49 protein-coding genes (1 of these 49 only partly in view) are annotated in these 57112 nt (G+C 71.2%); 18 read left to right on the top strand and 31 right to left on the bottom strand.

Going from position 1 to position 57112, the window contains the following annotated elements; translation table 11 throughout:
- A protein-coding gene (locus ACIBU0_RS09700) for an LLM class flavin-dependent oxidoreductase (RefSeq protein WP_398814317.1) crosses the window boundary here: on the bottom strand, window positions 1-579 show its 5' portion. It extends 324 nt beyond the left edge of the window; the window shows 579 of its 903 coding nt (coding positions 1-579); it begins with the start codon at window positions 577-579; the stop codon falls past the left edge of the window.
- A 119-nt stretch (window positions 580-698) separates the two neighbouring features.
- Here ACIBU0_RS09700 and ACIBU0_RS09695 point away from each other — a divergent pair, with 119 nt between their 5' ends.
- Window positions 699-1097: a DUF192 domain-containing protein gene (locus ACIBU0_RS09695; RefSeq protein ID WP_398814314.1), complete on the top strand. Its 399-nt coding sequence runs from the start codon at window positions 699-701 to the stop codon at window positions 1095-1097.
- A 90-nt stretch (window positions 1098-1187) separates the two neighbouring features.
- Complete coding sequence (locus tag ACIBU0_RS09690; RefSeq protein WP_398814311.1) at window positions 1188-1886, top strand: hypothetical protein; 699 nt, start codon at window positions 1188-1190, stop codon at window positions 1884-1886.
- A 152-nt stretch (window positions 1887-2038) separates the two neighbouring features.
- On the opposite strand, the gene ACIBU0_RS09685 is transcribed toward ACIBU0_RS09690, so the two are convergent.
- On the bottom strand, window positions 2039-2524 hold the full coding sequence (locus tag ACIBU0_RS09685; protein ID WP_398814308.1) for a hypothetical protein: 486 nt from the start codon (window positions 2522-2524) through the stop codon (window positions 2039-2041).
- Window positions 2525-2608: 84 nt separating this feature from the next.
- The gene (locus ACIBU0_RS09680) at window positions 2609-2959 is read right to left on the bottom strand and encodes a trypco2 family protein (RefSeq protein ID WP_398814305.1); all 351 of its coding nucleotides are present in this window, start codon (window positions 2957-2959) and stop codon (window positions 2609-2611) included.
- Between the two features lie 102 nt (window positions 2960-3061).
- On the opposite strand from ACIBU0_RS09680, the gene ACIBU0_RS09675 reads away from it, so the two are divergent.
- The 5 genes from ACIBU0_RS09675 to ACIBU0_RS09655 are packed head-to-tail and all read left to right on the top strand — an operon-like array spanning window position 3062 to window position 10698.
- Window positions 3062-4393, top strand: a complete 1332-nt coding sequence (locus ACIBU0_RS09675) for a serine protease (RefSeq protein WP_398814302.1) — start codon at window positions 3062-3064, stop codon at window positions 4391-4393.
- A 38-nt stretch (window positions 4394-4431) separates the two neighbouring features.
- Entirely contained in the window at window positions 4432-6756 is a 2325-nt protein-coding gene (locus ACIBU0_RS09670) for a tetratricopeptide repeat protein (protein ID WP_398814298.1), read from the top strand.
- Window positions 6757-6803: 47 nt separating this feature from the next.
- Window positions 6804-8192, top strand: a complete 1389-nt coding sequence (locus tag ACIBU0_RS09665) for a hypothetical protein (RefSeq protein WP_398814295.1) — start codon at window positions 6804-6806, stop codon at window positions 8190-8192.
- Complete coding sequence (locus ACIBU0_RS09660) at window positions 8189-9226, top strand: hypothetical protein (RefSeq protein WP_398814292.1); 1038 nt, start codon at window positions 8189-8191, stop codon at window positions 9224-9226. Before ACIBU0_RS09665 ends, ACIBU0_RS09660 begins: the two co-directional genes overlap by 4 nt.
- Entirely contained in the window at window positions 9223-10698 is a 1476-nt protein-coding gene (locus ACIBU0_RS09655) for an extracellular solute-binding protein (RefSeq protein WP_398814289.1), read from the top strand. Before ACIBU0_RS09660 ends, ACIBU0_RS09655 begins: the two co-directional genes overlap by 4 nt.
- A gap of 73 nt (window positions 10699-10771) precedes the next feature.
- On the opposite strand, the gene ACIBU0_RS09650 is transcribed toward ACIBU0_RS09655, so the two are convergent.
- From ACIBU0_RS09650 to ACIBU0_RS09640, 3 genes are all read right to left on the bottom strand, one after another.
- A complete protein-coding gene (locus ACIBU0_RS09650) occupies window positions 10772-11065 on the bottom strand; it encodes a hypothetical protein (protein ID WP_398814286.1) in 294 nt (97 codons plus the stop codon).
- A 172-nt stretch (window positions 11066-11237) separates the two neighbouring features.
- A complete protein-coding gene (locus ACIBU0_RS09645; RefSeq protein WP_398814283.1) occupies window positions 11238-12128 on the bottom strand; it encodes a hypothetical protein in 891 nt (296 codons plus the stop codon).
- Complete coding sequence (locus tag ACIBU0_RS09640; protein ID WP_398814281.1) at window positions 12125-13642, bottom strand: hypothetical protein; 1518 nt, start codon at window positions 13640-13642, stop codon at window positions 12125-12127. The genes ACIBU0_RS09645 and ACIBU0_RS09640 overlap by 4 nt, the downstream gene beginning before the upstream one ends.
- A 265-nt stretch (window positions 13643-13907) precedes the next feature.
- On the opposite strand from ACIBU0_RS09640, the gene ACIBU0_RS09635 reads away from it, so the two are divergent.
- From ACIBU0_RS09635 to ACIBU0_RS09615, 5 genes are all read left to right on the top strand, one after another.
- A complete protein-coding gene (locus ACIBU0_RS09635) occupies window positions 13908-14018 on the top strand; it encodes a keywimysin-related RiPP (protein WP_398814278.1) in 111 nt (36 codons plus the stop codon).
- Window positions 14019-14123: 105 nt separating this feature from the next.
- On the top strand, window positions 14124-16022 hold the full coding sequence (locus ACIBU0_RS09630; RefSeq protein WP_398814275.1) for a lasso peptide isopeptide bond-forming cyclase: 1899 nt from the start codon (window positions 14124-14126) through the stop codon (window positions 16020-16022).
- A gap of 9 nt (window positions 16023-16031) precedes the next feature.
- Window positions 16032-16292 (top strand): lasso peptide biosynthesis PqqD family chaperone, encoded by a 261-nt coding sequence (locus ACIBU0_RS09625; RefSeq protein ID WP_398814272.1) that lies wholly within the window; start codon window positions 16032-16034, stop codon window positions 16290-16292.
- Entirely contained in the window at window positions 16289-16810 is a 522-nt protein-coding gene (locus tag ACIBU0_RS09620) for a lasso peptide biosynthesis B2 protein (RefSeq protein WP_398814270.1), read from the top strand. The genes ACIBU0_RS09625 and ACIBU0_RS09620 overlap by 4 nt, the downstream gene beginning before the upstream one ends.
- On the top strand, window positions 16788-18566 hold the full coding sequence (locus ACIBU0_RS09615; RefSeq protein ID WP_398814267.1) for an ABC transporter ATP-binding protein: 1779 nt from the start codon (window positions 16788-16790) through the stop codon (window positions 18564-18566). The genes ACIBU0_RS09620 and ACIBU0_RS09615 overlap by 23 nt, the downstream gene beginning before the upstream one ends.
- Before the next feature lie 37 nt (window positions 18567-18603).
- On the opposite strand, the gene ACIBU0_RS09610 is transcribed toward ACIBU0_RS09615, so the two are convergent.
- From ACIBU0_RS09610 to ACIBU0_RS09555, 12 genes are all read right to left on the bottom strand, one after another.
- On the bottom strand, window positions 18604-19233 hold the full coding sequence (locus ACIBU0_RS09610) for an OmpA family protein (protein ID WP_398814264.1): 630 nt from the start codon (window positions 19231-19233) through the stop codon (window positions 18604-18606).
- An 8-nt stretch (window positions 19234-19241) separates the two neighbouring features.
- The gene (locus ACIBU0_RS09605; RefSeq protein WP_398814261.1) at window positions 19242-19820 is read right to left on the bottom strand and encodes a hypothetical protein; all 579 of its coding nucleotides are present in this window, start codon (window positions 19818-19820) and stop codon (window positions 19242-19244) included.
- A 34-nt stretch (window positions 19821-19854) separates the two neighbouring features.
- Window positions 19855-20451 carry a pilus assembly protein TadG-related protein gene (locus tag ACIBU0_RS09600; protein WP_398814258.1) on the bottom strand — a complete coding sequence of 199 codons (597 nt, stop codon included), beginning with the start codon at window positions 20449-20451 and terminating at the stop codon, window positions 19855-19857.
- Window positions 20451-20648 (bottom strand): Flp family type IVb pilin, encoded by a 198-nt coding sequence (locus tag ACIBU0_RS09595; protein ID WP_398814255.1) that lies wholly within the window; start codon window positions 20646-20648, stop codon window positions 20451-20453. Before ACIBU0_RS09595 ends, ACIBU0_RS09600 begins: the two co-directional genes overlap by 1 nt.
- Before the next feature lie 468 nt (window positions 20649-21116).
- The gene (locus tag ACIBU0_RS09590) at window positions 21117-22004 is read right to left on the bottom strand and encodes a DUF5936 domain-containing protein (RefSeq protein ID WP_398815531.1); all 888 of its coding nucleotides are present in this window, start codon (window positions 22002-22004) and stop codon (window positions 21117-21119) included.
- A 49-nt stretch (window positions 22005-22053) separates the two neighbouring features.
- Entirely contained in the window at window positions 22054-23001 is a 948-nt protein-coding gene (locus tag ACIBU0_RS09585) for a type II secretion system F family protein (RefSeq protein ID WP_398815528.1), read from the bottom strand.
- Window positions 23002-23055: 54 nt separating this feature from the next.
- Complete coding sequence (locus ACIBU0_RS09580) at window positions 23056-24393, bottom strand: CpaF family protein (RefSeq protein ID WP_398814252.1); 1338 nt, start codon at window positions 24391-24393, stop codon at window positions 23056-23058.
- Between the two features lie 12 nt (window positions 24394-24405).
- On the bottom strand, window positions 24406-24756 hold the full coding sequence (locus ACIBU0_RS09575) for a TadE/TadG family type IV pilus assembly protein (protein WP_398814249.1): 351 nt from the start codon (window positions 24754-24756) through the stop codon (window positions 24406-24408).
- A gap of 1 nt (window position 24757) precedes the next feature.
- On the bottom strand, window positions 24758-25084 hold the full coding sequence (locus ACIBU0_RS09570; protein WP_398815525.1) for a pilus assembly protein: 327 nt from the start codon (window positions 25082-25084) through the stop codon (window positions 24758-24760).
- A gap of 50 nt (window positions 25085-25134) precedes the next feature.
- The gene (locus tag ACIBU0_RS09565; protein WP_398814246.1) at window positions 25135-26397 is read right to left on the bottom strand and encodes a CpaE family protein; all 1263 of its coding nucleotides are present in this window, start codon (window positions 26395-26397) and stop codon (window positions 25135-25137) included.
- Between the two features lie 9 nt (window positions 26398-26406).
- Complete coding sequence (gene cpaB, locus ACIBU0_RS09560; protein ID WP_398814244.1) at window positions 26407-27114, bottom strand: Flp pilus assembly protein CpaB; 708 nt, start codon at window positions 27112-27114, stop codon at window positions 26407-26409.
- Between the two features lie 78 nt (window positions 27115-27192).
- Window positions 27193-28002, bottom strand: coding sequence for a hypothetical protein (locus ACIBU0_RS09555; RefSeq protein WP_398815522.1), 810 nt, complete (start codon window positions 28000-28002; stop codon window positions 27193-27195).
- 243 nt (window positions 28003-28245) lie between these two features.
- Between ACIBU0_RS09555 and ACIBU0_RS09550 the strand changes: the two genes are divergently transcribed.
- Window positions 28246-29925 (top strand): chitinase, encoded by a 1680-nt coding sequence (locus tag ACIBU0_RS09550; protein ID WP_398814241.1) that lies wholly within the window; start codon window positions 28246-28248, stop codon window positions 29923-29925.
- 12 nt (window positions 29926-29937) lie between these two features.
- Here the strand turns inward: ACIBU0_RS09550 and ACIBU0_RS09545 are convergent, their stop codons facing one another.
- Window positions 29938-30327, bottom strand: coding sequence for a hypothetical protein (locus ACIBU0_RS09545; RefSeq protein ID WP_398814238.1), 390 nt, complete (start codon window positions 30325-30327; stop codon window positions 29938-29940).
- Window positions 30328-30460: 133 nt separating this feature from the next.
- On the opposite strand from ACIBU0_RS09545, the gene ACIBU0_RS09540 reads away from it, so the two are divergent.
- Together ACIBU0_RS09540 and ACIBU0_RS09535 are read left to right on the top strand one after the other, a co-directional pair.
- On the top strand, window positions 30461-30976 hold the full coding sequence (locus ACIBU0_RS09540) for a SigE family RNA polymerase sigma factor (protein WP_398814235.1): 516 nt from the start codon (window positions 30461-30463) through the stop codon (window positions 30974-30976).
- A gap of 64 nt (window positions 30977-31040) precedes the next feature.
- Window positions 31041-32327, top strand: a complete 1287-nt coding sequence (locus ACIBU0_RS09535; protein ID WP_398814233.1) for a hypothetical protein — start codon at window positions 31041-31043, stop codon at window positions 32325-32327.
- A gap of 9 nt (window positions 32328-32336) precedes the next feature.
- On the opposite strand, the gene ACIBU0_RS09530 is transcribed toward ACIBU0_RS09535, so the two are convergent.
- The 4 genes from ACIBU0_RS09530 to ACIBU0_RS09515 form a co-directional block, all read right to left on the bottom strand.
- The gene (locus ACIBU0_RS09530) at window positions 32337-33656 is read right to left on the bottom strand and encodes an Nramp family divalent metal transporter (protein ID WP_398814230.1); all 1320 of its coding nucleotides are present in this window, start codon (window positions 33654-33656) and stop codon (window positions 32337-32339) included.
- Window positions 33657-33722: 66 nt separating this feature from the next.
- A complete protein-coding gene (locus ACIBU0_RS09525) occupies window positions 33723-34175 on the bottom strand; it encodes an ATP-binding protein (protein ID WP_398814227.1) in 453 nt (150 codons plus the stop codon).
- 144 nt (window positions 34176-34319) lie between these two features.
- On the bottom strand, window positions 34320-35246 hold the full coding sequence (locus ACIBU0_RS09520; RefSeq protein WP_398814225.1) for an anti-sigma factor RsbA family regulatory protein: 927 nt from the start codon (window positions 35244-35246) through the stop codon (window positions 34320-34322).
- 70 nt (window positions 35247-35316) lie between these two features.
- Window positions 35317-38367: an ATP-binding protein gene (locus ACIBU0_RS09515; protein WP_398814222.1), complete on the bottom strand. Its 3051-nt coding sequence runs from the start codon at window positions 38365-38367 to the stop codon at window positions 35317-35319.
- A 375-nt stretch (window positions 38368-38742) separates the two neighbouring features.
- Between ACIBU0_RS09515 and ACIBU0_RS09510 the strand changes: the two genes are divergently transcribed.
- A complete protein-coding gene (locus ACIBU0_RS09510; protein ID WP_398814220.1) occupies window positions 38743-40095 on the top strand; it encodes a M14 family metallopeptidase in 1353 nt (450 codons plus the stop codon).
- A 16-nt stretch (window positions 40096-40111) separates the two neighbouring features.
- Here the strand turns inward: ACIBU0_RS09510 and ACIBU0_RS09505 are convergent, their stop codons facing one another.
- From ACIBU0_RS09505 to ACIBU0_RS09485, 5 genes are all read right to left on the bottom strand, one after another.
- Window positions 40112-40678, bottom strand: a complete 567-nt coding sequence (locus tag ACIBU0_RS09505; protein WP_398814217.1) for a hypothetical protein — start codon at window positions 40676-40678, stop codon at window positions 40112-40114.
- Window positions 40679-41174: 496 nt separating this feature from the next.
- The gene (locus ACIBU0_RS09500; protein ID WP_398814214.1) at window positions 41175-42656 is read right to left on the bottom strand and encodes a GntP family permease; all 1482 of its coding nucleotides are present in this window, start codon (window positions 42654-42656) and stop codon (window positions 41175-41177) included.
- Window positions 42657-42801: 145 nt separating this feature from the next.
- Window positions 42802-43212, bottom strand: a complete 411-nt coding sequence (locus ACIBU0_RS09495) for a RidA family protein (RefSeq protein ID WP_398814211.1) — start codon at window positions 43210-43212, stop codon at window positions 42802-42804.
- Entirely contained in the window at window positions 43209-43973 is a 765-nt protein-coding gene (locus tag ACIBU0_RS09490; protein WP_398814208.1) for an IclR family transcriptional regulator, read from the bottom strand. The genes ACIBU0_RS09495 and ACIBU0_RS09490 overlap by 4 nt, the downstream gene beginning before the upstream one ends.
- On the bottom strand, window positions 43970-45226 hold the full coding sequence (locus ACIBU0_RS09485; RefSeq protein ID WP_398814206.1) for a sugar kinase: 1257 nt from the start codon (window positions 45224-45226) through the stop codon (window positions 43970-43972). Before ACIBU0_RS09485 ends, ACIBU0_RS09490 begins: the two co-directional genes overlap by 4 nt.
- Before the next feature lie 136 nt (window positions 45227-45362).
- Between ACIBU0_RS09485 and ACIBU0_RS09480 the strand changes: the two genes are divergently transcribed.
- Window positions 45363-46646, top strand: a complete 1284-nt coding sequence (locus ACIBU0_RS09480; protein ID WP_398814203.1) for an amino acid deaminase — start codon at window positions 45363-45365, stop codon at window positions 46644-46646.
- Window positions 46647-46658: 12 nt separating this feature from the next.
- Window positions 46659-48290 (top strand): amidohydrolase family protein, encoded by a 1632-nt coding sequence (locus tag ACIBU0_RS09475; RefSeq protein WP_398814200.1) that lies wholly within the window; start codon window positions 46659-46661, stop codon window positions 48288-48290.
- Between the two features lie 4 nt (window positions 48291-48294).
- Here the strand turns inward: ACIBU0_RS09475 and ACIBU0_RS09470 are convergent, their stop codons facing one another.
- The 3 genes from ACIBU0_RS09470 to ACIBU0_RS09460 form a co-directional block, all read right to left on the bottom strand.
- The gene (locus ACIBU0_RS09470; protein ID WP_398814197.1) at window positions 48295-49224 is read right to left on the bottom strand and encodes a serine protease; all 930 of its coding nucleotides are present in this window, start codon (window positions 49222-49224) and stop codon (window positions 48295-48297) included.
- Between the two features lie 369 nt (window positions 49225-49593).
- Window positions 49594-50040 (bottom strand): hypothetical protein, encoded by a 447-nt coding sequence (locus ACIBU0_RS09465; RefSeq protein WP_398814194.1) that lies wholly within the window; start codon window positions 50038-50040, stop codon window positions 49594-49596.
- Between the two features lie 16 nt (window positions 50041-50056).
- The gene (locus tag ACIBU0_RS09460) at window positions 50057-56932 is read right to left on the bottom strand and encodes a polymorphic toxin-type HINT domain-containing protein (protein WP_398814191.1); all 6876 of its coding nucleotides are present in this window, start codon (window positions 56930-56932) and stop codon (window positions 50057-50059) included.
- Window positions 56933-57112 lie beyond the last annotated feature (180 nt).

Raw genomic sequence — 57112 nt, 5'->3', positions numbered from 1 at the left:
GATGAGTTGCCGTGCCCGCCGCACCGCCTCGGGCGAGTTGGAGGCGGTGAGCAGGGTCCCGTCGGCGGCCTCTCCGGCGAGCCGCAGCGAGCGGGGGCCGGTGACGCCGGCGATGACGGGCACCGGCTCGGCGGGCGGCCAGTCGAGGGCGACGTCGTCGAGCTTCACGTACCGCCCCTCGACGGTGAGCCGGTCCCCGCGCAACAGGGCGCGCAGCGCGTCGAGATGCTCCCGCAGGAGCGTCACCGGCGACTCGGCCCGGGCTCCCACTTGCCCCATCCAGTCCTGCACACCGTGCCCGACGGCGAGGATCGGGCGGCCCGGGAACATGCGGTACAGGGTGGCGGCCTCCATGGCGGTGATGGCGACGTTCCGCAACGGGACGGGCAGCAGTCCGACGCCGACCTTGACCCGCTCGGTCCAGGCGAGGGCGGCCGCGGCCGTGGAGATCCCTCCCTCCCGGAAACAGTCCTCCCAGAGCCAGAGCTCCTCGAGGCCGGAGTCGTCGGCGAGCTGCGCGACGGATCGGAGCCGTTCGGGGGCGAGTTGGGGACGGAACACTGCGCCGAGTCCAGTCATGGGTTCTTCCTATCCGGGCCGGAACCCACCGGCAACCGCTTTACGTTCCAGTAGGTTCGGTTCATTCGGTCCCTTCGGTCCATTCGGTTCGGGGAAAGCGGTACGGGAGGTGCCTGGGCATGGGCGTCCGGCGGTTGCGCGACGGACAGGGGACCCTGGTCGTCCGCGGGGAGCGGGGTGCGGTGTCCGTCCCCCTGGAGATCGCCGCGTCCTATCGGGCCCGCACGAAAGGGCTCCTCGGGCGTGACGCCGTCGACGGAGCGATCCTGCTCACCCCTGCGAGCGGCGTACACACCTTCCGCATGCGGATCCCCATCGACGTCGCCTACCTCGACCGCCGGCTGAAGGTCATCGCCGTGCGCACGATGAAGCCGGGGCGGCTGGGGCTGCCCCGGGTCCGTGCCCGGCATGTGCTGGAGGCGGAGGCCGGGGCCATGTCGGGCTGGGGCGTGAGGGTCGGGGGGCAGGTGGCCGTGGAGGTCGAGGGCGAGGGCGAGGGCGAGGTCGCGGGTGGGTGACCGGGGCGCTTCGATTGAGTAGGCGCACCTACCTCGGACCGGGTAGCGGCACCCATCTGCCGCGCTCCCCCGCGGGATTACGGTCCCCGCATGTCCGAGACGACCGTGCCGACAAGCACCGAACCCGCACCGACCGGGTCCAGGTCCCCCTCTTCCGTCCCCGGTGCCCTCGGATGCGGGTGCGCCGCGGTGGTCGGCATGGCTCTGCTGGCCGTACTCGTGCCGATCTTGATGATCGCCTGGGACTCACGGGGCTCGACGGACTTTCCCCGCGTCGCGCCCGAGGACATGGCGAGCCGCGCCTTCCGGCATTCCCAGGAGGCGTACGACGTCATGGGGTTCCGGCGCACCGTGGAACCGGGAGTCGAGGACATCGGCGTCAGCCCGGAGAACACCTTCGGCTCCGGCTTCTGCTGGGACGGCGGCCCGCTGGGGCTGGAGGACAGGACCGTCGACGGCGCCTATCGGCTGAGCCACAGCTGGGCCCTTGACCACGTGCCCGCGAGCCAGGCCGTCCCCGGCCTCCGCCGACTGCGCCGGCATCTGGAGGACGACGGCTGGGAGGTCACCTCCTACCGCGAGGGCGGGGGAGGCAAGGACTGGGACCTGTACGTCCGGCGCGACGACGGGGACGAGCGGATGTCCTTCACCTGGTACCCCGACCGGGAGTACTTCACCGGCGACGCGGCGGTGCCCTGTGCCTACGACCCCGGATGGGAGACCGGCGACATCGGCCCCGCCGGCGACGACCGGACGCCACCTGCGCTCGGGCCCGCACCGCGGGCCTAGGGCCTGTCGTTTGGATCAGGTCGGCTGAGAGGGACCGCGTCGCTCGACCGTCCCGAGCGGGGGGTGATGGGGTGCCCCCCCCCGCGAGCCGAGCACAGCCGGTTCGAGCGTGGGGAGCGTGCAGCTGTGTGCGCCTCCCCGCCGGTCGAGGGTTACCCGTCCACAGCGCCGCAGTCGTAGCTGTCGACCGCGTCGAAGGCGGGAAGGATGTGCTTGCCGTACAGGGGATCCACGACATCGCGGACCTTCGCGCCCTGTTTCAAGCCGCTCGCCGAGGCATCGATCGCCTTCAGCACGGCACGGAAGTGGCCAGCGATGTCCCGCGGCGCGCTCGCCTGCATCTCCTTGCCGGTACGGGCGATCAGGGCGGCCCTCGCCCGCAGGTCTTCGAAGTCCAGCGGCTGCCCCTCGATGGCCGCGCCCACATCGGACCGGAAGGCGACGACCCCGACCTGGAAGGTCTCCAGGTCGAGGCAGAAGGCCGAGGTTGCCGTGGCGGTCGGCCGTGGGCGCGGCGTGCTGGACGTGGCGGCCGGGGAAGAGGCCGTTGGCGCGGCGTCCGGGGAGCCGGAACTTGAACAGCCTGCCACCATCAGTGCGGCGGCCATCGCGAGGATCCCTCTGCGGGGAGCAGTCATGGGCGGAGCGTAGGCAACAGGCCCCGGGAGGGGTCCCAGTGGACGTCCAGTGCCGTCGTCCTCAGCGCCGCCTGAATCAAGCGGTCAGTCGCGGGAGGTGGAGCCCTCGTGCGGACCCGTCGGCCGACCGCCCCCGCCGTCCTCCCGGCCCACCTCGTGGTGCCGCCCGTCCGGCCGGGGCAGCGGCTTGAGGTCCACCTGGATGCGGTGCGTGGCGTCATGGCTCACCGAGCCGCCCAGCCGGGCCTCGACCACACCCAGCCGCAGGCCCGCCCCGCCCTCCCCGGCCCGGTGGAACTGAACCGAGAACTCCAGGCTGACCTGCTCCACGCTGAACCGCCAGTCGCTCGCCTCGCCCTCCGCCTGGGCCCGCGCCAGCTCCGCACGCACCGTGCCGATGGCCTCCGCGAGACCGACCGGTTCCGTGTCCCTCACGCCGCTCCCCACGCCAACTCACCGCCGTATTCCCGAAATTGGCTGATCGAACCTGGTCACGAGTCTAGGGAGCACCATGCACCACGCGTAGTGTGAAGCGGTATGGGGGAGCTACGCGCAGACTGGAGGCTCAGGTTGCGGCGCGGGGGCGCGCGCGGGCCCATCGCGGGCGCCGGTGTGCTCGTCGACCAGCGCACGGCGCTGACCTGCGCGCACGTGGTGCGCCATCCGGACGCCGTGATGTGGCTGGAGTTCGCGGAGAACCGTGAACTCGAACCCGTGACCGCAAGGGTGCTGCCCGGCGGGTGGCTGCCGGACGCCGAGGGCGGTGAGGACATCGCCGTACTGCGCCTGGACAGCCCGCGCCCGCAGGCGCGCCCGGCGCCGCTGGAACCCAGGTTGTGGGGCGGCTTGGAGGTGTCGGCGACCGGGTACGCGGAGGGCTTCGACGAGGGCATGACCCTGTGGGGCCGTATCAGCGGGGCCAGCGGGGAGCGGGTGCAGCTCGATGCCGTCGCCAAGGCGGAGGTGGTGCGGGCGGGGTTCAGCGGTGCCGCCGTGTGCACGCGGCCGGACGAGGGGCGCCCCGCGCGTGTGGTCGGCCTCGTCGTCAGCTGGCGCGGGGACATGGGTGAGCTGCTGCCCGAGAACAACCGGCTCGCCTTCTCGTATCTGATTCCCGTCGACCGGATCGCCGAACTCTCGCCGGTCATCAAGGAGTTGAGCAGCCCGTACGCCTGGGATCACGGCTTCGAGGCGCGGCTGAACCGGTGGTTCGAGGATCCGGACGAGGACCCGGTGAAGGTCACCGTGGTGCCTCCGGGCAGTGGCAAGGACCGCTCGCTGCGGCATCTGCTGCACCGCGCCGACCTCGTGTACCGCGGCGGCGGCTCCAGCAGGCCGGACCTCGCCGACCACGCCCTGGAGCACATCGCCTTCCCGCCGGGCCAGTATCTGGCGTACTGGGACTGGTTGCTCGGCACCAGGCGCCGCCCCGCGCAGGCGCCCGCCCTCGCGTCGGACCGCCCGCCGCCCACGGTTGTCGTCGACGGCGTCGACGAGGAGCCCGAGCCCGGTCCCCTGGTCGACCTCCTGGGACGGCTGCGGGAGTGCGGCTTCCGGCTGCTGCTCGTCTTCCGCCACGCGGGCGGCACCGGCTGGACCGCGGCGTACGGCCGACTCCTGCGGCCCGCGCTGCTCGCGCGCGCGGACGCGTTGCTCGACCGGCTGCGGCGCGCGGAGTTCAACCGCCAGGTCCAGCTCGGCGTCGTCGGCCCCGGCTCGCTGCCTCCCGCCACGGAGACGGCCGACCGGCGCCGGGCCGAGCGCCGCCGGATCGACGAGCTGACGGATCCCCAGCAGCAGCTCGCCCGGCTGCGCGAGCTGATCACCACTCTGCACGACGACCTGCGGCGCCACGGCGGCCGGGCCTGAGACGCTCCGCCCGGCCCGGGGAGGAGGGCGACAAGCCGATGACGAACTGCCCGCACCGGCGCTTCACCGGGGCCCCCTGTGGCGGGTCCGTGCTGCCCACCGGCCACTGCGCCGAGTGCGGCCGCCACGAGAACGGCCCCGCACTGCCCCCGCTGCCCGCGGACCCGTGGGACCTCGGCCCCCGGGACCTCCTCGCGCTGCCCGCGCGCGAGCCGCGCTCCGAGCGGGCCCGTCTCATCGATCCCGAGGCCCCGTTGCGCATCCGCATGGTCTGCTCGTCCCCCGAGTCCGGCGTCGCCTTCGCCCCTCCCTACACCGAGGGCCCGGTGCCGGTCGAGGGGTACTGCCCGGCCTGCGGCGAGCCGTACTCGTACCGGCCGGAACTCGGCGCGGGCGATGTGCTGCGCGACCAGTACCGGATCATGGGACCGATCGCGCACGGCGGCCAGGGCTGGGTCTATCTCGCCGAGGACACCCACCTGGGTGATGTCGTCGCCGTCAAGGGGCTGCTCAACCGCTACGAGCGGGACGGCGCCCGGCTCGCCGACGTCGAGCGCCGCAACCTCGTCGCCATCCGCCATCCCCGGATCGTCCAGATCCGCGACTTCGTCGCCCGGCGCGACGGCGGCGGCGAGGTGACGGGCGGCTACATCGTCATGGACGACGTCGGCGACGGCACCCTGGAGAAGGTCGTCGAAGAGACCCGGCGCGGGGAGCGGGCCCTCGGGGGGCGGGTCCTCGACATCGAGGACGTCGCCGCGTACGGCTGCCAGATCCTCGAAGCCCTCGGCCATCTGCACGCCGGTGGCGAACCGGTCTTCGTGTACGGGGACATGAAGCCCTCGAACGTCGTCCACCACCGGGACGGCGTCAAGGTCATCGACCTCGGCGGCATGCGCGAACAGGGCCGCAGCGAACCGCCCGCCCATGTCACGCCCGGCTACATGGCACCCGAGACCGAGTCCTCCGGTCTGCCCACCGTCGCCCACGACCTGCACACCGTCGGCGCCACGCTGCGCGACCTCGCCGCCTGGGCCGTCGACGAGGTGCCCGGCCTCGGCGCCGCCTCCTTCTGGTGGGTCGTCGAGCGGGCCACCCGCCCGGATCCCGGCCTGCGCTTCGCGGGCGCCCAGGACATGGCGGGCCAACTGCGCGGCGCGCTGCGGGAGATCCGTGCCCTGCGCGGCAAGAGCGACCCGCCCGAGCCCTCCCAGTACTTCCGGCCGTCCCCGCGGCTGCTCGGCGCCCGGCTCGGTACGGTGCCGGGCATCGAGCACTGGCTGGACCGTCCGCGCCGCCACCGGTACGACCCGCCCGTCGCGCCCGCCCTCGACCTCGGCGCCCCCACCCCCACCGAGATCGCCCGCTGCCTGCCGGTGCCGGTGCACTATCCGGGGGATCCGCAGACCGCGCGGTTCGAGGTGAGCAGCGGCTACGATCCGGGCCGGCTCCTCGGCCAGGACGGCGAGAAGCCCACCTCGGTGGAGATCTGCCTGCACAACGTGCGCGTCCTGGTGAGCCGGAACACGCGGGAGGACCTGGAGCGCGCCCAGGAGGAGCTCGACACCGCCGACTCCATTCCCGGACCGCGTGCCGTGCGCCGGTGGCGGCTGGAGTGGCACCGCGCCCTGGTCGCGCTGCGCCGCGCCGACCTGGACGACGACCCGCGCCAAGTCGCCGAGGCCAGGGCGCACTTCACCCAGGTCCACCTCGACCTGCCCGGCGAGTACGCGCCCAAACTGGCCCTCGCCTACTGCGGGGAATGGCTCGGCGACGACCCGACCGGCCCCACCGCCGAGGAGTTGTACGAGGCCGTGTTCGCCCGCAACCCGTCGCACGGCGGGGCCGCCCTGGGCCTCGCCCGGCTCGCGCTGCGTGCGGGCGACCGCCGTAGGGCCCTCGACGTGCTCGGCCGGGTCCGCGCCGGCTCCCTGGACCACACCGTCGCCCGCATCGCGTCCCTGCGCATCCGCGCGGCCCGGCTGCCCCACGGCGGTGATCCGCTGCCCGCGCCCGCCGAGGTCGACGCGGCGCTGGCCGAGCTGCGCGGCCTCATGCGCCGGAACCCGGGCGTCGGTGAGCCGAGTCTGTCCGAGGACGAGGCGCTGCGCCTGAGCACCGAGCTCGACGAGTGGAAGCTGGACGCGCTGCACAGCCGCGGTGACGCGCCGGGCCCTCCGGGCCGGGGTACCGGACGGCTCGGGGTCCGCAGCCTGAGACGCCCGACCCCGCAGGAGCGCGAGGTGCGCACCCGGATGGAACGGCACTACCGCCAACTGGCGGCACACCACCGGGAGTCGGCCACCGCCCACGAACATCTCGTGGACCTCTCCCACGCGGTACGGCCCCAGACCGCGATCTGAGCACACGGCACGCCACCCACAGAGGCGAAGGAGCGGTGACGTACGACATGAGCAGCCCCACCCGGCCGCCGCATCTGGGCATCCAGCTGCACGTCGACCTCGACCGCGATCTGCGCCCGCACCGCAGCGCCAAGATCGAGGCGCATCTGCGGGTCGACGTCACCGCCACCGGTGCCGCCGAACTGCCCGCCGTCGAACTCGCCGTGATCATCGCCGTGGACGTCGCCGAGACCCATCGGGCAGCCGTCCGGCGCGCCCTGCCCGCCGCGCTGCGCGCCCTGCCCGACGGCATCTCCTTCGCCGTTCTCGGCAGCGGTCCCGAGCCCGCCCCGTGCTATCCGCCGGGCGGTGAAGAGTGGGCCGTCGCCGACCAGCACCACAGACGCCGGGCCGCCTTCACCGCGGGCGCGATCCCGCTGCACCGGGACGGCCCGCGCCCCGCGGGCTACGCCGCCTGGGCGGCGCGGGCACGCGCCCTGCTCGCCGCCCGCCCCCTGTCCGTACGCCATCTGCTTCTGATCACCGACGGCAGCAGCGCCCGGGGCGAGACCCGGCTGCACGAGGAACTGGACTCCTGCGCCGGACAGTTCACCTGCGACGTGTTCGCCGTGGGCCACGACTGGGCCCCCGAGCCGCTGCTGACCCTCGCCGAACGGCTGCACGGCACCGCCGAGTTCGTGGACGACGGCCTCAGCTCGGCGATCACCGCCGCCGTCCGTCGGCTGCGCCGGGTGCAGGCCCCCCAGCTGCCCATCGAGGTGACCGTACGGCCCACCGTCCGCCAGGTGTCCCTGAGCGAGAAGGCGCCCCGTCCGCACCGGCTCGGCGGGCTGCGCCGGCCCGGGCAGGCCCGTCTCTGGAGCTTCCCCACGTACCAGTGGGAGCCGGGCTCGCGCGACTACCTGCTCACCCTCGTCGCCGACGCCGGCGCCGACCCGCTGGAGACCGAGCTGCAGTTCGCCATGGTCTCCGTCGGCGACGTCCACACACCCGTCGCCGCCCGCTGGCATCACCCCGAGCGGCCGCCTCCGCACGGCCCGGCAGGCAGTGGCACCCTGCGCGGCCTGAAGACCACCACCGTGATGCGGGACGCCCTGCGCAGGGGACTCGTCGCCGTCCGGGAACACCAGGTGGACGCCGCCGAACGCCACTTGGGGCAGGCCGCGCGTCTGGCGGCACGGCTCGGCACGCAGTGGGTGCTGGACGAGATCGGCGCGGTCGCCGTCATCGAGGACGAGCGCGCGGGGCGGGTCCGGCTGCATCCCGCTGTCGACGCCGACACGCTCGCCCCGATGCTGCTGCGCGCCGGCTCCCGTCCGGGCGGCCCCCTGACCGACCTCGCCTGCCTGCCGCCCGGCCCGCGGTGCGGTCACTGCGACGCCCCGGCCGGGAGCGAGGCCCGTTACTGCATCAGGTGCGGGGAGAAGCTGCTGTGACCGTGACGACCGGACACGCCCCGACCCGGCGCACGTACTCCCCGGCGGCCTTCTGGCGGGAGCGCCTGCGCCCCTTCCGGACCCGCCGGCTGCTGGAGCTGCATCTGCTGGTCCTGACGCTGTGCGCGGCCCTCGCAGTGAGCACCCTGCTGGTCTCGTACCGGCAGACCCAGCAGGCCGCCCAGGCCCTCGCGTCCCGGGAGGCGCCCGCCGTACAGGGGCTCGCCGCCACCCGGCTCGCGGTGCTGCGCGCCGACTGGGAGGCCCGGTACCTGGTGGAGGAGCGCCTCGCCGACGTCGCCGGCTCGGGCGAGACCTACCGGGCCCAGCTCTCCGCGGCCGACCAGGGGCTGTCCCGCATCGCGGACCGCACCGACCAGGACCTCGGCACCGTCAACGGTCTGCTCGCCTCCTACAGCAGCTCGATCACCCTCGGCATGACCACGTACCACGGCCGGCCCCTCATGCGTCAGCAGAAGCTCGAAGAGGCCCGCTCACTGCTCACCCGCGAGCCCGTCGGACTCGTGCCGCGACTCGACCAGCTGCAGCGGAACCAGTTACGGCACGCCGAGGACACCGCCACCAGGGGGTGGGTGCAGCGCGGCGGCTGGTGGCTCGCCGAACTCGCCCTGGCGGCCCTGGCGTTGACGCTGCTGTCCGCACTGTTCGTGCTGCGCGACCGCTGCGGGCGCGACTGGAACCCGTTCCTGCTCGCCGCCTTCGCCCTCACCGTGCTGCTCGCGATCGTCCCCCTCGTCACGGCGTCCTCCGCCCAGGACGACCTCGACGGTGTGCGCGCGGACCTCCAGCAGATCACCGCGATCTCCCGACAGGACTATTCCGGCAGCGCGGAGCCGGCACAGGCGCAGCGGACGGTCACGGAGAAGTCCGAGGAGGTACGGAGCCGGCTGGCGGACGACACCTGGACCGGCAGGGTGTACCAGGGCACCTTGATCGGCGGCGTGCTGATGGTCGTCCTCCCGGCGGTGGGGCTCGGCCTGCGGCTCGACAACGACTACTGGAGGCGACGGTGACCCGGCCCTTCAAGCTGCTCGTGCTCCTCGTGGCGCTGCTGCTGATCGCGGGCGGCAGCCTGGTGGCGGTCTGGGCGCAGCGGGACGCCGAGCAGCCGGTGACCATCCTCGGACCGTGGACCGACAGCCAGGAGGACCAGTTCGAGGAGGTGCTGCGACGCTTCGGCATCCCCTTCGACTACCAGGGCACCGCGGCCCAGCGCGAGGTGCTGCTGTCCAAGGTGCAGTCGGGGGAGCCCCCGGACATCGCGATCATGCCGGGCGTCGGCGAACTCGCCGAGTACGCCGACCAGGACCTCCTCAACGAGCTGGACGGCCTCTACGACGAGGAGGAGTACGGCGCTCCCTGGAAGTCGGCGGGCCGGACGTCATCGGGACATGTGTACTGGGTCCCGGTCAAGGCGGACCTGAAGAGCGTCGTCTGGTACCGCGAGGGCGACGAGCCCGCCGGTTCACCGGCACCGCTGGAGAGCTGGTGCATCGGCATGGGCGACGACGGCGCCTCCGGCTGGCCCGGCAGCGACTGGATCGAGGACCTCGTGCTGCAGCGGGCGGGGCCGGAGGCCTACGGGAAGTGGGCACTGGGCGATGACGAGGTGAAGTGGACCGGAAATGCGGTGCGCACCGCCTGGGAGGCGTGGGCCGGCCTGCTCCGCCAGAACGAGGACGCGGCCGAGCGCGCTCTGCTCACGGACCATCGCGGCGCCCCCGGGAAGCATGGGCTGCTGTTCTCGGGGTCGGGGTCGGGGTCCGGGTCGGGGTCCGGGTCGGGGGCGGGCTCGGAGTCGGGAGCGGGGTCCGGATCAGGGGCGGGCTCGGAGTCGGGGGCGGGCTCGGAGTCGGAGGCAGGCTCGGAGTCGAGGGCAGGCTCGGAGTCGAGGGCGGGCTCGGAGTCGAGGGCGGGCTCGGAGTCGGGAGCGGGCTCCGAATCGGGGACGGGCTCCCAATCGGCGGCGGGCTCGGGCGGCTGCGCCCTCGAACACCAGGGCTCCTTCGCACGCTCCTTCTACGACGGGAAGCCCGCAGCCCTGACCGACTCCGCCCCGCTCCTCCCCGCGGGCCCCTACCCGGTCCGGGCCCACGAGGTGACCGGCGACTTCGCCGCGCTGTTCAGCGACCGCCCCCAGGCCCGGAACCTGATCAAGAAGCTCGTCTCCGCCGAGGGCCAGCGGGCATGGGCCAGGTACCCGGACGTCTTCTCGGCGAACCGCCGTGTGCCGCCGAAGCAGGGCCCGGTCGGGACTGCGATCACCGACCGCCTCACCGGAGGACACCCCCGCTGCCTGGACGCCTCGGACGTCATGGCCCCCGCCGTACGGGACGCCTTCTACGAGGCCGCCCTGCTGACCATCGCCCGCGCCGCGGAGAAGACGGACCTCGACATCGAGGGTCTCCTCGGAGATCTGCAGAAGGTGCAGGATGCACAGCCCGGCAGGAAGGCGGGGCTGGAGACGGTGTGCAGTACGCCGTGAGCCATGAGCCGTGAGCCATGAGCCGTGAGCCATGAGCCGTGAGCCCTGCGGCAGGGCCGAAGGCGCCGGCCGCTCACCCCGCGTCGATGTCGGGCTGGATCTCCACGGTGAAGACGGCGTCCTCGGGACCGTCGCCTTCCCTGTCCTCCCAGACGATCACGCGCACGTGCCGCTGCCCGGCGCCGCCCCTCTCCCATTCGGTCACCAGGTCCGTGACGACGAGGGCCGCGACGTACTCGGCGGTCTCCTTGGGATCGTCGGTGACGACGGTCCCCCGCCACCGCTCAGGACGGCCCCCGTAGGGGCGCCAGCCCTGCGATCCGTGCGGCTCGTCCACCCGGTACACCCAGCCCTTCTCGGTGCCCATGGCACCGATCCTGCCACTCGGGAGGACCGGGTGCCGCCGCTGGGCCCGCCTGCTGCCCTCGTCCTCCTCGGGACCCTCAGGGCTGATCTTCGCCTCCCATGACAGCTGTCTGCACCAGCAGGTTCCCGCGCCTGCCGCGTGACGGCACCTTCGCCGGCCGCTGCTGCCCGCCTCACTCCAGGTGCACCAACGCCACACTCCCCGGCACCTCACCCCCACCCCCGTCGAGCCGCGCCCGGAACACCAGCCGCCGGTCGGCCCGTCGCCGCACCGAACTCCCGGCCATGACCACGAAGTCCACACCGACCCGCCCTCCGGCCGGAACCCACGCCCGCGTGGCCGCCGCCGGGCGCACCGACCACCCCTCCCCCATCGCTCCCGCCGTGACCGTCACGTGCCGCCCCGAGTCACCGAAGTTGTACAGGTCGACGGTCATGCGCGTACGTCGGCCGAGGCGGTAGCCGTACGGCGGCGGCGCGTCGCCGTTGTCCTTGCCGGGTGCGGCGTTGCGCGCGGCGAAGCGCTGGCTGAGGACGATGTGTTCGGCGGGGGTGAGACGGCCGGGGCGGCGCGCACCGGCATCCGGTACGGCGGCGGGGGCGGCGCGCGAGACGACGTAGACCGGATCCGGTGACGCGATCACCCCGGCGCCTTCCGGCCTACGGCGCCCCATGATGTCGTACGCCACCCCCGGCAGGGGTAACCGCACGAGCGCGTGGTGCTCTGCCCACACCACCGTCACCCGCTCACCGCACCCGTTGTCGAAGACGAACCCACGGACACTGTCCGGCAGTCGCGGCGGGCGCCCGACGAACCGGGCCGTGCCGAGCAGTGAGGCCAGCGTGGCGAACGCGCTGTACGCGGGAAGCGGCGCGAAGTCCCGGTCGAACAGCCCGAAGTACACGCCCTCGTCGTGCAGGGGCGGACCGGCGAACCAGAACTGCCGGGCGGTGCCGCAGGCCAGCCCTTCCACCATCGAACGCACCAGGTAGCGTGCCTGGGCGAGCTGCTGAGGCGGGGTCAGTTCACCCCGTGTCTCCAGGAACGCGCCGCACTCCGTCATCCACAGCGGTACGTCCGCCTTGTGCTGCCGGGCGAGCGCGTGCTGCTCCTCGGCCGCCCCGGGGAACTGCGGATCGTCCTGTTCGGCGGGGTCCGGGTAGCCGTGGAAGGCCCAGACGTCGGCATAGCGGACGAATCGTTGGCGAGCATCAGGTCCTGGAAGGGGCCGGCCTGCGCGATGCCGGGCAGGACGACGAGCGGCGGCTCGGCGCCGGCGTGCTTCGTCTCGGCCGCCGCGTCCCTGATGCCGAGCGTGGCCGCCTTCACGAACGCTGCGTGCGCGTCGCCGGTGCTGCGGGTGGTGTCGACGTCGGGCTCGTTGGACAGCTGGAGCGCCTCCGGGGCGGCCAGGGCGAGGCGGCGGGCGTAGCGGTAGGCGTGGCGCAGGTCCGCGGGGAGGGGGAGCGAGGCGTCGGTCATCGCCCACTCGGGAGCCGGGGAGATCACATCGAGGACCGCCAGACCGTGTCGGCGCAGGGTGCGGGTGACGCGGTCGTGGTGCGCGGTGTCGTACGCGCCGGGCGCGGGCTCGGCGGCCGGCCAGGACTGCCCGTCGCGCACCCAGCCCGCCCCCATGTCCCGGACGGCGGCGGCGAATTCGGCCAGTCGGGACGGGGGTACCAGGGAGGATGCCCAGACGTTGACGCCGAAGCGGTTGGTGGTCGTGCCGGTGACCGCCGGTCGGGCGGGGAGGCGGGCGAAGGCGCCGGTCATGCCGGCGTCGGTGCGGATGCGGTAGTGGCCGGGTGGGAGGTCGGCGGGTAGGGGGACGGTGGTGGTCGTACGGCCGGCGGGGATGGTCGTACGGCCGCCGGCGACCTGGTGGCCGAAGTAGTCGGTGACGGTGTAGTGGACCTGGTACGGGCGGGTGGTGCGGCCGTTGAGGGTCAGGCGGAGGCGGGCGGGGGTGCCGGCGCGGTGGCGGGGGACGAAGACCTCGTGGAGGGCCGGGCGGGGCAGGGGACGCAGGGTGAGATGGTCCAGCGACAGGACGTACGCGATGCTGTTGTCAAGGACCGTCGGTTCGACGACGCGTAGGGTCAACGTGTTGTCCCCGTCCCGGAGTTCCACCTCCCCGAGATCCAGTACGGACAGGTCGCCCCATGCGCGCGGGGACGCGTACCAGTGGGGTTGCGAGCTGCCGAGCTCGCTGAACGGGCCGCGGTTCACGGACAGTTGGAGGTAGGAGGCGACAGCTTCCGTGTGCGGGGTCTCGACCGGGGCGGTGGCGACGGCGGTGAGCGCGTACACGCGCGCGTGCGGAACGCGGACGTGGTACGTGGCGTACCAGCCGGTGTCCCGCGGGGGCTGATCGGTCGTCAGCAGTGCGAGGTAACGGCCGCCGGCGGCACGGCGGTCGCGGGCGACGGGGATGTTCGTACGGGCCGGTGACTCGCCCGGGATTGTGATCGCGGCCGGCGTCGCCTGTGCCCCGCGGGCCCGCGTCGCCGCGCCCATGGCCGACGCCGCCGCACCGAGCCCTGCCGCCATCGCCGTACGCCTGTTGAGGTCCATGACTCCAGCAGACCGGTGGGGAGCGTGGCACGGCGTCCTGCTCAAGGGGAGTTCGTCCCCGGATTTCGCAGCGGGCCCGCCCTAGGGGACGGGAGTGCCGATCAACCACCCGTGGAAGCAGGTGAATTGCTCAGCCGAAGTGACCCGGCTGCCGGACGCAAAACCCTCGTATCGCCGTCAACAATTGAATTGGAAACGGTGCTGGGCAATTACCGGACCCGTGTCTAGCCTGGAAGAAGAGGTCCGCACAGAGGAGGTGTAGGAGATGCGCGCATACGAGCGTCCGACACTGACCGCGGCCGGTTCCTTCCGCGCCACTGGTCTCGGCCTCTTCCGGGGTAGGGAGAGGATCCTCCCCCTGCGCTTCAGCTTCTGAGGCGTCGGCTTCCCGAGCGTGGCTCGGGGAGTGTTTCCCCAAGGGGTGGTGGGTTCACGCAGTGCACCGCGGCTGGGCGCCCCACCGCCCCAGGATGGTTTCGTCATGGGCGTTGCCGACTTGGCTGACTTTGCCGACTTTGCCGACAGCGACGTACCGGGCTGGTTCGTCGCTCTTCCCGACTGTGCCGCGGCGGAGCCGATAGGCGCCGCACTGCGGGGTTGGGGGATGCGGGAGGTGCGCCATCCCTCCGGGCGGGCCTGGCTGCTCGGGCGCTGGTCCGAGGGCGCGCCGGCCGTCGGGGAAGCGGGGCGGGCCAAGGTCGCGCTACTCGGCCTGCACACCGTCGGTGCCGGTCGCCTCACCTCGGTGGCCGGCCACCTGCGTTCGGTCGACGAACTGGACGGCCTGGCGAGGACTGCCGCCGGAAGCTTTCATCTTGCCGCGTCGGTCGACGGGCACGTGCGGGTGCAGGGGAGCGTCAACGGCTTTCGGCCCGTGTTCCACGCCAGGATCGGTGACGTCACGGTGGCCGCCGACCGCGCCGATGTCCTCGCCCGCCTGCTCGGCGCCGACATCGACCCCCCACGGCTGGCGGTCCGTCTGCTGAACTCGTTCGCGCTGCATCCGGTGGCGGGTCTGCCGGTGTGGCGCGGTGTGAACGCTCTGCCCAACGGTCACTACCTGGTGCTCGACGGGGACGGCCGGCATCGGTCGGTCCCCTGGTGGCAGCCTCCGGAGCCCGTCGTGCCGATGGCCGAGGGGGCGGCGGCGTTGCGGGCGGCCCTGTCCGACGCGGTCGAGGCACGCACCCGGGGCCGTGACCTCGTGAGCTGTGATCTGGGCGGGCTGGATTCGACCTCGCTGTGCTGTCTGGCCGCCCGCGGTGGGGCTCAGGTCGTCGCCTACACCGCCGACGGTCTCGACCCCATGGGCGAGGACGTCACCTGGGCCCGACGCACGGTCACCGCGCTGGGCAACGTCGAGCACCACGTCATCGCCGGGGACCGGCTGCCGATGGTCCACGAAGGAGTGTTCGACAGCAGCGATCCGGACGACCTGTTCCGCGGCAGTCACGACCTGTTCGACGAGCCCTGCCCGCTCGCGGCCGACAGCAACCGGTGGCTGGTCGTCGCCCGGTCGGCCGCGGCACGCGGCTCGCGCCTGCACCTGGGCGGTTTCGGCGGGGACGAGTTGCTCGCCGGTTCGCCGGCACACCTGCACGCGCTGCTGCGCACCCATCCCAGGACGGCGTTGCAGCGCCTGCGCGGTTTCGCCGCCCAGCGGGCGTGGCCGTACCGGGAGACACTGCGGCAACTGGGGGACCGCGGCCCCTACCGGGCCTGGCTCGCCCGGGTCGGTGACCGGCTCACCGCCGAGGCACCCCCCGCGGACACCCCGTCCCTGGGCTGGGGGATACCGCCGCGCCTGCCGCCGTGGGCGACGCCGGACGCGGTGGCGGCCGTACGCGAGCTGATCCACACCGCGGCCCATACGGCACAGCCACTGGCCGCGACGCACGGGCAGCACGTCGAGCTGGAGGGGCTGCAGAGCAATGCGCGCGTGATCCGGCAGCTGGGCCAGATGGCCGCACGGCTCGGGATCACGCTCGCCACCCCGTACTTCGACGACAGGGTGATCGAGGCGGCGCTTTCCGTACGGCCGCAGGACCGGATCACGCCCTGGCGGTACAAGCCGCTCATCGTCGAGGCGATGCGCGGCATCGTGCCCGACGCGAGCCTGACCCGGCACACCAAGGACGAGGGCTCCGCCGACGCGGAGGCCTCGCAGCGGGAGGACCGCGGCAGACTGCTCGCCCTGTGCGACGACTCGCGGCTGGCCCGGCTGGGCCTGGTCGACCCGGACGTGCTGCGCGAGATGTGCCGCCGCCCGCTGCCGCCGTCCCTGCCGCTCGACGCCCTGTATCAGACCGCGGCGTGCGAGGAGTGGCTGCGCACGCTCGAGGTCCCCGCCGTAGGCCGTACCGCGCTGAGGGAGAGGTAGGCAGCAACCATGACACTCAGGCTGCGTGAGGGCGTGTTCACCGCCGAGACCGACTACGGGATCGCGCTGCTCGACGAGGACCGCGACCAGTACTTCACCCTCAATCCCACGGCCGCGGTCGTCGTACGGACGCTGCTGGACGGCCGGCCCGTGGAGGCGGCTGTGCAGGCGCTCACCGCCGAGTACGCGGTGGATGCCGACAGCGCGGACCGGGACGTACGGGAGCTGATCGGCGAACTGCGCTCGGCCGGGCTGGTGGAGGACTCATGACCTCGGCCGAGGTCATCGTCCACGATCCGCGCTCGGTGCCGCTGCCGCGCCGGGTCCTGGTGCGGCTCGCGGTGGCCCTCGCCCGGCTGCTGGCCGGCCGGCGGCCCCGGCGCATCCGGATCGTGCTGGGCCGGCTCGGCCGGGGTGCTCGTCCGGCCACCGTCGACCAGGCGCGAAGGGCCCGGGACGACGTCGTCGCGGTCAGCCTGGCGTGTGCGGGGCGGGAGGGGTGCGTCGCCCGGTCCCTGGCCACCGTCCTGCTGTGCCGCATGCACGGCCAGTGGCCCACCTGGTGCGTGGGGGCACGGCGGCTGCCGCCCTTCGGGGCGCACGCCTGGGTGGAGGCGGAAGGGGTGGCGGTGGGCGAGGAGTACCCCGCGGACTACTTCCGGCCGCTGTTCACCGTGGAGTGCGGGGGTGCTGTCAGCCGCAAGCCCGGTGGTTTCGTCGGCTCCCTTGACTCGGTTGACTCCGTTGACTCCGGCGGTTCGGGCCGTGAAGCGGGAAGCCGCGGCTAGCCGGGCCGGGCCCCGGGACGTCCTGCGCCTGCTGTACGGGCACCGGCGGCGGATCGCCCTCGCCGTGCTGCTGATGCTGGGCGCCACGGCCCTCAGCCTGGCTCAGCCGCTGCTGGTGAAGCGGGTGATCGAGTCGGCGGGGTCCGGCAGCCCGGTCACGCCGGCCGTCGCACTGCTCGTGGTCTTCTTCCTCGCCCAGGCGGTGGTACAGGGCCTCGCCCAGTACGTGCTGGCCCGTACCGGCGAAGGCATCGTGCTGAGCGTCCGGCTCGGCCTGATCGGGCATCTGCTGCGCCTGCCCATGCGCCAGTACGACCGGCACCGCGTCGGCGACCTCATCTCCCGCGTCAGTGCCGACAGCACCACCCTGCGGCTGCTCCTCGCCGAGGGCTTCACGGACGCGGTGACCGGCAGTGTCGGACTGGTCGGGGTGGTGGTGCTGATGATCTGGCTCGACTGGCTGATGTTCCTCATCGTGCTGGGCATGGTGGCGCTCGCCACCGTCCTCGTCGGCTCGGTGCTGCGCGGCATCGCGGCGGCATCGCTGGCCACCCAGGAGGCGACGGGGGCGATGACCGCCGACCTGGAACGCGCGCTTGGCGCCATCCGCACCGTCCGGGCCGCCCGCGCCGAGCAGCGCGAGTCGGACCGTATCGGCGGCCGGGCGCGGTCGGCGTACCGGGGAAGCCTGCGGATGGCGAAGCTGGACGCGGTGGTGGCACCGGCCGTCGAACTGGCCGTCAAGGGGTCGTTCGTCGTCGTGCTGCTCGTCGGTGGCATACGCGTCGCCGACCAGGACGGATCGGTTGCGGACCTGGCCGCCTTCCTGCTGTACATGGTCTATCTGATCGGGCCGATCGGTGCGGTGTTCCAGTCGCTCAGCACCATGGAGCAGGGTGTGGGCGCGTATCGCAGGGTCACGGAGGTACTGGCCCTGCCGACGGAGGGGGAGACCGGGCCGAGGCCCGCGACGGTGTCCCGCGGGGCCGATCGCACGCAGCCCCTGCTGGCTTTCCGGGACGTGTGGTTCGGCTACGAACCCGGCCGCCCCGTCCTGCGCGGGGCGACCTTCGAGGTGCCCGAGCACTCCCATGTCGCCCTGATCGGCGGCTCCGGTGTCGGGAAGTCCACGGTCTTCGCGCTCCTCGAACGGTTCTACGAGCCGGACCGGGGCCGTATCGAGTTCGACGGCAGGGACATACGCACCGTCGGCCGTGCCGCGCACCGGGCCCGGATCGGCCTGGTGGAACAACAGGCGCCGGTGCTGTACGGCACCCTGCGGGAAAACCTGACCTACGCCGTCCCGGACGCCACGCCCGAGGAGGTGGACCGGGTGGTGGCGCGCGTGCACCTCACGGACCTGGTCGCGGGGCTGCCACGCGGGCTGGACACCGACGCCGGGGAACACGGCATGGCGCTGTCCGGCGGGGAGCGCCAGCGCATCGCCATCGCCCGCGCGCTGCTGGCCCGGCCCCGGCTGGTCCTGCTGGACGAGCCGACAGCCCACCTGGACGCGGTCAGCGAGGCGGCGCTGCGCCGGACGATCCGCGACGCGGCGGCGGAGTGCACGCTGCTGGTGATCGCCCACCGCATGTCGACCATCCGCGCCGCCGACCTGATCCTCCTGCTCGACGAGGGCCGGATCGTGGCCGCGGGCAGCCACGCCCAACTCGCCGCCACCAGCGAGCACTACCGGCGTCTGCTGCACGCCCAGCAGCCCGGAGCCGTGGACGCCTCGCGGGCGGGCGCGGGGTGAGCAGCGGCGGTGCGCGGCTCTCCGCCCTTGTGACGGGTCAACCTTCCGAGCGCGGGAAGGAGACCTCCACCCTTCGGTTCTTCTTGCGGCCCGCCTCCGTCGAGTTGTCGGCGATCGGGTACTCCTCGCCGTAGCCCCGTACCTCGTACGTGACTGCGGAGTCGTCCAGCTCCGCCTCCAGGACTCCCTGCACGGCGTTCGCGCGCTTCCGGGACAGGACGTCGCCGTGGGCGGAGGAGCCGAGGTTGTCGGTGAAGCCGAAGACGCGGATGCGTGTCGCGTGCTGGGTTTTGATCTCTTCCGCGATGGATGCGATACGGGCCTTTGCCTCGCCGGTCAGCTTCGCGCTGTCCTTGGGGAAGAGGACCTCCGCCTGGAGCGCGAACTTCACGTCCGTGTTGGTGTCCTCCCGGCGTTCCTCGCCTGCCTGGTCCTCGACGACCTGCTTGATGTCCAGGACCTTGGGTTCGGCGAGCGTGGCGCCTTCCGGGAGCTTGAGGTCGGGGTCGTTCGCGTCGACTTCGACCGGGGCGGAGGCGGTGGCCTCGGTACCGGGCGGGACGCTGGGGTCGTCGGCCGCGTCGGCTGTGGTGGCGCCGAGGATGTGGGCGGCGACCAGGAGGGTGGCTGCGGTGAGGGTGAGGGGGAGGCGGGGGGTGCGGGTCATGGCCGGCCTCATCCGGAGATCGTGATGTCGGCCGGAGCGAACATGGGCAGTTGGAAAGACACCTCGGTCGTGTCATTGGGCGGTGCCGGGAACTGCATGAACACTGGGATGGTCTCGCCGGACTTGATGGACGTGACGCCCGTCGTGGTGAGAGGGCGACCGTCCGTGTCCCGGAGGACGTAGTAGCGCTTCTTCCCCTTGGGATCGACCAGCGTGGCGCCGCCGAAGGACCGACCGTTTCTGAGGATCTCGGTCTCGTTGCCGCTCAACTGAGCAGGCAGGGACAACACCTTGTCGGCGTCGCTCTTCAAAGTGCCGCTCACCGTGACGAACCCGCCAGTGTCCCGCGTGGCGGAAGTCAGCTGGAGCAAGAGACCGTTGGGCCCCTTCAACTCCGCCAGCGGCTGCTCCGCTTGACCTTCCTGAGCACTCGGACCGGAACCACTGCTCTTGGAAGCAGGAGCCGACGCCCGGGGCTTCTTGTCGTCGCCTCCACCGCCGCAGCCGGCCACGCCCACGATCAGGCCGGCCGCAACAGTCAGCGCGACCATCCCCTTGCGCGCCCTCGTAGTGCACCGAATGCTCATGCCTCTGTTTCCTTCGTCACTCGTCGATCGCTTGTCAGTCGGCCAGGTGGACGTCGAAGAGGTCCTCAGGCTCCGGAAGAGTGGTCGGGTCATCCGGATCCAGGTCCCAGGTCGTGTCGTCGCAGGTGAGTTGCGGGAGTACGTCGTCTCCGGCGTCCTCTCCCGGGAGCTCGAACTCGCAGAGCGGCTCGATCACGGCGGTGGCCGTCGCTTTCGAGTGCACGTCCTCGGTGCCGGGCACGATGGAGTCACCAACGGGTTTCGTGGTCTCGACGTCGACCTCGTAGCCCGGGGGCAGTCCGAATGTCGGCGCGCAGTCCGCCGTCGCGTCATTCTGCGCTGCCAGCTGTTCGGCACGTCCGCACCCGTCGAACACCACGCCCTCGCCGTCGAAGATGTCCTGCCACTTCGTCGGATCGAGTACGTTCGCCACCCACTCGTCCGTGAGCTTGTCCCGAGTGTCCAGGGCCGCCGCGAGCGCTGCCGCGTCGGCTGCCGTCTGGGCACCGTTCCGATTTGCTGCGGCCTGGCCGACCGCCAGGTAAGCGAACGCGAGAAAAAGCAGGCCGGCCACCACCGTGATGTAGATGGGGAAGGCCTGCCCTGCGTCGCCGTACCTGCGAGGTCGCATCAGCCGCCGGTGACTTCGAGGATCTTGTCGGTGATCGCGTTGTAGATCGTCTGACCGATGTCCGTCCCCGTAATCGCCAACACGATCGCCACCACCACCGCGATGATCCCCAGATACTCCACCGCCGTCTGCCCCTTGTCGTCGCGAGCAGCCCGGGAGCGGAGGTATGCGACGGTGGTGTGGATCCAGTTGCTCATGGTGTTCCCCTCTGGTGTCCGGCGATCGGTGAGCGCTGGGCTCGCAAGTCTTGAGAGAAGTCTTGCGAGAAAAGTAAGCGGGAACACCCGAAACACCAGAGGGCCCCGGCACCCGATTCCGGGCCCTGGCCGAAAACCATCGCTGCGTCATCGCCGTGGGCTCCGTCCTGGGCGTGAACCCGGGGCCGTGCCCAGCCAGTTCGCGGCGGCCTGCGCCCGCCCGGCGCTGTGGAGTTTGGCGAAGATGCAGTTCATGTGGCCCATGGTCTCCGCCTCCCCCCTGCTCAGCCGGAACCGTGACCTGTCCGACGACGACTGTCCCACATCTGGTTGCACTTGCGAAAGGTGTTCCGGGTAATTCCCTGTAGCTGTTGCGAGTTTGGTGTTTGCTTGAGCGAGTTTCGAGGACGCCGCACTGCCGTCCGCCGGCGACATGCCTGCCATACAGTCCTCCCCCCTACTCCCCCGTCACTCCCCCGTCAGCGACCCGAAGTCCGTCCCCGACCCCAGCAACAGCCCCGCCCCCAGCAGGATCATCGTCGCCGGCACCATGAACGTCGTGATCATCATCGTGGCCTTGGGCACCGCCCGGGCCGCCTTCCGGCGGGCGTTCTGGGCGTCGGTGCGGCGCATGTCCTTGGCCAGCGCCACCAGGGTGTCGACGATCGGCGCGCCGAGCTCCTCGCCCTGCTGGAGCGCCGTCACGAACATCGCCACCTGCTCCGAGTCGTTCCGCCGCCTCAGCTCGGCGAAGGCCTGGCGGCGGCTCATGCCCAGGTCCATCTGGCGGAGCGTGATGCGAAGTTCGTCGGCCCACGGGCCCTCGTATCTCGACGCCACCCGGTCCAGCGCCTGGCGGAAGCCCAGACCCGCGCTCACCACGACCGCCAGCACGTCGAGGAAGTCCGGCAGGGTCCGTTCGATCTCGTCCTTGCGGATGCGGATCGCCGACCAGATGCCCACCTCCGTCCAGAAGGCGCCGAAGGCCAGCAGCAGCAACGCCACCAGCAGCTGGCCCCGGAGCAGGAAGACCAGGAAGCCGACCGCGCCGAGGAATCCGTACACCGCCCGCCTGGCCGCGTAGCGGTCGATGGTCAGGCCGCCGGGGTTGCCCGCGAGGTCGATCTTGCGGCGGTACCTGGCCACCAGCTTCGGGCCCATCAGGCGCAGCACGGCGGGGGCGTAGCGCATGCCCAGGCGGTCGACGAGCGAGTCCACCGCGCCGGTGCGGGTGGCGCCGACCTCCAGGGCCAGCGCCAGGTCGCTCGGCAGTTTCGCGTCCGCCCGGTACATGCGGATCGCCGCGAAGATCCCCCACACGCTCAGGCCCATCACCAGCGCCAGGAGCAGGCCCAGTTGTCCGAGTCCCATCGTCCCGTCTCCTCCCTTCCGTCCTTCCGCGCCCTCAGACGTCGATCCGCGACATACGGCGGATGAGGATGAAGCCGACCGCGTACAGGCCGAACGCGATCAGCACCGCCGCCTGACCGAGCGGCGAACCCGTCATGCGGTCCAGGGCTCCGTCCTTCACGCCGTTCATCAGGAACAGCGACCCCACGCCCAGCACCGGGACCGCGTACGACGTCATGTTCACCTGGGAGAGTTGCGTACGGACCTCGCGCCTCGTCTCCTTGCGCTCCTCCAGCGTCTCCGTCAGGTTCCGCAGCGCGCTCACCACCTGGCCGCCCGCTCGGTTCGACAGCACCAGCGTCGTGACCAGGACGACCAGTTCGCGGGACGGGAGACGCTCGGCGAGATCGCCCAGCGCGTCGTCCATCGAGGCGCCCAGTGCCAGCTGGTGGGAGACCTTGGCCAGTTCCTCGCCCGCCGGGGCCTCCAGTTCCTCCGCCGCCAGGCCGATCGCCGTACGGAGTGCCAGGCCGGCGTGGGCGGCGTTGGCCAGGATGCGGGCGAGTTCGGGGAGTTGGTTGATGAACTTCTCGATGCGCTTCTGGCGTTGCCAGTTGAGGAACTGGACGGCCGCCCCCACGCCCAGCAGGCCCGCGATCGGGCCGAAGAAGGGCGCGAGGGTCGCCTGGCCGACCAGCCACAGGCCCGCCACCGCCGCCAGCATGTAGGCGAAGAACTCGCCGGGGGTCACGTCCAGGCCGGTCGCCGCCAGGCGCAGTTCCAGCCGCTTGCCCGGTTTCGTACGGCGCAGACGGCGGTCCAGGTCGGCGAAGCGGCGTCGGCGGCCCCCGGCGCCGGTGATCTGGCCGGCGGCCGTCAGGCGGTCGACCAGGGCCTGGCGCTGGGCCCTTCCGGAGGCGTACGCGTGGATGCCCAGCACGGCCAGCGCGCAGGTCAGCAGGACGACGCCGGTCGTGAGCGTGATGCGGGTCTGCAGCTCCATGGCGACGGTCTGCAGGTCCACAGCGACGGTATGGGGTTCCATGGCAACGGGTTCCTACCTGGCTTCTCGGGTGGCGAGCTCGAGCGGGGACTGGGCGACGCCGAAGGCCTGCGGTATCGGCTGGCTCGCCATGTAGAGGCGGTCGGCGGTGCGGCGCGGGAGGGGGAAGTAAGCGAAGGCTCCGTGGACGCGGCCGTCCGGCGTCATGGGCTGGGCGTTGAAGCGCGCGACCGTCGCGAGGCGGTACGGCTCGGCCCCGTGGCTGTCCAGGATCGCGATCTCGGTGATCCTGCGGGCGCCGTCCGGGAACCGGGTCAGCTGGATGATCACGTCCACGGCGCTGTTGATCTGGTCGTGCAGCGCCTCGAAGGGGACCGAGACGTCGGACATGGACGCCAGGGTCTTCAGGCGCATCAGGGCGTCCTCGGTGCTGTTGGCGTGCACGGTGGCGAGGGAGCCGTCGTGGCCCGTGGACATCGCCTGGAGCATGTCCAGGGACTCGCCGCCGCGGACCTCGCCGACGACGATCCGGTCGGGGCGCATCCGGAGGGAGTTGCGGACCAGGTCGCGGATGGTGACCTGGCCCTTGCCCTCGACGTTGGGGGGCCTGGACTCCAGCCGGATGACGTGGGACTGCTGGAGCTGCAGTTCGGCCGAGTCCTCGATGGTGATGATGCGCTCGTGCTCGGGGATCAGGCCCGAGAGCGCGTTGAGCAGGGTCGTCTTTCCCGTGCCCGTCGCGCCCGAGACGATGATGTTGGACTTGGCCTGCACCAGCCCGGCCAGCAGATACACCATGGGCTCGTCGAGCGAGCCGAGGCCGATCATCTCGTGCAGGGTGAAGGAGCGGGGGAAGCGGCGGATCGTCAGCGTCGCGCCGGTCAGGGACAGCGGCGGGATGATGACGTTCACGCGCTCGCCGGACGGCAGACGGGCGTCCACCATCGGGTTCGACTCGTCCACCCGCCGGTTCACCGTCGACACGATGCGCTCGATCGTCTGCATCAGCTGGTCGTGGGAGGGGAAGCGGAGCGGCAACTGCTCGACGCGGCCCCCTCGTTCTACGAAGATCGCGTCCGGGCCGTTCACCATGATCTCGGTGATCGACGCGTCCTCCAGGAGGGGTTCGAGGATGCCGAGGCCCAGTGCCTCGTCGACGACCCTGCGGATCAGCTGCGCGCGCTCGACCGTCGACAGCACCGGGCCCTCACGGCTGATGATGTGGCCCAGGACCCGCTCCAGGCGGGCCCGGCGCTCGGCCGCCGCCAGCGAGCTCATCTCCGCGAGGTCGATCTCCTCCAGGAGCTTGGCCCGGTACGAGGCGACCAGGTGACCGTCCTCGCCCCGGCTGCCGTGCTCCTCTGGGGTGTTGATGCGTGACCTCAGGCTCATGTGGATCCTCGTTCAGTGGTCGACCGGCATGGTGGCGGTCTTGTGGGCGGGGTCGAAGTTCCAGCCGGGGACGATCGAGGGGATCTCGACGGTGGCGGTGACGGTGACCTCGTCCCCGCCTTCCGAGGGGATGCAGGTGACGGAAAGCCAGTCGCTGACCGCGTTCGCACAGCCGTCCTGCGCGCTCTCGTCCAGCGAGGCGGCCCGCGCCCCCGCCCTGGCCGCCGTGCCCGCCTGCTGGGCGGCGTAGGCGATGAGCCCGAGCTGGATGCCGGCCATGGCGACGAGGATCAGGATCGGGAGGAACCCGAGGTACTCGATGGCGACCTGGCCGCGGTCGCGGACTTTCCCGCCGTACGACATCTCAGTCCCCCTTCTCCTCCTGTACGGCCCCCGCATGGCCCTCGACCGTGAACGGGAAGCCGATGGAGCCGGGGAAGAGGACGGGCACCTCCAGGAACACGTCGGCCGTGACATAACCGCCGTTCGCACCGCAATCCACGGTGGCCCCTCCCTCCCACGCGTCCGGCAGGTGCTGGAGCCCCGCTTCCTCGCAGGCCGCCTGCACCTCCTCCGACGCCGTCCCCGCCCGCACCGCCTCGTCAGCGGCATTCCCCGCCAGCGAGAAGGTGTATCCCACCAGTACGCACTGCCACAGCAGCACCAGCGTCAGGATGATCAGCGGCGTCATCCCGAGGAACTCGATCGTGACCTGCCCCTTGTCCCCCCGCCGACGCCCCCTCACCGCCCCAGCTCCTTGCGCCGCCGGAACGTCAGCGCCGCCCGGTCCCCGCCCCGAGCCCTTCCGTTGCGGCGCTGGACGGCCCCCTCCGTGCCCTTGACCAGCCCCAGCTCCCCGGCGAGCGCCCACAGGGCCTGCCTGACCGTCCCCTTGCTGTCCAGCTCGTGCACCCGGCCGGCGTCGACCGCGCCCTGGAGTTCCTTGTAGTTGGCGGGGACCGCGGTGGCGGCGATCCCCGTGCCGGTGATCTTCTGGATGAGGGCGGGCTGGATCTCCGCACCGCGCGAGTGGCGGTTGACGACGATCGTGGTCTCCTCGGCCTTGCGGATCTGGAGGCGGTCCCACATCCGTACGGTGCGTTTGGCGCCGCGGACGGCGACCACGTCCGGGGTGGTGACGAGGAGCGCCGTGTCGGCCATCTCCACGGCGGCCGCGCTCGCGCCGGTCAGCTGGCCGCCGCAGTCGATGACGACGACCTCGTAGCGCGAGCGCAGGGCGCTGACGATGTGGCGGGCGGCCCGGTCGGTGACCTCCTCGCCGCGCTCGCCGTCGCCGGGGGCGAGGAGCAGGCTGACGCCCGTGTCGTGCCGGAACACCGCGTCCGCCAGCACGCGCGGCGAGATGTCGTTGATGTTCGCGAGGTCGACGACCGAGCGGCGGAACTGGATGTCCAGGAACGCGGCGACGTCCCCGGTCTGGAGGTCCATGTCGAGCAGCGCGGTGTCCCGGCCGGACGCCTGGGCGGCGAGGGCCAGCTGGATGGCCGTGAGGGTGGTGCCCACCCCGCCCTTGGCGCCGCTGACCGTGACGACGGTGCCGCCGACGCCGCTGAACACGTCCCCGCCGGCGCCCAGATGCCGCCGTACACCCACCGACCACTGGGCCACCGCGTGGACCCGGCTGGCCAGCTCCTCGTAGTGCAGGGGGAGGGCGACCAGGCCCCGGGCCCCGTAGTCCATGGCGGCCTGGAAGAGGCCGGGGCCGGCGTCGGAGGTCACGAGGATCACGCCGACCGCGGGGAAGCGCAGGGCGACCTCGCGGATGAGCTCCAGGGCCGGGACGGGGCCGATGCGTTCGTGGACGACGACGACCTCGGGCAGTTCGTCGATGGACTCGGCGGCCAGGCGGGCGAGGGTGTCGACGAGCTGGGTGGAGTCGGTGACCGGGGCCACCGGCTCCGCGTCGGGGAGCTGGCTGAGCAGCGTCGTGAGGGAACGGACCGCGTCCGCGTCGCCGACGGCCGGGAGGATCCTCGTGGGCATAGGGGCCTCTCACTTGTCCTTGGCGAGTTCGTAGGTACGGTCCGTCGCGGGGATGTCGGAGTCGCTGCCGGGGGCCACCAGGGCGAGCCGGACCTCGTCGGCGAACGACTCGGCGTACGTGATGCGCTGGGCGTCGAGGGCGGTCAGGGCGAAGGTGATCGGGACGGCGTCGGTGGGCTTCCGGTTGCGGTCGTTTTCATCCGGTTCCAGCGAGGTCAGCTTGCCCACGGCGATGACCCTGGCGTTCTCGACGATGAGCTTGGACTGGTCGGGGTCGCCGTCGCGCTGTCCCTCGAAGGTGGCGTAGACGTTGACCGTGCTGTCCGCGGTGATCTTGCCGGCGACACCCGTCGCCGCGTCGATCATGATGGCGATCTCCTGCTCGCCCGCCTTGAGGGCGGGCTGGTTCACGATCATGTCGCTCTGCAGCAGGGAGCCCTCGCGCAGGGTCGTGACGGCGACCTTGCCCTGGATCTCCCGGAGGTCGGTGACCGCGTTCTCGGACAGCCACCGCTCGGGCATCTCGATCTTCTCGAACTGGCTCGCGCTGAGCTGCGTGTAGGGGGCCACGCTCGACTTGACCCGGTAGGCGGTGACCTCGGGCCCGACCTTGGACTTCACGTCGCTGATGACGGACAGGACGCCGGCGAAGGCGCCGAGGGCGCAGACGACCGACAGGAGCAGGAGTATCACGCCGCGGCGCTGACGGGAGTTCATGAACCGTACAACCTCATTGGGGGACTCGGTCGGGAGCGGTCGGGTGGGGTCGGGACGGCCTTCTGCGGCCGGGTCCGGTCAGCCTGCGCGGGCCGGTTGCTCGTGGGCGGGCGGAGTGGCGGAGCAGAAGACGCACCGGTCGCCTATGACGTCGATGCCGCACCAGTGACAGGAGTTCTGCCGTACGGAGGTGACCAGCTGGTAGAGCACCGGCAGATCGGGGAGATAGGCGCAGAACTCGATCAGCTTGGGCGTCCCCCACCAGGCGACGGACTCGGCGGGCAGCACCGCCTCGCGCAGGCCCTGCGGTCTCCAGGACGGGGTCAGGGTGGCGGTGACCCAGTCGGACTGGAGTTGCCCCTTGGCGACCAGCATCGACGTGCCGAACTCCGGGCCGGGCAGGGTGACTCCGGGGGCCATCCGGACCAGCTGGGGGGCCGGGTGGGCGAGGACGGCGAACTGGCTGCCGGGCACCCAGGACTTGGCGTGCGACCTGAGGTCGACGGGGATGCGGTCCAGCCTGGCGACGGAGCCGAGGAGGGCCCCGGCGTGGATGTAGTGGGTGAGCAGCCGCCCGGCGGAGGCGAGGACGCCGGGGCTGAGGTCGCAGGAGGCCAGCTGCCGCAACTGGCGGGCGAGGACGGCGAGTCCCAGCGGGGGCAGTTCCGGGCGGAACAGGGCGATACGGTCGGTCTCCAGCAGCGACCGTACGGTGCGCAGCCGCTGCTCCACACCGCGGGGGACGGCCTGCGAGCAGACGACGATCACATGTCCGTGCTGCTCGATGAGCGTCTGCACGACCGCCAACGACCGCTCCAGCGGCTCCTGGTCGAGGTCCCGGAGCACGACGGCGGGCACGGTTCGCTCGTCCTGCGCCGGCAGCGCCATGTCGGCGCTGGTCACGGCAATGGCAGTTGGCACGCGCAGCTCCCCGATGACTTCATTGCGTGACTATCTCAGCACTGTATCCACGGCTCCATGGCCGAAGAACAGCTTCTGTCCAGCCGAGAAGCAACTCCCCTCGCACAAGTCACGCCAAAACGGGGCAGGTTGCGCACACATTTTCTCCACCACCGGAATCCCTTGACACCTGAATTGGTCTGGACCAAGTTGTTCGGCATGCCTCTTGTCATGTCCATACGCGCCAGATTCCGGGTGGGCGCGGTCACCGCAGCCCTCGCCCTCGCCTTCCTCCCCGCGGGCCACGCGTCCGCGGCCGACGTCAACAACGCAAGGAACGCCGGCTTCGAGTCCGGCCTGAGCAACTGGACCTGTTCCGCGAACAGCGGGACGACCGTCTCCTCACCGGTGCACAGCGGCACGGCAGCCCTGAAGGCGACGCCGGCCGGGCAGGACAACGCCCGGTGCGCCCAGACGGTGGCCGTCCGCCCGAACTCCACGTACACGCTGAGCGCCTGGGTCCAGGGCGGCTACACCTACCTCGGCGTGACGGGCACCGGCACGACCGACGTGTCGACCTGGACGCCGGACTCGGCGGCCTGGAAGCAGCTGTCCACCACCTTCACCACCGGCGCCTCGACGACCTCCGTGTCGGTGTACACGCACGGCTGGTACGGCCAGGCCGCGTACTACGCGGACGACGTGTCGGTGTACGGCCCCGACGGCGGCGGGGGCACCGACCCCTCCCCCACGGTCCCCGGGGCGCCGGCCGGCCTGACCGTGTCGGGCACGACGTCCTCGTCGGTGTCGCTGTCCTGGAACACCGTCGCGGGCGCGACCGGCTACAACGTCTACCGCGACGGCACGAAGGTGACCGCGGTGACCGGCACTTCGGCGACCGTGACCGGCCTCGCCGCCTCGACGTCGTACTCCTTCCAGGTCACGGCGACCAACGCGGCCGGTGAGTCGCCGAAGTCGGCGGCGGTGACGGGCACGACGAACACCCCGACCGGCCCGGGCCCGGCCCTCCCCGAGCACGCGGTGACCGGGTACTGGCAGAACTTCAACAACGGCGCCACGGTCCAGAAGCTCGCCGACGTCCAGTCCCAGTACGACATCATCGCCGTCGCCTTCGCGGACGCCACGTCGACGCCGGGCGCGGTGACCTTCACGCTGGACTCGGCCGGGCTGGGCGGCTACACCGTCGACCAGTTCAAGGCCGACATCAGGGCGAAGCAGGCCGCCGGCAAGAAGGTCGTCGTCTCGGTGGGCGGTGAGCGCGGGACGGTCGCGGTGAACGACGCGGCGTCGGCGACGAACTTCGCGAACTCCGTGTACGCCCTGATGCAGACGTACGGCTTCGACGGCGTCGACATCGACCTGGAGAACGGCCTCAACGCGACCTACATGACGCAGGCGCTGCGCTCGCTGTCGGCCAAGGCGGGCTCTTCGCTGGTCATCACCATGGCGCCGCAGACCATCGACATGCAGTCGACGTCGAACTCGTACTTCCAGACCGCGCTGAACATCAAGGACATCCTCACGGTCGTCAACATGCAGTACTACAACAGCGGTTCGATGCTCGGCTGCGACGGCAAGGTCTACAGCCAGGGCTCGGTGGACTTCCTCACCGCGCTGGCCTGCATCCAGTTGGAGGGCGGCCTGGCCCCGTCCCAGGTCGGACTGGGCCTGCCGGCCTCGACCCGGGCCGCGGGCAGCGGGTACGTGTCGCCGACCGTGGTGAACAGCGCCCTCGACTGCCTGACCAAGGGCACGGGGTGCGGCTCCTTCAAGCCCTCGCGGACCTACCCCGACCTGCGGGGCGCGATGACCTGGTCGACCAACTGGGACGCGACCGCGGGCAACGCGTGGTCGAACGCGGTGGGGCCGCATGTGCACGCGCTGCCGTAGGCGCCGTCGCACTCATCCCATCGGCCGGTAATGGCCGAGCACCCAGGCCAGCTGCGCGAACCACTCCTGCAGCCTCGGCCTGGGCCTGGCCTCCACCCCGCACTCGTAGAACCGGCCGTCCATGTGGACGACGGCGACCATCAGGGCCTTGGCGTCGGGGCTCGCCTTGTAGTGGACGCTGCGGATCTCGGGCCAGCGGAACTCGATCGTGAGGCCGGACATCTCGAAGACGACTCCGGACCCGTCGACGACGACCGCGTTGCGCTTGTCGACCGCGAGGAACTCCGGGCCGGGTGGAGCCTGTTGGGACGGGACCGGTGCATACCCGGGTTGCGCGGGCGCGTACTGCGGCGGGGGTGGGCCGAAGCCCGGGACGGGAGGGGGTGGTGGCTGCTCGGTCATCCGTCGGATCCTCGGTCCTCGCGCTCGTCGTGAGCTTTTTGCGTGCTGTGGTGAAACATTCTCCCCACCCCGCCGCATCAGTGAGGTGAGGACCTCACCGACGGCCGGCCGCAGCACAGCACAGGGGGAACACATGAGACAGGCCCGCGCGGACGACTACGCGGAGTTCGCGCTGGCCAGGGCCGGTCATCTGTACCGGTCGGCCTGTCTGCTGACCGCCGGGGACACCCACCTCGCCGAGGATCTCGTCCAGGAGGCCCTCGGCAGGCTCTACGTCCGCTGGGGGCGGGTGTCCCGGGTGGAGAACCCGGCCGGTTACGCGCAGACGGTCCTCACCCGCACCTTCCTCGCCCATCAGCGGCGGCGCAGCAGCACCGAGCGGGCCACGGACACCTTTCCCGACCGGGCGGCGGCCGACGGCGGCCACGGCGACCTGTCGCTGCGCCTGACCCTGCTTCAGGCGCTCGCCCGGCTGCCCGCCAAGGACCGCGCCGTGATCGTCCTGCGGTACTGGGAGGACCGGTCCGTCGAGGACACCGCCGAGGCGCTGAACGCCAGTTCCGCGGCGGTGCGGACGCGGTGCACCCGGGCGCTCGGGCGGTTGCGCGAGCTGCTGGGCGAGGACCTCGGCGAGTACGCGACCCCCTGACCCACGGCCTCTGGCCCACGGCCCCCTCTCCGACGACCCCAATCCTGCGAACGGTGGTTTTGCCATGCCTGTGGAACACGACGAGGAGCACTTCGAGGAGCACTTCGCGGGGCGGCTCAGTCACGCCCTGCACGACACCGGCGGCGACTTCGACACCGACCGGGCCGCGCTCGCGGCAGGCGGCCGGGCGCGAGGGCGGCGCTTGACGCTGCGGCGGCGGGCCGCCGTGGCAGGGGGCGCGGCCGGGATCGCGCTGGTCGGCGTCGGCGCGGCGCTGCTGGTGCCGTGGGGCGGCACGCCCGCTCCGCTGCCGTCGAACTCCAGCGTGGCCGGTCAGCCGTCCGGCACGCCGTCCACCACCCCCGCTCCCTCCCCCGTGACGAGCCGCGAACTCATCGAGACCCTCGAAGGGCTGCTCCCCGAGGGCAAGGTCAGCGAGCAGGAGGCGCGGGGCGCCGACGGCGACATGCCGACGCCCTACGTCCACCTCGTGTACGACGACGGCAAGGGCCCCGGCGCCATCGGTGTCAGCCTGAACGAGGTCGAGCCGGGCAGCGATCAGGCCCGGCAGACGGTCGACTGCCCGGACAAGACGCTGATCCCGCACGACAGCTGCCTGTCCACCCGGCTGCCGGACGGTTCCCTGCTCAAGCTGTTCCAGGGATACGAGTATCCCGACCGGCGCGTGGACACCAAGTGGTGGTCGGCGGACCTGGTCACCCCGGCCGGCCAGCACATCTCCGTCAGCGAGTGGAACGCCGCCGCCGAGAAGGACGCGCCGGTCAGCAGGCCCGAACCGCCCCTGTCGACGGCACAGTTGAAGGAGCTGGTGACGGCCCGGGTGTGGCGTGGGTACGTCGACTCGATTCCCGAGGATCCCAAGAAGCCGACGGCCGCCGCCACGCCGAGCACCGAGGTCGAGCCCGGCGTGGAGTCGGTCCTGGCCACGCTCGTCCCTCTCCTCCCGAAGGACGTCGAGGTCGTCGAGAAGGGCAGCGACTACACGTATCTCGTCCTCGACGACGGCAAGGGCAGGAGCTACGTGCAGATCGACGTGCAGCACGGTATGGGGGACAAGGAGACCGTCGACCAGCTCTTCGGGGACGGCGCCGAGACCCTCCCCGACGGCACGAAGGTCATGTCCCGTGAGAGCGGCGGCGACAAGGGCGTCGAGGGCTCGGTGATGTGGACCGTCGACACGCTCCGTCCGGGTCCGGAGGGCTTCCGTGTCGTCATCAGCGCCTTCAACGCCGGCACCCAGCACGAAGCCCCGACCCGCGAGACGCCCGCCCTGACCATGAAGCAGCTCCGGGAGATCGCCCTCAGCCCGAAGTGGGACCGCTTCCGCTAGGCCGCCTCTCTAGAAGAACTCCGACCACGGCTGGTCCCAGATCTGCTTCACGCACAGCACCAGGAACAGCAGCCCGGCGATCGCCAGCATCACATTGCTCACCGGCCCGTTGCGCCACTCCCTGGGCGTGCGTGAGGAGTTGAGGAGCCAGATCAGGGTGCCGGCGAGGAAGGGGAGGAAGGCCGCGCCCAGGACGCCGTAGATGATGATCAGGCGGAAGGGCTCGCCCTGGAACAGCAGGACGATGGGCGGGAAGGTCAGCCACAGCAGGTACGCGCGGAACGGCCAGGAGCGTTCGCGCGCGCCGGAGGCGACCTCCTCGCCCTTCAGTTCCCCGCGCGTGCGGTAGCGGGCCACGAAGTCCGCGAACATCAGGCTGACGCCGTGCCAGACGCCGATGAGGGAGGTGAAGGAGGTGGCGAAGAAGCCGATCAGGAAGAACTTGGCCGTCGCCGTGCCGTACCGGTCGTCCAGGATGTCGCCGAGCTGGATCAGGCCCTTGTCGCCGCTCGCGATGGCGATGTTCGCCGAGTGCAGCAGCTCGGCACCGACGAACAGCATGGAGATGACGAAGATGCCGGTCGTGGCGTACGCGACACGGTTGTCGAGCCGCATGACCTTCATCCAGCCGGTGTTCGTCCAGCCCTTGGCGTTGACCCAGTAGCCGTACGCGGCCAGCGTGATGGTGCCGCCGACGCCGCCGATGAGACCGAGGGTGTTGAGGATCGAGTCCTTCTCGTCGGGCAGGACCGGCAGCAGACCGGCGAAGGCGTCCGGGAGGTTGGGCGTGACGCGGATCGCCAGATACACCGTCACCACGAACATGACGCCCACCAGGACCGTCATGACCTTCTCGAAGACCTCGTACTTGTTGAACCAGACGAACACCAGGCCGACCAGTCCGCAGGCGATGGCCCACCACTGAAGGTCCATCACGTCCGGGAACAGCGCCTGCAGCGGCAGCGCGCTCGACGACATCGCGGCCGCGCCGTAGACGAAGCCCCAGATCACGGCGTAGACGACGAAGAACCAGGTGGTCCAGCGGCCGAGGCTCGCCCAGCCGTCGAAGAGGGTGCGCCCGCTCGACAGATGCCAGCGCCCCGCCGCCTCGGCGAGGGAGATCTTGACCAGACAGCCGATGATCGCGGCCCAGAGCAGGGTGTAGCCGAAGTTGCTGCCCGCGATGAGGGTGGCGACCAGGTCGCCGGCGCCGACGCCGGTCGCGGCGACGACGATGCCGGGGCCGATGTACCGCCAACTGGACTTACGGGGGCCGGAGTCGGTCTCGCCCACCTGTGATGCCGCTGTGTTTCCCGTGGTGTCCGCCATGATGGTCAAGAAAGCTCAAAGGCGGCGGGGGGACAAGAGGGCCTGCGCCATCTCCACTCGATGTGCTCATGCCCGGGACCGCTCGGCGGGCCCCCCGGTGGTGGCCTGCGACTGCCGCCGGCAGCAGTCGCCCGACCCGCACGTACCGAGCTCGAACCACACCGTCTTGCCCACGCCGTCCTGGTGGCACCCCCAGCGCCGGGCAAGAGCGTCGACCAGGAACATCCCCCGCCCGCTCTCCGAGGCACCCGCCTCCAGCACCTTCGGAACGCGACGGCCGGCGTCCCGCACCTCGCAGCGCAGGATCCCGTGCGCGGCGAACAGGGTCAGTCTGAAGCGGCTCGCGGAGTGCAGCAGGGCGTTGGTGGCAAGCTCGCTGACCAGCAGCTCAGCCACGTCCGCCACGTCGTCCAAGTCCGTGATCCCCCATTCCTCCAGCTGCCGGCGGACCTCCGCACGGGCCTCGCGGACCGCGGAGGGACGGGGGTCGTACTCGACGGTCAGATGGCCGGCTCCCATGGGCGGCTGGGGATACGAACCGTACTGAGGTGGGGACTCAGAAAAGCGCGCCCCGGAGAGGTGCAGCATGGGTCCAGGGTGGCAGTCCGGGGACACGGCCGCACGGGGAGAAATACCTGATTCCATACCTGCACCGGCACGCCGCTACCCGTACTGCAGCCGTACGCCCGCCCCCTCCCCTTCGTCCCGGACATCGACGTACGCGCACACCTGCCGGGCGAACCACAGCCCCTGCCCGGGTTCCAGTTCCGCACTCAAAGGCGGTACGAAGCCCGCGAGCGGATCGTCGACGCGGCGCCCGGCGCGCAGTTCGCAGACGCACGCCGGGGCCTCGCCCCACAGCAGGGCCCCGTCGAGCGGGCCGAGCGCGCCGGCCGCCTCGGTGACGGCCGTGGCGAACAACTCGGCGTCCGCGGCCGACAGTCCGTGCGCGACCGCCCAGCCCCGTACGACGTCGGCGCTCGCTGCCGGTCCGGGGAGCCGCTCGGCGTCGGCGGGAGGCGGTGGCAGCGGTACGGCGTCGAGTTCGGCGGCGAGACGGGCCGGGTCCTCGTACACGCCGGTGTCCGGGTGGGCGCGGCGGGCGGCGGCGATGATGGCATGGCCCGCGACGCGGGTGTCGTAGGCGCATAGGGCCGTCGTCGCGAGCGGGGCGAACAGGAGGTTGGCGAGGGCCTCGTAGCGGATCCACTCGGCGGTCTCCCGCGGGGTGCGTCCCGCCCGGCCGCCCCAGACGGGTTCCATGAGGAGGTGGATACGGCCGCCGGGGCCGGCGTGTGCGGCGAGGTAACCGGCGCCCTGAGCGATCGCGTTGGCGGCGGAGCCGGTGTACCACTCGGTGTGCGGGACGAGCCCGACGCTCTTCGCGTCGCCGCCGAGGGCGTCGCGCAGGAGGTCCAGGTTGGCGGGGGCGGCGATGGCCACGGGCGAGGGTTCGCCGGGGGCCGCGAGGGCTTCGGTGAGGAAGGGGAGGGCGGCGGCGAGGAACTCTTCGTCGGTGGTGAAGACGGTCATGCGGTGGTCGAAGGGGGTCATGGGCGTCGTGGGGGTCACGGGGGTCGTGGGTGTCATGGGCGTCTCCCTGGGAGTTGGTCGTCGGGTGGTCCGGGGCGGTCGGCGGGTCGGACGCCGGTCGGATGTCTCACCGCTGAGCCACGACCCAGGCCGCGATCTGGCTGCGGTTGTTGAAGCCGAGCTTGCCGAGGATGCGTTCGACGTGGCCCTCGGCGGTGCGGCGGGCGATGACCAGGCGGTCGGCGATCTGCTGGTTGGCGAGGCCCTGGGCGACGAGTTCGGCGACCTCGGTCTCGCGACGGGTGAGGCGGACGCCGGCCGTGGGGTGCGGGAGGCCTGGTCTGCCGTTCGCCTTGCGCGTGCCCGTAGTGCCCGTGGTGCCGTCGGTGAGTGCGTAGGCGACGGTCTCCGCGAGGCCGAGTCCGGTGCCGCGTTCGTACGCCCGTTGGAAGGCGGGGCGGTCCAGGGACTCGCGGGCGCGGGCCTCGCTGTCCTGGCGGGTCGAGTTGAGGGCCGCCGAGCCCCAGCGGTCGCGGTCGATGCCGGACCATGTGCGGTCGGCGGCGCCGAGGAGGACGGCCGCGCGTTCATGGGCACCGGTCTCCGTGGCGATGCGGGCCAGGAGGTCGAGGGTGAGGGCGATGCCGATGACGTCGTGGACGGCGAGTTTGAGACGCAGGGCCTGACGGGCGTGGTGCTCGGCCCGGCGCCAGTCGCGCTGCACGGTGTGGGCGAGGGCGAGCATCCGCAGGACGTACGAGTGCACCCACTCCTCGCCGTGCCGTTCGCACATCCGCCGGGCCGTTTCGCAGACCTCGACGGCGCGGTCGGCCTCGCCCAGGAAGCCCAGGGCGCAGGCGAGTTCTACCTGGTCGAGGCCGTACAGGCTGAGGTGCTGGCCGGGGACGGGGCCGCGGGCGACGCTGGCCTCGAAGTGGGTGAGGGCGGTCGGGAGGTCGTCCATGAACAGGGTGATGACGCCGATGGCGTAGGCGGCGTGGGCCGCCTCGGCCTCGTCGTGCAGGTCGCGGGCGAGGGCGTGCGCGTCGCGGGCCAGGGCGAGGCCCGCGGTGAGGTCGTGGGTGGCGGCGGCGAGGAGGCCGGCGATCCACAGGCCACGGGTGCGTTCGCGGGTGGGCTCCGGGTTGGCGGCCAGGGCGCGGTCGAGCCAGTGGCGGCCCTCGCGGGGCGCGCCGCAGGCGTGCCAGTAGAACCACAGGGTGCCGGCGAGGCGCAGTCCCTGGAGGCGTTCGCCCGGGGTGGTGAGGCTGAAGTCGAGGGCGGCGCGGAGGTTGTCCTGGTCGGCGCGCAGGCGGGCGACGATCTCGCGCTGGCCCGGGCCGAACCAGGCGTTTTCGCAGGTGGCGGCGCGGTGGAGCATCCAGTCGCGTTGGCGGCGGCGGGCCGCGGGCGCTTCGCCGGGGAGGCGGCGCAGGTGGGTCAGGCCGTAGTGGCGGAGGGTGTCGAGGAGGCGGTAGCGGGTGCCGTCGGGGCCGTCTTCTCGGGACAGTACGGATTTGTCCACGAGGCCGGTGATGGCGTCGAGGACGTCGTCCGGGTGGAGGTGGGGAGTGGTGGGCGCCGGGTGTTTCTCGCCCCCGCCGCCCCTACCCGTCCCGTCCTCCAGGGGCGCTGCCCCTTCGACCCCGCCAGGGGCTCCGCCCCTGGGCCCCACTGGGGGCTCCGCCCCCAGCCCCCCGGCCTCGCCCGCCCACCACCCGACTCGCTCGGCCGAGAGGCTCGACTCGCCTCTCGCCCCGCCCGACCGAGAAGCGAGCCCCGCGGTCCCCTCTCCCTCTCCGCCTGCGCCGCCCGCCGACCCCCCGCCCGCACACAGCGTCCCCGCCACCTCCTCTTCGCCGACGCCCCCCACGCTCTCCGCCACGCACATCACTTCCGCCGTCTCCGCCCCACCCCTGGCACACACCGCCCCCTCCCTCGCGCAGCCCGCTTCCGCCGTCTTCTGCCCGGCCACTCCACCTGCCCCGCGAGCCGCGCTGCCCCTCCCCCAGGCAGCCCCACCCGCCACATCCCCACGAACGCCGCACTCCCCGCGCACCGCCCCCTCCCCCAGACAGGCAGCCGCCGCCGACCCTCCGCCCACGCCACAGCCCTCTCCCACACACACGGCCCCCGCCGCCCCCTCCCCGCCCACGGCAAACACCCCATGCGCCTCCCCCTCCCCCTCGTACGCGGCGCCCAGCGCCCCCTCCCTCCCGCACCCGGCCCCCGCCATCCCCTCCCCGCCCACGCCACGCCCCCCGCGCACCGCCCCCTCCCCCGCACACACCGCCTCCGCCGTCTCCAGATCAAAGCTCCCCGCCAGCACCGACAACCGCGCCCACACCAACTGCTCCCTCTCGGTGCACAGTTCGTGGCTCCAGTCGACCGCCGCGCGCAGCGTCTGGTGGCGGGGCAGGGCGGTGGGGCTGCCGCCGGTGAGGAGGCGGTAGCGGTCGTCGAGGCGGTTGAGGAGCTGGTCCACGTCGAGGACGCGCATGCGGACGGCGGCGAGTTCGATGGCGAGGGGGAGGCCGTCGAGGCGCCGGCACAGGCGGGCGACGGCGGCGCGGTTCGCGGCGGTCAGGCGGAAGCCGGGGACCACCGCGGCGGCCCGGTCGGCGAAGAGGGCGAGGGCGGGGTAGCCCTCGGGCGAGGTGAGGTCGCCGTCGGGGTCGGGAACCGGCAGGGGGCGTACCTCCAGGAGGTGTTCCTCGGTGAGGCCGAGGCGGTGGCGGCTGGTGGCGAGGATCCGTACGCCGGTCGTGCCGTGCAGCAGGGCCGCGGCGAGTTCGGCGCAGGCAGGCAGCAGATGTTCGCAGTTGTCGAGGAGCAGGAGCAGCCGACGGTCCCTCACCTGCTCCACGAGCGCCTGCAACGGCGGCCGCGCGGAATGGTCGTGCAGGTCGAGCGCGTCGGCGGCGGCGAGCGGGACGAGGGCGGGGTCGTCGAGGCCGGAGAGGGGGACGAAGCGCACGCCGTCCGGGAAGGTGCGCCGTACGCCGGCCGCGATGCGTGCGGCGAGGCGGGTCTTGCCGACGCCGCCGGGCCCGGTCAGCGTGACGAGCCGGGTTCTGGCCAACAGCTCGCGGGCGGCGACCAGTTCGCCGCGCCGGTCGACGAAGCTGGTCGTCTCGACCGGCAGCCGGTGATCCCGTCGTGGCGCTGATCCGCCCATGATCAGCCGTTCCTCCGGGTGTGGTCCGAAGCCGGGTGTGGCCCGACGGGGCCGGGCCGGAGAGCCGGGGAGCCGGAGGGTGCGGCGTTCCCCACCACTCCCGCCGCTCCCACCGCTCCCCCTTGCGCGGACCCTCACCCTCCCCCGGCCCCGCGCCGGGCCGCACATCGGGATCACACCCGTGGGTGGACTTCGCACGGGACCGCTCCGCTCGCAGTACGCGCGCGTACACTGCGCGGCCGATTTCCGAGTGATTCACGCCATCGATCGCCGGTCCACCCTTGACCTGTCCATGCCACCGGCCCACGATGAGCGCCACACCCGCACCACGTACGTCGCACTGAACCCCACCCCCCACTCCCACAAGGAGACTTCATGCGACTTCGCATTCGCGGCTCAGGCGCCCGCAGCGGCAGACGGACCGCCGCACTCGCCACCCTGCTCGCCCTCGCCCTCGCGGCGCCGATCTCCCAAGGCCTGTCCGCGAACGCCGACAGCGCCGCCAAGACGGCCCCTTCGGCCGACGACGTCCGGCAGTACGAGATCCACGTCGACCACAACACCCCCGTCACCCGCACCGCCATCGCCGCGGCCGGCGTGACGGTGGACGAGGCCGACGAGGAGACCGTGGTCGTCTCCGGCCGGGCCGACCAGATGCGCAAGCTGCGCCAACGGGGCTACGACGTCTCACTGTTGGGCTCCGCCCCGGACCGCGCCGCCGAGGACGAGATACGGCTCTACGACTTCCCGTCGGCCGACTCGAAGTACCACAACTACGCCGAGATGACCGCGGAGATCGACCAGCGGATCGCGGCCTACCCGAGCATCATGAGCAAGCGGGTGATCGGCAAGTCGTACCAGGGCCGGGACATCGTCGCCATCAAGATCAGCGACAATGTGGCGACGGACGAGTCCGAGCCCGAGGTGCTCTTCACCCATCACCAGCACGCCCGTGAGCATCTGACGGTGGAGATGGCGCTGTACCTGATCCGCGAGCTGGGCGCGGGGTACGGCCGTGACTCCCGCGTCACCGGCATGGTGAACAACCGTGAGATCTGGATCGTCCCGGACCTCAACCCCGACGGCGGCGAGTACGACATCGCCACCGGGTCCTACCGTTCGTGGCGCAAGAACCGGCAGCCCAACTCCGGTTCGTCGTACGTCGGGACCGACCTCAACCGCAACTGGAACTTCAAGTGGGGCTGCTGCGGCGGGTCCTCGGGGTCCACGTCCTCCGAGACCTACCGGGGTGCTTCCGCGGAGTCCGCGCCCGAGGTGAAGGTGGTCGCCGACTTCGTGCGCAGCCGGGTCGTGGGCGGCAAGCAGCAGATCAGGGCCGGGATCGACTTCCACACGTACAGCGAGCTGGTGCTGTGGCCGTTCGGGTACACGTACTCCGACACCACCACGGGCATGACGGCGGACGACTACAACGCCTTCAAGACCGTCGGGCAGAAGATGGCCGCCAGCAACGGATACACGCCCGAGCAGTCCAGTGACCTGTACATCACCGACGGGTCGATCGACGACTATCTGTGGGGTACGCAGAAGATCTTCTCGTACACCTTCGAGATGTATCCGTCGTCCAGTGGCGGTGGCGGCTTCTACCCGCCCGACGAGGTCATCGAGCGGGAGACGTCCCGGAACAGGGACGCGGTGCTGCAGCTGCTGGAGAACGCCGACTGCATGTACCGGTCCATCGGTAAGGAAGCCCAGTACTGCAGTTAGGGATGAGGGTTAGGGGTTAGGACTCACTGTCCTCGAAGTAGGCGTCGAGGACGGCGTCCAACTGCTCGTCCCACTCCTTGAAGCGGCTCCTGGCCGTCGCCTCGATCTCGATCGGGTACCAGCGGCGGTCAGGAGTGTGCACCGTGATGGTGAAACGCTTCCCGAAGCGCGGGGCCTCCGTCTCGACGGCGCCGATCTCGTCCCAGCGGAACTCGCACTCCTGGTCGTCCAGGGAGAGCCGTACGCCCTTGTGGTCGACGACGATACGGGCCCGGCGGTCGGCGGCCTCGAAGACGGGCCCGTCGACCGGCGCCTCGTCGTCCTCGTCCGCCTCGGCGTCATCCGCCTCGGTCTCGTCGGCGACTTCGACGTCCGTCTCCTCGGATGCGGCCTCCTCGGACTCCGTCTCCCCGGATTCGGTCCCCTCGGATTCCGTCTCCTCGGAGACGGCCTCCTCGGCCACGTCCTCGTCCTTCGCGCCCTCGGGCCTGACCGACGCGGGCGACGTGAGCCCGGGGATGAAGGCCGGGTCGAACCCGGCGCCTTCCAGGGGCTGGCTGCCTGAACCTATGCGCTGCTCCACAGCGGAGCAGTATGGTCGACGAACCTGTGTCCCGCGCAACCAGCCCCCGCATCGTTACACGAAGATGCGCGCGGGCTCCGCCATTCACTCACGGGACGAGGACCGGCGCCGACCAGTGTGCGGCCGCTCTCCCACCCGGGAGGCAGCCCCCGACGGACACCACGACACCTCCAGGCGGCCCCCCACAGCAACGAGGGCCGCCTCCAGCTTTGCGCCACCAGACCACGAGAGCCGGTGGGCAAGTCCACGCTCGCTGTGGCCCTGCCGCCGGGGCGGCCCTCCGATCAGCCGGGGCCTGCGCCCTTGGAGGTGTCCGGCTCGCTGATGCCGAAGAACTCGGCCATGATCCAACGGCATCCACCAACGCGCTCTGCGCGCGGGCACCGTCGTTGACACGGGAGGCGAAGACCGGGCGGCCCCACCCCCAAGGCAGAGCCGCCTCTGTCTCCGCGCCACCCGGCAAAGAGACAGCAGGTGCACCAAGGCACCACCACCGCTAGACGAACACGCTCAACACCCCCGCCACCACAAACCCCGCCACCGACAGCACACTCTCCAGGACCGTCCACGTCCTCAACGTGTCCCGCTCGCTGATGCCGAAGTACTTGGCGACGATCCAGAAGCCGCCGTCGTTGACGTGGGAGGCGAAGATCGAGCCTGCGGAGATGGCCATGATGACGAGGGCGGTGAAGGCCTGGGAGTGGTGGCCCTCGGTGAGGAGGGGGGCGACGATGCCGGCCGTGGTGACGATGGCGACCGTTGCCGAGCCCTGGGCGACGCGCAGGACCAGCGAGATCAGGTAGGAGAGGACGATCACGGGGAGGCCGACGTCGTTGAAGGTGTCGGAGAGGGCCTGGGCGACACCGCTGGCCTTGAGGACGGCGCCGAAGACACCGCCCGCGCCGACGACGAGGAGGATGTTGCCGACGGGCTTCAGGGACGAAGTCGACACCGTTTCCAGGGACTTGCGGGACCAGCCGCGGCGGATGCCCAGCAGGTAGTAGGCGAGCAGCAGGGCGATCGTCAGGGCGACGAAGGGGTGACCGAAGAACTCGATCACCGAGCGGGTGGTGGAGGGGTCCAGGGCGATGGAGGAGAAGGTCGCCGCCAGGATCAGTACCAGCGGTGTGCCGATGATGCCGAGGACCGTGCCGAGCGGCACCGGCTTCTCCTGCGGCTCGACCCCCGAGGCCCGCTGCTCGTTGATGACCGCCAGCTTCGCCTCGGCCGCCGCCTCGACCATGTCCTGCGGGACCGGGATGAAGAGCCGACGGCCGATCCACGCCGAGAACGCCCACGCCGCGCACACCGCCGGGATGCCGCACACGATGCCCATGAGGATGACCCAGCCGAGGTCCACGTGGAGCAGGCCGGCCGCCGCCACCGGGCCCGGGTGCGGGGGCAGGAAGGCGTGCGTCATCGACAGACCGGCCAGCAACGGCAGGCAGTACAGGAGGATGGACTTCCCCGAGCGCTTGGCGGCCGCGTACACGATCGGCGCGAGGACGAAGATGCCGACGTCGAAGAAGACCGGGATGCCGAAGATGAGGCCCGTGAGGCCCATGGCGAGGGGGGCCCTCTTCTCACCGAAGAGGTTCAACAGCCGGGACGCCAACGCCTCCGCGCCGCCGCTCACTTCGAGGATCGCGCCGAGCATCGTGCCCAGGCCGATGATGATCGCGACATGGCCGAGGATGCCGCCCATGCCGGACTCGATGGTCGACACGGCGTCGCTTCGCTGGACGGTGCCGAAGAGTTCGGTGACCGAGAGGCCGGCCATGAGACCGACGGCTATGGAGACCGCGAGGAGCGCCACGAAGGGCTGGAGACGCGCCTTGATGATCAGGAACAGGAGCAGGGCGATGCCGAGGGCGGCGACCGTCAGCAGACCGGCCGTACCGTCGACGAGGAGGAGCAGGCCTCCGGTGTGGGGTGGGGCTTCGGCGGCGGGGGCGGATGCAGCGAGCGGATAGGACATACGGGGGTCCTCTTCGTAAATGCATACACAGGGGGTCTGGGGGTCTCCCCCCGGAAGGCACAGCCGGGCAGGGGGGATCGCGGTTCGGCGCCCCGGGGGATGTCGGGCGCCGAACCGGCTACGGCATGCGGGAGTTGAGAGAGAGTCAGCCGAGTACGGCGAGCGCGTCGATCTCGATGAGAAGACCCGCGGGCAGGCCGACGTAGACCGTGGTCCGGGCGGCGGGCGGCTGGGTGAGGCCCGCCGCCTCGAAGTAGGCGTTGTAGATCTCGTTCATCTCGGCGAAGTGGGCGACGTCCGTCAGATAGACGCGGATCATCATCACGTCGTCCCAGGAGGCGCCGCCCTCCTCCAGGATCGCCTTGACGTTGGCGAGGGTCTGGAGGGTCTGCTCGCGCAGGGTGGGGCCGGCGGGCGTCGGGGGCTGTCCCTCGACCGCGGGGAGGAAGCCGACCTGGCCGGCGACCTGGAGGATGTTCCCCTTCTTGACGCCGTGCGAGAACTTGGCGGGCGGAGTGGTGTGGGTCTTGGGAGTGAGTGCGATCTTCTCGGTCATACGGTGGTGCCCTTCGCTGAGGTTCTGCCGGAGTACTCGCCGCTGATGTCGTCCGCCGTACGGCGCACCAGCGGGAGCAGGGTGAGGAGTTCGTCGGCGGTGACGACGACGTTCGGCGCGGAGACCGACATCGCGGCGACGACCCGGCCGTCGGCGCCGCGGATCGGTGCGGCGACGCAGTTGATGGACTCCTCGTGGCCGCCGAGGTCGGTGGCCCAGCCCTGTTCGCGGACCTTGTCCAACTCCCGCAGGAAAGCCGGGGCGTTGGGGGTGGAGCGGGCTGTGTACATGGGGTAGTCGAGCTTGTCGGCGAGGGCGCGGCGCTCGTGCTCGGGCAGGTCGGCGAGCAGCAGCTTGGCGACGGCGGCGACGGTGATGGCGACCGGTTTGCCGATACGGGAGTACATCCGCACCGGGTAGCGGCTCTCCACCTTGTCGATGTAGAGCACCTCGTTCTCCTCGTACACGGCGAGGTGCACGGTGTGGCCGCACTGCTCGTTCAGGCGGACGAGGTGGGCGTGGGCGATCTCGCGGATGTCGAGGTTCTCCATCGCCTCCTGGGCGAGCGCGATGAGACGGGCGCCGAGGCGGTAGCGCTGGTCGGACTGGCGGTAGACCATGCCGTGCTCGTGGAGGGTGCGCAGGAGGCGGAGCGCCGTGGATTTGTGGACGCCTAGGCGGTCGGCGACCTGGCCGAGGTCGGCGGGGCCCTCGGCGAGCAGCGGCAGGATGCTGAGCGCGCGGTCGACGGTCTGGCTCATGGCGTACGTACCTCCTCGTCGGCCCTGTGAGCGGCTTGCGTCCAGCCGGGGCCGAGTCGAAGTTTCTCCCACGCGGCGTCGTCGAGGGCGACCAGGCGGTCGGCGGTGTCGCGGGTGGGGGGTGGGGCGAGGTCACCGGGGGCGGTGAGGGCGGCTGCCGCCCAGAGGTGGGCGTGGCGCAGGCGCTCCCGCGAGGGCAGGCCGCGCAGGGTGGCGGACAGGAATCCGGCGGCGAAGGCGTCACCGGCGCCGACGGTTGCTACGGGGGTTACTTGGAGGGCGGGTACGAAGGTGGACGTCGGCTGGGGCTGGGCGGGGGTGGGTGTCGCTCGCCCGCGCCGGCGGGGTGCCGCTGCGCCCACCCTCCCCCACTCTCGGCTTCGCTCGAGCGGGGGGACCCCCATCGCCCCAGCGGCACGACTGCCCGCAGCTGGGTCAGCTGCTGGACCGGCGTGACTGCTCCCACCCAGGGGCGCGGGGAACTGCGCGACCAGCCGACCACCACCCGCAGCCGACACGAATGCTGTAGCCCCCACTCCTCCTCGCTTCACCACCAGTACCCCCGGCTCCGGCAGCAGCGCCCGTATCGCCTCCGGCCCGCCGGTGACCCCCCAAGCCGCCTCGGCCTCGTCGGCGCCCACGAACACCAGGTCGCAGGCGCGCGCCAGCTCCAGCAGCACAGCCGGGCCGTCCGCGTCCCGCCACAGTCCGGGGCGGTAGTTGACGTCGAAGGAGATCAGCGGACCCCCCTTCCCCTCAGCGGTCAGCTCCCGCAGCAGCCCCAGACACCCCTCCGACAACGCCGCCGTGATCCCCGACAGATGCAGCACCCGCCCCGCCCGCACCGCCCCCAGGTCCACGTTCTCGACAGACATCGCCGACGCCGCCGACCCCGCCCGGTAATACGCCACCTCATGCGCGTCCGTCCCCCGCTCACCGGCCGTGCGGAAGTACACCCCCGTCGGGCGCAGCGGATCCCGGCGGACGGCCGAGACGTCGACGCCGTAGTCCCCGATCGTCTCCACCAGGTGGTCGCCGAACCCGTCCGCGCCGACCCGGCTGACCCACCGCACCGCGTGCCCCGCGGCAGCGAGCCCGCACGCGAGGTTCGACTCCGCGCCCCCGATCCCCCGCTCGAACGACGGCACATCGGCGAGGCGCCCCGGCCGGGACGGCAGGAACGTGACCATGGACTCGCCGAGCGCGACGACGTCCACGACGTCGGGGGCATTGCAGGGTCCGGTGACAGTCACGATCGTCGTAGCTCCTCGGCGTCTTCGCGGGACGCGGTTTTCGTTGACCCCGCGTCGGCCGAGATGTTAGACAGCAGTGAGCGATATACGCAATGAGCGTTGCAATAAGTGCAACCGCCCAGATCAGGGAGGCTCCATGACAGCCGACAGCCCCTCAGAAGCCCTCGCCCGCCTCGCAGAGGAACGCGTCGACCACCGCTTCAAGGGCCTCCCCCCGGACGCCGACGGCCTGACCGTCGCCGAGCTGGCCGCCCAGCGCCGCAACCTCTTCACCGGCGGCTTCGCCACGCCCGTCCTCGCGCTTTCCGCCGAGCGCCTGGAGCACAACCTCGACCTCATGGAGACGTACGCCGCCCGCCACGGCCTCGCCTTCGCCCCGCACGGCAAGACCTCCATGGCCCCGCAGCTGTTCCAGCGGCAGATCGAGCACGGGGCGTGGGGCATCACGCTCGCGGTGCCGCACCAGGTCCGGGTCGCGCGGGCGTACGGCGTCCAGCGGGTCTTCCTCGCCAACGAGCTGGTGGACCCGGCCGCCCTGCGCTGGATCGCCGGCGAGCTGGCCGCCGATCCGGACTTCCACTTCGTTTGCTACGTCGACTCCGTGCGCGGCGTCGAGCTGATGGACACGGCCCTGCGGGGCTCGGTGCGTGCGCTGGACGTGGTCGTCGAGCTCGCCGCCGGCGAGGGCGCCCGTACCGGTGTCCGCACGGATGCCGAGTGCGCGGCGGTCGCGGACGCGGTGGCGGGCGCGTCCACGCTGCGGCTGGTCGGGGTCGCGGGGTACGAGGGCGAGGTCCCGCAGGCCACGCCCGAGCGCGTGCACGCGTGGCTGCGGCGGCTGGTCGCTCTCGCCGTCGACTTCGACAAGGCGGGGCGGTTCGCGGGGCCGGGCCTCGACGAGATCGTCGTCAGCGCCGGTGGCAGCGCGTGGTTCGACGCCGTGGCGGAGGTGTTCGCCGAGATCCCCGGACTCTCCCTGCCCGTACTGAAGTTGCTGCGCTCGGGCGCTTACGTCTCGCACGACGACGGCCACTACCGCAAGCTCACGCCCTTCAACCGGGTCCCGCAGGAAGGCGCCCTCGAACCCGCCTTCCGCCTCTGGGCCCAGGTGGTCTCGCGCCCCTCCCCCGAGCAGGCCTTCGTCAACGCGGGCAAGCGGGACGCGGCGTACGACCTCGATCTGCCGTTCGCGCAGGTGGTGCGCCGGGACGGTGCCGAGCGCCCGGCCACCGGCATCTCGGTGACCGCTCTGTCCGACCAGCACGCGTGGCTGCGCACGACCGAGGAGGCGGACCTGGAGGTCGGGGACTGGCTCGGGATGGGGCTGTCCCACCCGTGCACGTCGTTCGACAAGTGGCCGCTGATCCCCCTCGCGGAGGCGGACGGGACGGTCGTCGACTACATCCGCACGTTCTTCTAGGAGGGGACGGTCGTGGAAGAGCTCGTGATCCGGGACGCGGAGGTCGTCGACGGCAGCGGCGGTCCGTCGTACCGCGCCGATGTGGTGGTGGACGGCGGCCGGATCGTGTCGATCGTCCAGGAGGCGGCCGCGGCCGGCTGCCAGCGGCCGAAGGCGCGGCGCGAACTGGACGCCGAGGGCCTGGTCCTCTCCCCCGGCTTCATCGACATGCACGCCCACAGCGACCTGGCGCTGCTGCGGGACCCCGACCACAGCGCGAAGGCCGCGCAGGGGGTCACCCTCGAAGTCATCGGCCAGGACGGGCTGTCGTACGCCCCCGTCGACGACCGTACGCTCGCCGAGGTCCGCCGGGCGATCACCGGCTGGAACGGCTCCGGCGACGACATCGACTTCGACTGGCGGTCGGTGGGCGAGTACCTGGACCGTCTCGACGCCGGTTTCGAGGGCCGGGGCATCGCCGTGAACGCGGCGTACCTCATCCCCCAGGGGACGGTCCGCGCGCTCGCCGTCGGCTGGGAGGACCGGAAGGCGACGCCGGACGAGCTCGACCGGATGCGGCAGTTGGTCGCGCAGGGCATGGAGCAGGGCGCGGTCGGCATGTCGTCCGGGCTGACGTACACGCCCGGCATGTACGCCGAGGACGCCGAACTGACGGAACTGTGCCGGGTGGTGGCGTCGTACGGCGGCTACTACTGCCCGCACCACCGCTCGTACGGGGCCGGGGCCCTGGAGGCGTACGCGGAGATGGTGGCACTGACGAGACAGGCCGGCTGCCCCCTCCATCTCGCCCACGCCACGATGAACTTCGGGGTGAACAAGGGCCGCGCCCCGGAGTTGCTGAAACTGCTGGACGAGGCCCTGGAGTCGGGGGCCGACATCACGCTCGACACCTACCCCTACACCCCCGGCTGCACGACGCTCGTCGCCATGCTGCCGAGCTGGGCGAGCGAGGGCGGCCCGGAGGCGATCCTGGCCCGCCTGGCGGACGAGGAGACGGCCGAACGCATCCGCCATCACCTGGAGGTCATCGGCGCGGACGGCTGCCACGGGGTGCCCATCGAGTGGGACACGATCGAGATCTCGGGCGTGGGCGATCCGGCGCTGGGCGACTTCGTCGGCCGTACGATCCGGCAGTCCGCGGACCTTCGCGGCGAGGCCCCCTGGACGACCGCCCGCCGTCTGCTCCTCGACGACCGGCTCGCCCCGTCGATCCTCCAGCACGTCGGCCACGAGGAGAACGTCCGGGAGATCATGCGGCATCGCGTCCACACGGGCGGCTCGGACGGCATCCTGCAGGGCGCCAAGCCGCATCCGCGGGCGTACGGCACGTTCCCGCACTATCTCGGCCGGTACGTCAGGGAGTTGGGAGTGCTGTCCCTGGAGGAGTGCGTGGCCCATCTGACCGGCCGCCCGGCGGCCCGGCTGCGGTTGCCGGACCGCGGGCTGGTCCGCGAGGGCCACCGGGCGGACCTGGTCCTCTTCGACCCGGAGACGGTAGCGGCGGGCTCCACGTTCGAGAAGCCGCGCACGCTACCGACGGGCGTCCCGTACGTCCTGATCGACGGCCGTTTCGTGATCGAGGACGGCCGCCGGACGGACGTACTGGCGGGACGGGCGATCCGTGGAACCGCGTATACCGCGTAGCCGGTTACGGCTTGGGCAGGACGCATCCGCTCGCGCTCAGGTCGAGCTTGTTGTCGACGCCGAAGCAGGCGGGGATCTGGTAGGTCTCCTGGGCGTAGTTGATGCCCTGGCGGACGGTGACGTTGCCGCTCTCGTCGACCTCGCACGGGTTGTTGACCGTGCAGCGCTCGCCGTCCTCGTTGCCGGTGTTGTTGACGGCGACGACCCGCTTGGTGGCCTGGTCGATGACGGGGGAGCCGGAGGTGCCGCCGATGGTGTTGCAGGCGGAGGTGTAGCGGACCGAGTCCTTGAAGGTCCAGTCGCCTTCCTTGAGCTGGTAGGCGAACCCGTCGATGTTGCAGTTGTACAGCCGCTTCCAGTAACCGGAGGCGACGGTGATGGCGGTACCGGCGACCGGGTGGGTGTCGGCCACGGTGAGCGCGCTGATGCCGTACCTGCTCTTGATCTGCGCGTAGGTGCTGGTGAGCTGATAGATCGACACGTCCGTGTCGGTCATCGTCCCGTAGGCGATCTTGCTGGCGCGCAGCGTGCCGATCCGGGAACCGGACGAGTTGAGCAGTCCGAAGGTCCGGCTGGAGGCCCGGTCGACGACGACCTCACCGGGCCCCGGCATGCCGGTCTCCAGGCAGTGCCCGTTGGACATCACCAGCGCCGGGTCGTTGTCCTCCGTGTCCGGGAAGCGGACGACGGAGCCGGAACAGTTGCTGAGCGAGACGGTTCCCGCGAAGTCGACGGCCTGAACCGTGGGGTTCAGGGTCCGGCTGAGGCTCTCCGTGGTGGACGTGACGGCGTCCCGCACGGTCGACACAGCCGTCTCCGTGTCCACGCCCTTGCCGAACGAACCGGCGGTGTCCACGGGAGCCGCGATCGCGGGGGCGGCACCGGCCCCGGCTATCGCCAGGGCGAGGAGGGCGGCGCCGAGAGGTTTTCTCATGTGGGGGTCCCCTCATACGAAGAGGGGTGACCGAAGAATTTCCGGCCACCCGCGTTTTTGTCATGCGCATTCTCACGCACGAGGGGGGTGCGGACAAGGACTTCGTTACCGGCGAGTTCAGGCCGTAGGGGTTTCCCTATCACGCGGGGACGGGGGTGTTGGGCGTGCGGCGCAGGACGTTCACGAGAGGGGGGTGAGATCACCACAGTCGGCACACCCGGGGCTCACGCGCCCCAGGAGGCATCCTGTCCGCCGCGTCCGCGGAGTCGCCGCCCGGGCGGAACGCTGCCGCAGCCGCAACGACCCCGTCAAAAGGCGAGAGGCCCCGCCAGAACCGACTCCGGCGGGGCCTCTCAGTATCGAATCAATTCACGACAACAATTCGCGACGAGACTCGCGATAGGAGTCCGCGTTCTCCGGAAGAAGCTCCGACATCTTGTCGAAGAACGCCGCTCCCGCGCCCTTCAGCGACACCAAGAAATCAGGCATCGAAACGCCCGCCTTCTTCACGTCATTGCCCGATTTCACCGAAACGAGAACCTGTGACCCTTGCCGCTGGAAAGAGAGCTCAATCGGCTGGTCCGGAAAATAAGTCGACGCGTACCCCGTGGCCGAGAGTTGCGGGATCATGCTGGCGACGTATGCCCACAACTGGTCAACATAATCCCATTCCTTGATCCCGATGACCTCAACTCCGTGGATGGCGATGCGCATCGCACCCTCGACGTAGTCGGCGTCAGCCGGGCGAGCAGCACAGGCATCGACCTGCACGAACTTGCCGTCCGAGTCCCTCAGGTACGTCTCGATCTCGATCACGCCGCGATTCCTCGTGTCAGGGAGCAACAGGATAGAACTGTCCGACTCGGCCTCGATTCATGCCGAGAACATAGTCGACTCCGTTGACGTTTCCCTTGATCTGATACATACCCCTACTTCCTCGCTGAACGAGCGCGTCTCTGTTCTGGCGCATGACCTGCCCGATCGCGTCCTGAACATCAGCAACGCTCATCTTGGGGTCGAAGAAAGACTGCTGAGCCTTCACCGAGCCGTCCCACATTTTCGGATGATGACGAGTGAGGATGTGCTCCATTCCCTTCTTGTCCAGAAGGAAGGTCTGATTCCCGAACTGGAAGCGCTGGCTGCTCCAATTCCGGAGGGCCGGAATGCACCCGCCACTGTTGTGAACCAGAACCGGCGTCTCGCCCGCCAGCACATAGTACGTATGCAGGTCGCTGACAGTGAGGTTGTGGACCGTGGTGACCAGGACCGACCACCGCTCGACTGCCGTGATCTGCACCTGGGTGCCGACGTCGGTGCGCAGCAGCTCCCCGGCCGTCAGATCCGTGGCGTCGATCCACTCCCCGAGTTCCGGAACCCAGAACGGGTGCTTGTCAGTGGCTGTGACGGAGGCGGTCTTGCCGCCCTCCTTGCCGTCGATGTCGACGGTCACCCTGACGAGATGCTTCAGGCCCCGCCCCTTGATCTCGGCAGTGACCGTCTCGACCTTCGTCTCGCCGGTTTCCGGGTCGGTGGCAAGGACCTTGTCACCGATGTCGACGTCCTTGATGTCCTTCGCAGTCCCGTCGGCCATCAGCACCTTGGTGTCCGGCGTGAAGCTGTTGCATTCCTCGGCCGCCTCTGCCGCTTTGTCAGCGGCCTTCTTGCTCCTCCGCCAGTCCTTGAAGTCGTCCCACAGCTTCTTGCCCAGCCCGACGATCCGCTTGCCCACGGCGGTCGCCTTGTCGAGGCGCCAGCCGTACTTCCCGATGAGCCGGCCGAGCGGGCCGCCGCCGATCAGCGACGTGACGACGTTGACCGCCGTGGCTCCGCACGAGCCGAGAGCCCCGGTGGTGAAGCAGTCCAGCGCGTCGGTGATCCCCAGTTCGTCGGCGATGATCGCGCCGAGTTCCTTGGCGATGGCGATGGCCCGCTTCTTGGCCGCGTCCTCCTTGGCCCGGGCTTCGTCCGCCTTGGCCTGAGCCGTTGTCCTGGTGGTTTCCTTGGTCGTGCCGCCGGTGCCGTCGCCGGTGTCGGTGACCGGGGTAGTGGTCGGCCACGGCCCGCACTCCTGCCAGCCTCCCTCGCAGTCCGCGAGCCTGAGGCCCGTGGCATCGCTGAAGGTGACCGGGCTGTTGTTGGCGTAGGCGTAACCGTTGATCTGCTGCGGGTCGTTGTAGTCGATGATCGGGTCGGCCGAGATGAAGCGGCCCGTGTCCGCGTCGTATTCGCGTGCACCGAGCGTCGTCAGGCCCGTGGACTGCTGGATCGTGCCGCCCACGAAGCCCTTGTCGTTGACCCAGCCGGCCGGGGACGACGTCGAGTCGTCACGGGCGAGGCCGAACGGGTCCGTGCGGCGCCGTGTGGTGGTGCCCGTCGCCGGGTCGACGGCGAGCTCGGCCGTGCCCTGGTCGTCCGAGAGCAGGAAGTGGACGCCGTCCGCCTCCCGCATCGCGACCGTCACACCGTTGAAGGAGTAGTACCGGGTCGCCGTCACCGCGGACGTGGACTTGTCCAGGTGGAGCTCCATGCCCGGCATGTAGAACGTCTTCTCACCGGATGTGTCCCGCACGATGCGCTCGCCCGAGACGGCGTCGTACGTGTACGACGTCACCGACCCGTCCGCGTTCGTGACCTTGGTCAGCTCACCGCTCTTGTCCCACTCCAGCGACTGGGTGTCGCCGTCCAGGACCCGGGACCGGGTGTTGCCCGAGGCGTCGTACGTGTACGTGTTCTGGGAGGTCACCTCCGGGGTCGTGCTCGTCGCCGCGGTGTTCTCCACGACCTTCGAGACCGTGTGGGGGCCGGAGTCCGTCCCGTTCGGGCCGGAACCCTGGCCGTAGGTGTACGTCCTCGCGGACGTCCCCGCCCCGTTCAGCCCGTGTCGCGTCTCGCTGGTGCGGTTGCCGATCGCGTCGTAGCCGTACTCCGTCCAGTACGGGGACACGCCGCCGACCGTCGAGGACGACGCGCCGGAGGAACACGCGGTCTCCGCGGCGCCCGTGCCCGAGGCCCCGCTCGTCGCCGCCGACGAGGTCCATGCGCTCGTCACGCGGCGCAGGCCGTCGTAGCCGAAGCACTGGACGTCCTTGGTGCCTCCGCTCGGGGTGTCCGCGATGGAGAGGATGTTGCCGGCCGCGTCGTACGTGTAGTCCGCGTCGTAGGCGACACTGGCGGCACCCTCCACGTCCACACGGGAGTTGAGGAGGCGGTCGGTGCCCGCCTCGTACCTGTTCGTCAGCCAGGTCTTCCGGGCGGCCGTCGCCCCCGTGGACAGCTCGATCTGCTCCAGGTTGGACGTCGGCGAGTACGTGGCGTCCGTCACGTAGCTGCCGCCGCCGATCGAGGTGCCGACGCCGACCGGTCGCTGCAGTTCGTCGTACGTGTACGACAGCGCCTCCGCCGGCAGGTCGCCCGCCGCCGGCAGGCCCACCCCCTGGACGGTGACGTCCCGGTTGTACTGGGTGGTGAACTCGTAGGTGCCGCCCAGCTGCGGTTCGGCCGTCTTGGACAGGTAGTACTTCGTCGAGGTCGGCTTGTAGTCGTTGTTCGCGTCGAGGACCGGGTGGGTCACCGACGCGTAGACCGCTCCGTTCTTGTACGTGTAGGTGCCGTACAACTCGCCCTTGGCCACCGTGTCGTACTTGATCACGGACAGCTTGGTGCCGGTGTCCGGCTCGCCCTGCCAGGTCGAGACCGCACGGCCCAGTTCGTCGTACTTCGTCGAGGTCTTGTCCCCGTTGAGGGTGATCGAGGTCTGGCGGTCCAGCGCGTCGTAGGTGAACGAGGACGTGCCCGTGTCGGGGTCGACCGCCTCCTTCCTGCGGCCCAGCTGGTCGTACTTGTACGACCACTCGTTCCCGGCGTCGTCCGTCACCTTCGACAACAGGCCCGCAGGCGTGTAGCCGTAGGTGGTGGTGACCGCGGCGCCGCCGACCGGGTACTCGATCCGGGTCACCGCACGGTCCCGGGCGTCGCTCACGACCGTGGACTTCACACCACCCGTCGGCGGTGTGGTGGTGACCCGGTCGCCGCCGTACGCGTACGTCGTGCGGTACTTCTCCGTGCCCTGCACCTTGAAGACCGAGGCGACGGCCCGGCTCGCGCCGTCGTACTCCGTCACCGTCTGGCCGTCGAGGTCGGCGTTGACCGGCTGGAAGAGTGTCGCGGAGGGGGCGCCGGAGACGTAGTAGGTGTCGTTGACCTGCACCACCCGGTTGGAGCCGTCGTACCGGGTGTCCGCGACCATGCGGCCGCCGCCCGGTCCTTCCGTCTGTGCCTGGCGGGGCCTGAGCAGGCCGTCGTACAGGGACCACTCGCTGCCGTACGACGTCCCGTCGCTCTCGATCTTCTGCGTGTGGACGGCGGTCGGGGCGGAGTCGCCCCGCACGAGGTACTCGTACTTGAGGGACGGGCTGAAACTGGAGGCCTTCGGCCGGTCCGGCAGCCAGACCGAGACCAGGCGTCCCAGACCGTCGTAGGCGAGGTCGGTCCGCCTGCCGTTCTGCTCCACCTTCGCGCTGGGCACGCCCCACTGGGGCGCGTACTCCGTCGACATGGTCCAGCCGAGCCGGTTGGTGACCGTCGACTTCGTCGCCAGGCCATAGGTGTCCGTGTAGGTGGTGGAGGAGGTGTACGCCGTCGAGGACGACGCCGTCTCCGCGTCCTTCACCACCAGCGGGCGGCCGTAGCTGTCGTACGTCGTCACGGCGGTCGTCTGGTACGTCGCCGTGGTGCCGTCGTGTGCGGACAGCCGCTTCGTGGTGGTCACGTCACCCTTGGTGGGGGCCGTGCCGAGCACAGTGGCGCCGTCGTAGTAGGTCAGTTCGTCGGAGATGACCTGGGTGGCGCGGCTGGGCGTGGTGGCGCAGTCGACCGCCACCTTCTCCACCCGCGACACGTACGCGTACATGTTCAGGGCCGCGTTGTCGGCGTACTCGGTGCGGGTGCACTGGTTGTCGGCGACGCCGACCTCGCCGTCGTCGTCGACCCGGATGCCCCGGCCGGTGGCGTCGTCGTACGTCGTGCTCGTCCTGGTGTGCCGCCAGCCGCCGACCGCGAGTGCCACGTAGGTGTCGGTCGAACCGGTCGCTGCATAGCGGGCCCTGCGCGTGCCCCAGTCCTCGGTCTGGGTGGCGGTCACCGCGGTCCACGGCACCGTCACCGACTTCTGGGTGACGTCGGAGCCGTTGTAGGTGAGGGTCTCGAGCTCGGACCCCGCCTTCCAGTCGGAGTCGTCGTAGACGACCCCGCCCGAGTCGGTGACCGTGGCGGAGCGGGTGGTGCCGTTCTTGTCCACGTCCCCGTCCAGGCCGCGGAAGAAGACGTGCTCGGTCTTGGTGTTGGAGGCGGAGTTGGTTCCGTCGGAGGTCTCGACCCGCACCCTGCCGTAGCCGCGCCAGTCGCCCCAGGTGCGGTACTCGGCCTTGGTGATGCCGTCGGGCTTGGCCTTCCGCCAGCCGGCGTCGCCGAGGTAGGTGTACTTGGTGACCTGGTCGGCGTTGCCGCCGGTGAGGTCGGTCTCGATCACCGAGTCGACGACGTACTTGTGGAACCAGTCGAGGATCGGGTCGGCCGCGCCCGGCGGGTTCCACTTCACCGGGAAGCAGCGCACCTTGGACGAGTCCTCGGCCGGGAGGGCGGCGGTGGTGCACTGCCGGTCGGCGTAGTTGACGTTGAGGACGCCGCCGGTCTCGTTCTTCACCGCGGAGAGACGGAAGCGGTAGAACGGCTGGAGGTTGTCACCGGTCTCGTCGACGCGGTTGGGCAGTTGCGTGCCGTACAGCTCGACGGAGGGGACGGAGACGTCGGTGCCGGCCTTGCCGGTGTGGGTGATGCGGCTGAGCCACAGCGACTTGGAGCCGTCGCCGTTGTCGGTGAAGACGTGGGTGAGGCTCCACTCGTCGACCGGCGAGTAGGTCGCGTCGCCGGTGCGGATCTGCGTGCTGATCTTCGTCAGCTTCTTGCGGGTCCAGAACGTCGGCGAGTTCTGGCCGGGGCACTTGGTGTCGGCCTTGCAGTTCTGGTCCCAGGGGACGTCGGGCCAGTCGGCGGCCGTGGCGTCCGTCAGCGCGCCGGCGGAGCAGTCGGTCAGGGCGCCGATGCAGCGCTCGGCGGTGGTGAGGACGACCTGGGCGGCCGGCTTGGTGGAGTACACGCTGCCCGCGCGCTGGCCGTAGTCGATGCGCTTGAGGTAGCCGCCGCGGATGTAGGGCTTGCCGTTCTCGGTGGTCTTCAGGCCCTGCGTGTAGTAGTTCGTCTCCTTGCCGTAGAAGAACGACGTCACGCCGCCGTGCGGGTCCACCACGTGGTCGAGGTTCCAGCGCCAGGCCTGTGTGCAGTAGGCCTCGGCGAACGTGGCGTTGTAGCAGGGTTCGCCCGAGTCGTCTCCGTAGACCGGGACGGTCCAGGTGGAGCCGGTCTCCTCGTTGCCGCTCGCGTAGCCGGGCAGCCGGTTCAGGCCGAAGTAGTACTGGGTGCCGTCGGCGGTGGTGATCTTCCAGTGCTCGCCGTTGTTGTCACCGTTGGTGGTGCCGGTCAGGCGCTCGACCTTGGAGTTGTCGTCGTTGCTGATCCGCCACTTGCCGGTGGTGTCGTCCTTGATGAGCTCGCCGGACGCGCCGCCGGCCAGGGAGAGCGTGGCGTTGTCGAACGCCCAGCACTGGTCGCCGATGGTGGCGTCGTGGCCGTCGTCGGCGCACGGCTTGTAGCTGCGTTCGATGTAGCCGGGCTCGTAGGTGAAGCCCTGGCCGATCCACGACCCCTGGTTGTTGGTGGCCGCCGTCTGGCCGTCGATCGACTGGGAGTTGTAGCTCAGGCCGGCAGAGGGCTTCAGGCCGCCGGGAACGGGCGGGGTGGTCAGGGGGTAGCTCCACGTGAAGGCGCCCGACGAAGTGTCCACGCTCCACTCGGAGGACGGGCTGAGGCTCGTCGCCTTGTAGTCGCCGTTGTCACCGCTGCTGCCGGCGGTCGCGGCCAGGACGGTGGCGGAGGAGGTGGCGGTGGCCGCTTCGAGGAGCTGCGTGCTGGGACCGGAGGTGTCGCCGTCGGCGTTCACGGTCGCCGTCAGAGTCTGCCGCTCCGCGTTGTTGCTGCTCTTCAGGTACGTCGGTGTCGAGCAGCCCTTCTTCTTCGGTGTCGTCAGGACACACGCCGGGTACTGCACGAGACGCAGGCGGGAGCCGTAGCCGCCGCCGTAGGCGCCCGCGAAGTCGGAGTAGTCGAGGGTGACGCGGGCGGCGCCGTCGGCCGTCTCGCCGTCCGTGCGGGCGACGGTGAGCAGGACACCGTCGATGCCCGCCGCCTGGGCCCTCTTGTGGCTCAGCACCTCGACGCGCAGGGAGGCCGCACCCCGCTCGCCCCCGACCGCCTTGGCCGTCACCGGCAGGCCCTTGGCCTTGACCGCTCTGCCGGACAGCTCGACCTCGGCGCTGCCCGCCTTGGGCCAGTGCGTCTCGTCGGCGTGCCGGACGGCGGCCTTCCTGGCCTCGTCGGTCTTGGTGAAGGCCTCGGGCTCGACGTTCCTGCCGCGGACCGGGTCGTCCAGGTTCGTCTGGGTCTTCGGCCTGGTCAGGCCACCGTCTGCCGCGGCAGTGGGCGCATATTGCGGAAGCAGGCCGATGGACAGGGCCAGCCCCAGGATCAACGCCGCGCGGCGGCGGCCGGCGCGCCGGGCCGGTCTGGGCGACCGGAACCAGGAGGGCGAGGACATGACAGCTCCAGGAGGCGGGGGAGGTGTTGGGGGGAAGGCTGGGGGAGGCGGGGGGGCCCCCGGGCCCCCCCCCCCCGGGGGGGGGTGGTATGCCGACGTCTACGAGAATATCGCGCCCGCCCGCAATACCCCCACCAGCGCCCCCCACGAGGCGTCCACCCGCCCCCGGTACAAACCGAC

The organism is Streptomyces sp. NPDC049627 (genome assembly GCF_044465645.1).
Classification (GTDB): Bacteria; Actinomycetota; Actinomycetes; order Streptomycetales; family Streptomycetaceae; genus Streptomyces.
Note: the sequence above shows the minus strand (reverse complement) of the source record. Positions and strands in the feature narration are given on the sequence as shown.

Excerpts from the sequence above, each read along its gene's own strand:
- ACIBU0_RS09470 (WP_398814197.1), bottom strand. The coding sequence starts at position 49,224 with ATGAGAAAACCTCTCGGCGCCGCCCTCCTCGCCCTGGCGATAGCCGGG.
- ACIBU0_RS09650 (WP_398814286.1), bottom strand. The coding sequence starts at position 11,065 with ATGGGCACCGAGAAGGGCTGGGTGTACCGGGTGGACGAGCCGCACGGA.
- ACIBU0_RS09595 (WP_398814255.1), bottom strand. The coding sequence starts at position 20,648 with ATGAGCAACTGGATCCACACCACCGTCGCATACCTCCGCTCCCGGGCT.
- ACIBU0_RS09630 (WP_398814275.1), top strand. The coding sequence starts at position 14,124 with ATGGGCGTTGCCGACTTGGCTGACTTTGCCGACTTTGCCGACAGCGAC.
- ACIBU0_RS09605 (WP_398814261.1), bottom strand. The coding sequence starts at position 19,820 with ATGAGCATTCGGTGCACTACGAGGGCGCGCAAGGGGATGGTCGCGCTG.
- ACIBU0_RS09645 (WP_398814283.1), bottom strand. The coding sequence starts at position 12,128 with ATGACGGAGTGCGGCGCGTTCCTGGAGACACGGGGTGAACTGACCCCG.
- cpaB (WP_398814244.1), bottom strand. The coding sequence starts at position 27,114 with ATGAACTCCCGTCAGCGCCGCGGCGTGATACTCCTGCTCCTGTCGGTC.
- ACIBU0_RS09695 (WP_398814314.1), top strand. The coding sequence starts at position 699 with ATGGGCGTCCGGCGGTTGCGCGACGGACAGGGGACCCTGGTCGTCCGC.
- ACIBU0_RS09685 (WP_398814308.1), bottom strand. The coding sequence starts at position 2,524 with ATGACTGCTCCCCGCAGAGGGATCCTCGCGATGGCCGCCGCACTGATG.
- ACIBU0_RS09545 (WP_398814238.1), bottom strand. The coding sequence starts at position 30,327 with ATGACCGAGCAGCCACCACCCCCTCCCGTCCCGGGCTTCGGCCCACCC.
- ACIBU0_RS09495 (WP_398814211.1), bottom strand. The coding sequence starts at position 43,212 with ATGACCGAGAAGATCGCACTCACTCCCAAGACCCACACCACTCCGCCC.
- ACIBU0_RS09675 (WP_398814302.1), top strand. The coding sequence starts at position 3,062 with ATGGGGGAGCTACGCGCAGACTGGAGGCTCAGGTTGCGGCGCGGGGGC.
- ACIBU0_RS09565 (WP_398814246.1), bottom strand. The coding sequence starts at position 26,397 with ATGCCCACGAGGATCCTCCCGGCCGTCGGCGACGCGGACGCGGTCCGT.
- ACIBU0_RS09510 (WP_398814220.1), top strand. The coding sequence starts at position 38,743 with ATGCGACTTCGCATTCGCGGCTCAGGCGCCCGCAGCGGCAGACGGACC.
- ACIBU0_RS09570 (WP_398815525.1), bottom strand. The coding sequence starts at position 25,084 with ATGACGCCGCTGATCATCCTGACGCTGGTGCTGCTGTGGCAGTGCGTA.
- ACIBU0_RS09535 (WP_398814233.1), top strand. The coding sequence starts at position 31,041 with ATGCCTGTGGAACACGACGAGGAGCACTTCGAGGAGCACTTCGCGGGG.
- ACIBU0_RS09555 (WP_398815522.1), bottom strand. The coding sequence starts at position 28,002 with ATGGCGCTGCCGGCGCAGGACGAGCGAACCGTGCCCGCCGTCGTGCTC.
- ACIBU0_RS09480 (WP_398814203.1), top strand. The coding sequence starts at position 45,363 with ATGACAGCCGACAGCCCCTCAGAAGCCCTCGCCCGCCTCGCAGAGGAA.
- ACIBU0_RS09460 (WP_398814191.1), bottom strand. The coding sequence starts at position 56,932 with ATGTCCTCGCCCTCCTGGTTCCGGTCGCCCAGACCGGCCCGGCGCGCC.
- ACIBU0_RS09670 (WP_398814298.1), top strand. The coding sequence starts at position 4,432 with ATGACGAACTGCCCGCACCGGCGCTTCACCGGGGCCCCCTGTGGCGGG.
- ACIBU0_RS09515 (WP_398814222.1), bottom strand. The coding sequence starts at position 38,367 with ATGGGCGGATCAGCGCCACGACGGGATCACCGGCTGCCGGTCGAGACG.
- ACIBU0_RS09530 (WP_398814230.1), bottom strand. The coding sequence starts at position 33,656 with ATGGCGGACACCACGGGAAACACAGCGGCATCACAGGTGGGCGAGACC.
- ACIBU0_RS09620 (WP_398814270.1), top strand. The coding sequence starts at position 16,289 with ATGACCTCGGCCGAGGTCATCGTCCACGATCCGCGCTCGGTGCCGCTG.
- ACIBU0_RS09610 (WP_398814264.1), bottom strand. The coding sequence starts at position 19,233 with ATGACCCGCACCCCCCGCCTCCCCCTCACCCTCACCGCAGCCACCCTC.
- ACIBU0_RS09520 (WP_398814225.1), bottom strand. The coding sequence starts at position 35,246 with ATGACACCCACGACCCCCGTGACCCCCACGACGCCCATGACCCCCTTC.
- ACIBU0_RS09640 (WP_398814281.1), bottom strand. The coding sequence starts at position 13,642 with ATGGACCTCAACAGGCGTACGGCGATGGCGGCAGGGCTCGGTGCGGCG.
- ACIBU0_RS09665 (WP_398814295.1), top strand. The coding sequence starts at position 6,804 with ATGAGCAGCCCCACCCGGCCGCCGCATCTGGGCATCCAGCTGCACGTC.
- ACIBU0_RS09575 (WP_398814249.1), bottom strand. The coding sequence starts at position 24,756 with ATGTCGTACGGCGGGAAAGTCCGCGACCGCGGCCAGGTCGCCATCGAG.
- ACIBU0_RS09525 (WP_398814227.1), bottom strand. The coding sequence starts at position 34,175 with ATGGGAGCCGGCCATCTGACCGTCGAGTACGACCCCCGTCCCTCCGCG.
- ACIBU0_RS09635 (WP_398814278.1), top strand. The coding sequence starts at position 13,908 with ATGCGCGCATACGAGCGTCCGACACTGACCGCGGCCGGTTCCTTCCGC.
- ACIBU0_RS09580 (WP_398814252.1), bottom strand. The coding sequence starts at position 24,393 with ATGAGCCTGAGGTCACGCATCAACACCCCAGAGGAGCACGGCAGCCGG.
- ACIBU0_RS09490 (WP_398814208.1), bottom strand. The coding sequence starts at position 43,973 with ATGAGCCAGACCGTCGACCGCGCGCTCAGCATCCTGCCGCTGCTCGCC.
- ACIBU0_RS09690 (WP_398814311.1), top strand. The coding sequence starts at position 1,188 with ATGTCCGAGACGACCGTGCCGACAAGCACCGAACCCGCACCGACCGGG.
- ACIBU0_RS09500 (WP_398814214.1), bottom strand. The coding sequence starts at position 42,656 with ATGTCCTATCCGCTCGCTGCATCCGCCCCCGCCGCCGAAGCCCCACCC.
- ACIBU0_RS09585 (WP_398815528.1), bottom strand. The coding sequence starts at position 23,001 with ATGGAGCTGCAGACCCGCATCACGCTCACGACCGGCGTCGTCCTGCTG.
- ACIBU0_RS09625 (WP_398814272.1), top strand. The coding sequence starts at position 16,032 with ATGACACTCAGGCTGCGTGAGGGCGTGTTCACCGCCGAGACCGACTAC.
- ACIBU0_RS09550 (WP_398814241.1), top strand. The coding sequence starts at position 28,246 with ATGTCCATACGCGCCAGATTCCGGGTGGGCGCGGTCACCGCAGCCCTC.
- ACIBU0_RS09600 (WP_398814258.1), bottom strand. The coding sequence starts at position 20,451 with ATGCGACCTCGCAGGTACGGCGACGCAGGGCAGGCCTTCCCCATCTAC.
- ACIBU0_RS09540 (WP_398814235.1), top strand. The coding sequence starts at position 30,461 with ATGAGACAGGCCCGCGCGGACGACTACGCGGAGTTCGCGCTGGCCAGG.